A 57,671-nucleotide genomic window follows, 5' to 3' on the forward strand; every position below is an offset into this window, starting at 1 on the left:
GGGCAGGGGAAGCCACCGGTATGGCCAGGCGACGGAGGACCCCGGTCTCCGGCGGAAACCGAGTCCGCCTTCGCCGGCGACGGATGCCGGCACGTGGCGCCGACGGGGCGGTCGGCCGTTGGACGACGACGGCTACCGCCGCGTTCACCCTCCTGGCGCTCGTAGCCGGCGTGGTAGGGCAGTTCCTGGGCATCTGGAAGGACGTGCTGGAGCAGTTCGGTGGTGACTCGAAGCCATCCCGATCCCCTGCTTCCGCATCGCCGCCCGCAGTGCCGGGCCCGCCAACGGGTTCCTCGTCCCCCTGCGGCCGGTCGGGCGGGGATGTCACGCTGCGCCTGAAGGGAAAGCCGAGCCGTTCGGCGGCGACCGTGGTCGCCACGGTGTCCTGCGTCCTCGCACCCGACGACCATCTCGTCTGGGTGGTACGGAAAGTCACCGGCACCGCCGCCGCCCGCTACGTGCGTTACACGCTGCGCAACGACCTGAGCGGCGGACCGGGCACGTACACGTACGACGCCGTTCTCCGTACGACGCCACCAGGATCCGAGCGGACCGTGTCCGTCCTGCTGATGAACAGCGATACGTACCAGGCGGCGAAGAAGACGACAGACCCCGAGACGGGCTACGTACTCCTGCCGTCGCCCCCTCCCGTCGTGTCGAACTCCGTGCTCATCACGACGCCGGAGTGAACGCAGAGGCAGACGAGACGTCCACCCGCATGCTGAACGTGGGGGCGTGTACACGAGCCGGGCCCGACCTGCGCACACGCCACCGCCTGCACACCGCCGCGTCCGACCGTGGCCGGTCCGGGGGCGCACCAGGAGTGCGTGTCAGGGTGTCTTGACAGATGTCGGCGTGTCAGGGCAACCTGACACGCATGGGAGCTGAGGACACACCGGCCTCGCTGGCCGGACAAGTCACCGCGAAGGACCCCGCTGTCGGACTGCAGGCCGTCGTCGCACTGCGCCGTCTCCTGGAAGAGCTGGAGCGGATGCACGTCGACAACGCACGCGACCAGGGCTGGTCGTGGCAGAGCATCGCCTCGTCGCTGGACGTCAGCAGGCAGTCGGTGCACGAGAAGCATGCGAGCAGGCGCAAGGCCACAGGAAAGAAGGAGGAGTAGAGGTGTTCGAGTTCTTCACCGACCGCGCCAGGCAGGCCGTGGTGCGGTCCCAGGACGAGGCGATCGCCCTCGGACATGACTTCATCGGTACGGAGCACATCCTGCTCGGACTGATCGGCACCGGCGGAAGCACCGCCGGCGACGTCCTGCGGGAGCAGGGAGTCGAACTCACGCGGGCCAGGGAGGAGGCCGTACGGATCCTGGAAGCCGCCGGAGTCGTCGCGACCGGTGGACAGCACGCGAAGGACGCCCTGTCGTCCATCGGCATCGACGTCGAGGAGATCCAGCGCCGCGCCGACGACACCTTCGGTCCCGGCGCCTTCCAGTACCCGAGGCCCGCCTACACGCCTCACGCCAAGAAGGCCCTCGAGCACACCCTGCACGAGGCACGCGCGCTGGGCCACGAGAAGTTCGGTACCGAGCACATCCTGCTCGGCCTTCTCGCAGCGGGAGAGGGACGGGGCCTGGAGGTGCTGGCAGCCCTGGCGGTGGACCCCGCCGGCCTGCGCCGGGCGGTACTCACCAAGGTCGCCGGGGAGGCTCCGTAACCACGGCCCCGGGCGGCGTCACCCGGGGCGCTCCCCGCCCCTTCAGCAGCGCGTCGTGCCCCCGGCCGGTCCGGCGGCAGGGCTCGTGTCCCGGGTGACGGCGAGCAGTGCGGCATCGTCCTGGAGCTCACCCCCGGTGTGCCGGTAGACGGCGGCGAGTACCGCGTCGAGTGCGGCGCCCGGGCCGGACGGAAGGTCCTGGGACAGCGTCGGGACGGGGTCGAAGAAGACGCCGCGGGAGTTCCGGGCCTCGATGACACCATCGGTGAAGAGCACCAGGGTGGCGCCCGGGGGAAGGTCGAACCGGTCGACCCGGACCGCCTCGCCGCCGAACACGTCCAGACCCAGCGGCAGCGACGGCTCGTCCGGGTCGAGCTGGGTCGCCCTGCCACCCTCGACCAGAAGCGGCGCGGGGTGACCCCGGTTCGCGACGCGCAGTACGGAGTAGTCGGGAGCCACCTCGGCGATGACGGCCGTGGCGAAGGACTCCGCGTCCTCCCCGCTCAGGTGCCCGATGTCCTCCTGCATCCGTCCTTCCATCTGTCGGACCACACCCTGCAGGTCCGGCATGTGGTCACTGCCCTCGCGGAACGCTCCGAGAAGGAGGTTGACGGTCCGGACCGCCCGGAGACCTTTGCCGCGTACGTCGGCGATGAGCATCCGGATGCCGTACGGCGTCTCGTGCACCGCGAAGAGATCGCCTCCGATGGAGGCCTCCTCGTGGGCGACCTCGTACCGGGCGGCGACCGCGAGCTGCCCCACCCGCGGTGGCGGGTCCGGCAGCACCGCGCGCTGGACCGCGGCGGCCACCTCGCGGCTCGTCCGCAGCTGCCTCCGGTCCCGTGCCAGCCGCACGTTGAGCACCGACGCGATGCCGGTGAGAAGGGCCAAGGTCGTCAGCAGGACGGGATCGGTGCTGAGGTTCAGACTCCTCTCGACCACCACGAGGGCGAGCCCCGCGAGGATCGCCGCCATGCCGGTGGCGATCGTGCCCCGGAGGGAGAGAACGGGTGCGGCCACTCCCGGGGCGGCCGCGAGCAGCGGGAACGCGCTGGCGCTCCCCAGTGTGCTGACGTCGACCACACACCCGGCGGCGATCAGCGCGGCAGGCAGCCACCGGACCCACCGCTTGGCCGCCGGGTCACCTCGACCGTCTCCCATGCCTGCCCCTGCACATCCGAGGGCACGTGCCGTCAGCGCGCCAGGACCCAGTTTCGGGCATGTCCCCGGTGACGGCGACCGGAGAGACCACGCCGGGTGGACGCGGAGACGTCTGACACGCCCGCTCGGGTACCAGGACAGTGTGCCGCTCCTCGGGCGGCGGGCCGGGACCAGCCTCCGGGCAGTCCCCGCTCCCTTCGAGCGGTCGCGCCGCCGGCAAGACGGGCGCGAGGGGCAGTGGCCGGAAGTCGTCTGTTCCGCCGAGGGGCGACTTGTGTCCGCGTGACGGGGAGCGGGCGGGTGTACGACGTCGGGCATTCCGGCGGTGTGCGGGGGACGGCACAAGCCTCGCGTCCCCCGTCCGCACTGCGTCGCGAGGCTCCCTCTCGATACGGTCGGCCAGCCCCCGGGTGACCGCTACCGCGTCACTTCACGCTGCCGGCCGTGAGGCCCGCACGCCAGTAGCGCTGCAGCAGAAGGAACGCCACGACCAGCGGCAGCAGCGCCAGCAGGGAGCCGACCACCATCAACGGGTAGTAGTCCGGGTTGATCGGCGCGGTGGAGTTCCAGCTGTACAGGCCGAGGCTGAGGGGGTACAGCGACGCGTCGTTGAGCATCACGAGGGGCAGGAAGAAGTTGTTCCAGATCGCCGTCAGCTGGAACAGGAAGATGGTCACGTATCCGGGGGCGAGCATCCGTATGCCTACGAAGAAGAAGCTGCGCAGCTCGTTCGCGCCGTCGACCCGGGCAGCCTCCAGGACCTCGTCGGGTACGTAGGAGGCGGAGAACATCCGTGCCAGGTACACGCCGAAGGGGTTGAACAGGACCGGTACCAGGACCGACCACACCGTGTTCGCGAGCCCCAGGTCGGAGGAGAGCAGGTACAGCGGCAGGGCGAGCACCGTGGCCGGCACCATCACCGAGATCAGGATGAGAGCGAACAGAGGGCGTTTGCCGACGAAGTCGAACTTGTCGAAGACGTAGCCGGCGGCGGTGCTGACCAGGGCGCCGACCGCGGCGCCGCCCACCGCGTAGAGCAGGCTGTTGCCGTACCAGGTCAGGTAAGCGCCGTCGTCCTGGGTGAGGAGAGCGCGGATGTTGTCGACGAGTGCCAGGTGCGACAGGTCGAAGAAGTCGGACGCGAACAGCGCCTCCGCGTCCACTGCGGAGGCCGTCAACAGCCACAGCAGGGGCAGCAACGCATACAGCACGCTCGCACCGACCAGGATGTTCGCGACGATACGGCCGTACGGCCGGGTGGAGGAAGCGGTGGTGGTACTCACGATCGGGCCTTCCTGGGGTCGGGAACGCGCTGGGTACTGCGGGTCGTTCCGCGCGTCACCACGTAGGACAGGGCGCAGCACACGACCAGGAGGAGGACCGAGGCGGCGGACGCCAGGCCGTAGTTGTTGCGGGTGAAGGCCGCGTCGAAGATGTACATGTTGGGCGTGTAGCGCGGGCCGACCAGCGGGGTGGCCCGACTCAGCAACATCGGCTCGGTGAAGAGCTGGAGCGTGGCGATCGTGGTGAAGACGGCCACGGTGGACAGTGTGCTGCGGATCAGCGGCACTTTGATCATCAGGGCCGTGCGCACCGGGCCCGCGCCGTCGACCTCGGCGGCCTCGACGAGTTCGCGGGGAATGGCCCGTAGCGCGGCGAAGAAGATGACGGCGGTGTAGCCGAGCCCGCTCCACAGCGCGATATTCACCAGGGACGGGATCAGCATGCTCAGGCCCAGGAAGTTGACGGTGAGGTCGGCCTTGCTCAGCAGATCGAGGACGGGCGAGATTCCGGGCGTGTAGAGGTAGAGCCAGATGACGGTGGCGATGATGCCGGGCACGGCGTGCGGCACGAACAGCACGGTCTGGCTCAGCTGACGGGCTCGCACCAGTCCCGAGTCGAACAGCAGGGCCAGGGCGAGTGCGCCGGCCAGGACCAGCGGGATGAACACCAGTGCGTACAGGAGGGTGGTGCCGACGCCACGTACGAAGCTGGGATCGGCCAGCACGGCCGCGTAGTTGCGCAGCCCCACGAAGGTGGTGTGCGCGTTACCGAAGCCGAGGCCGGTGTGGGTCTCGGAGAAGAAGCTCAGTCTCACCGCGTACAGGACCGGGATCAGGAACACGGCGAACAGCAGCAGGGTGAAGGGCCCGAGGAGCACCCCGACTGCCTGGCGCCGCGGACTGTGTGAGCGCGCCGCGGTGGTGTGCGGAGCGCTCGGTGCGCCCGTGGTCCGGGGCTTGCCGGGAGCGGTGGTGGTACTCACTTCTGCCTCGCCTTCAGGCCCAGGCTGCGCATGTCGGGCAGGGTCTCGGCCTGCGCGGTGCGCAGCGCCTCGGTGATCTTCGTGCCGTACGAGAGCCTGGCCAGGCCGTTGTGCAGGGAGGTGGCGGTGGCCTGCATCCGTGGCCCCCAGGTCCAGCCTGTGCGCAGCAGGCGGGCCTGGCCGGTCACCAGGCCGTACAGGTCCTGGCCGTCGTAGAAGTCGGTCTTGAACTGATGTGAAGCCGCTTCGACCTGGGTGACCGCAGCGGGGAAGAGGCTCGACCGGCCGCTGGAGAGCCGGGCGGTGATCGCCTCGGGTGTCGTCGACATCCACTCCAGGAAGCGCATGGCGCGCTCCTTGCGCGGGCTGCCGGCGGTGATGGCGTGCAGGGAGACGCCGTCGGTGCCCAGGACCGGCTTTCCCGTGTCCCACTGAGGCAGCGGTGCCACGCGCCAGCGACCGGAGGTGCCGGGCACCGAGGAAGCCAAAGCCGCGAGACCCCACGGCCCCACGATGTGGGCCGCGACCCGGCCGCGGGCCAGCGCGGACATCCACTCCTGGCTGCTGCCGGGGGCCACGAGGAGCAGATCCTCGTCGATCAGCTTCTGCCAGTAGTCAGCGACCCGGCGGGTGGGCTCGTCGAGGAAGTCGACCACCCAGCTGTCGCCTTCGACGGCGAACCAGCGTCCGCCGCTCTGCATGGCGTGGCCGGCCAGCACGTTGTAGGCATTGGGATGGAAGGTGGTCAGATGGATGCCGGAGCGACGCCTGAGTCTGCGCGCCGCGTCGTGGAACTCCCCCCAGGTGGTCGGTACATCGATGCGGTGGGCGTCGAGTATGTCGGTGCGGTAGGCCAGCAGCATGGGGCCCAGGTCCAGCGGGATGCCGTACACCCGGCCGTCGAGCGTGCCGTTGGTCCATGCCTGCGGGCCGAGTTGTGTGCGCAGCCGCGGGGGGACCAGGTCGGTGACGTCGGCGCACACGCCGTCGATGGCGAAGGACGGCAGGTCGGCGTCGACGACGGTGACGATGTCCGGGGCGTTCCCGGCACGGGCAGCGTTGGAGATCTTGGCGTTGCCGCCCGCGAGGCCCGACGTCATGGGGGAGTAGTCGACCGGGTCGTCGGGGTGGGTGGCGTTCCACCGGGCGACCAGGGTGTCGGTGCCGCGCAGGGCCGACCAGAAGGTGACGGGACCGTCGGGGTCGCTCTGAGCACCCGACGTACTGCTGCAGGCCGTCGCGCCGACGCCGGCCAGCGCGGTCCAGAGCCCGGCGGCCAGAACGCCGCGCCTGCTCGGTGAGCGGCCGGGACGCGGGCCGAACGCAGCGCCGTCTGCGGGACTTCCGAGAGCCGCCCCGGTCATGGCAGCCGCCTTGGGATCGGGAAGACCGGAAAGGGAAACAGGGAGGACATGGGCGCACCTCTTCGGGGACGTTCAGGAATGGGCGGGACGGCCGGACGGGGTGGGGCCGGCGGGAGAGGGCGGGGTGTCCGCGAGTGGGTCGAGAGCGTCGAGCACGTGGTGGAACGCGGTCAGTGCATGGTCGAGACGGGCGGCCCGGGGGTACCAGGCACGCTCCCACTCCAGGCTGATCCAGCCCTGGTAGCCGAGCCTGTGCAACTGCTCGGTGACGGCGGCCAACGGGAGGACGCCGTGGCCCGGCAGGATCGGGCGAAGGTCGGTGGGGGTGGCGACATCCTTGAACTGGACGTGCCGGATCCAGGGACCGAGCACGGCGGCGGTGTGATCCGGGGTCTCCCCCGCGCGCCAGGGATTGACCGCGTCCCAGACCGCGCCCACAGCAGGGGAGGCGACGGCCTCGAGGACATCGGTGACCTGTGCGCCGGTGAGGAACTCGTCGTGGGTCTCCAGTAGGACGTCCACGCCCAGCCGCGCAGCCAGCGGGGCGGCCTGGGACAGACGGCGGACCGCTCGCTCGCGCCGTCCCTCCGGCCGGTCGGCTCCGCCGCCGAAGACCCGCACGCAGGGAGCGCCGAGCCTGGCGGCCAGACGCAGGTGCCCGGCCAGGTCCTCCACCACGTCCGCGCCGTCGGCGGCGACCTGGACGTACGACGCCAGGCAGACGATGTCCAGGCCCGCCGAGGCCAGGTGTGCGGCGACCCTGTCGGCTTCGGCGTCCGGCATGCCAGGGTAGGCCAGTTGGCCGTCTGCACAGCGCAGTTCGACACCGTCGCAGGGGCCGGTCCGGGCAAGTCGTACCACCTCGTCGAGGCCTGCTCCAGGGCAGCCGAGTGTGCTGAAGGCACGCCGGTTCACGCCGGAACTCCTTCGAGGGGCAGGGCGACCCGGGCGCCCTCCGCCGCCGAGCGGTACACGGCGAGCGCGGCAGCCACCACCGACCGGCCGTAGGCGGCGTCCACATACCGTGCGCCCGCCTCGCCGCGGGCAGCGGCGACGAAGCCGTCCAACTGGGCTCGCAGCGCCTGCTCCTGCCGGCCGGGGTCGGCGTCGAGCAACCGTACGGAGCTGCCGCCGCGCAGCAGGAACAACCCTTCGGTGGCGGAGACGCGCAGCGTCGCCCGGTCCATGACCACCTCGGTCTCGTCGAAGTACGGGGCGCCGCGGCTGGTCAGGGCGAGGCTTGCGCCGGTGCCGTCGGCCAGCTCCACCAGGGCGAGGGCGTCGGTCTCCACCTCGACGCCGTCCCTGCCCCGGACCACACCGCTGACCTGCCGCACCGGGGAGCCGGTGAGCCATTGGATGCGGTCCAGGCCGTGGGTGCCGACGTTGAGGACGATGCCGCCTCCGGCCAGCTCACGGTCGAAGAACCAGGAGGGCCGCGAGCCGGGCTCGTAGTGCGCCGAGCGCCGGTGCGTCACCAGCACGGGCCGGCCGTGATCCCCGGAGGCGACGAGACGCCGCGCCTCCTGGACCAGCGGGTCGAAGTGCACGACATGAGCGACGGCGAGCAGGGTGCCGGCCCGGTCACAGGCGTCGATCATCCGGGTGCAGTCCTCGACGGTCGTCGCCATCGGCTTCTCCACCAGGACGTGCAGCCCGGCAGCTGCGGCATCGGTGACCATCGGCGTGTGCAGGGAGTGCGGTGCCGCGACGATGACCGCGTCGAGCTCGGCTGCCGCGAACATGTCCCGGTGTGCGGAGAAGACGGGCACACCGGAAGGCGCCAGGTCGCGGGCTGCGGAGGGGAGCGTGTCGCAGATCGCGGCTATCCGGTAGCCCGTGGCGTCCGCCGCCGCCCGGACATGGGCGGCGCCGACGCTCCCTGCGCCGATCACCCCGATGCGGAACCGGCCGGTGATCGGGTTGCTGCTCATGCATGTCTCCTGTCGAAAAGGTGGAAAAAGACCGAACGAAGGGCCGGCCCGGATGGCGAGTGGACGGTGTCGGCAGGGGAAGTCACACCGACGCTGCGGGCCGCACGGCACCGCAGGAGGCGCGGACCACGAGCCGGGGCTGGATCTCCGCGCGGTGGCAGAGGGCGTCGTGGCCCGCCTCCAACCGGCGCAGCAGGAGCTGGGCCGCCAGCGCGCCCACCTCGGCCTTGGGGGGCGAGACCGCGGTGAGTGGTACGTCGCCGACCTCCGCCACCTCGTCGTCGTAGGCGACGACCGCGAGGTCGTCCGGCACCGTCAGCCCCTGGCGCCGGGCCTCGACCACCAGAGCCGCGGCGTCCCGGTCGCCGTGGCAGAAGACGGCCGTGACACCTGCGGCGGCGCAGGAACGCACGTACGCGGCGATCTCCGCCGCCGCCCACCCCTCCTGCCGGGCCACCGAGCCGTCGACGACGTCGAGCCCGAGCAGCGCCGCAGCCTCGTCGAAGCCCTGGGCGACGCGCGCCGACGTGCCGGTACGCCTCCTGCCCAGATGCCCCACCCGCTGGTGGCCCAGGCCGTGAAGGTGACGCAGGGCGAGACAGACGCCGCCGCTGTGGTCGGTGCCCACGTACGACGTGGGGTCGTCAGGCTCCGGCGCCGGGGGCCTGCGCTCCACCAGGACGTAGGGCAGCGGGAGTTCCCGCAGGCCGTCCACGTATCCCTGGGGGTCGCTCATCAGGTGCAGGTTCGGTACGAGCAGCAGACCTTGCACACCACTGTCCAGCATGGCCCGCAACTCGTCCCGCTCGACGCCGAGGTCGTACTTGGACGAGGCCAGGACGACACCTGCCCCCGCCTCCCGCAGCACCCGCTGAACCCCGTCCACCACCCGCGGGTAGTAGTACGTCGTGGACGGCACGAGCACACCGATGAGCCGGCGGCCCTCCGGTGCCCCCGCAGACTCGGGGGGAGCGGAGGCCTCGGGTGTGACGAAGGTGCCGGAGCCCTGACGCCGCTGGACGATGCCCTCGGCGACCAGTTCCCCCACCGCGCGGCGAACGGTATTGACGCTCACCGCCAGCGTCTCGGCCAGTTCCCGCTCGACCGGAAGCTGGGCACCGGGGGCCCACAGGCCGTTCTCGATGTCGACACGCAGACGGTTTGCGAGGTGCAGGTATTTGGGGCGTTGAAGGAATGAATCCTTCTCTCTTGCCGACTTCATTCCAGGAGATTGCGTCAAACACGCTCTTGCGTCAACAGGTTCACAGTGCTTTTGTGGCCACGCGGCAATAAATTGGAGAATTCATTCCTCTCGCAGGAATGAATTCTGGGCGGGAGAGATGATGTGCGAATTGCTGACGGGGATAGCGGACCTTCAGGAGGAACTCGGCCGGCCGGGACCCGGACTGGTGGCCGATGCCCGTTCCTGGCCCGGTGACGTACTGGTCCTGGGGGCGGGCGGGAAGACCGGCTCGGGGATCGCGGCCATGGCCCGCCGCGCGCTCGACGGCGCGGGCCACACGGACTCCCGGGTCCTCGCGGTGTCCCGGTGGACCGACCCGGCCCCGCGCGAACAACTCGCGGAGCACGGCGTCGAGACGGTCACCGCCGACCTGTCCGACCCGGGCGCCCTGGCGGCGCTGCCCGACGCCGGCGCGGTGATCCACCTGGCCGGCGCCAAGTTCGGCACCGCCGCCGCACCCGAGCAGGCGTGGATGACCAACACGGTGCTGCCGGACCACGTCGCCCGGCGCTGGCCCGGAGCCCGGATCGTCGCCCTGTCCACGGGCAACGTGTACGGGATGACCGCCCCGGTCACCGGCGGCTCCCTGGAGAGCGACGCGCCCCGGCCGGAGGGCGACTACGCCCTCACCTGCCTCGGCCGCGAGCGGGTCTTCACCCACGCCGCCCACACCCGGAACACCCCCGTCGCCCTGATCCGCCTCAACTACGCCGTCGAGCCTCGCTACGGCGTGCTGGCCGACCTCGCCCGCACCCTGCTCGCAGGGCAGCCCGTCGCTCTGGACACCGGCGCGGTCAACGTCGTCTGGCAGCGCTACGCCAACGAGGTCGTCCTGCGCAGCATCGGACACGCCCGCGGCGGCACGCCCTTCACCCTGAACCTCACCGGACCGGAGACCGCCGGCGTCCGCACGCTCGCCCTGCGGCTCGCCGAACGCCTCGACGTGAAGGCCGTGTTCACGGGGGAGGCACCCGCCACCAGCCTGCTCAGCGACGCCACCGCATGCCACGCCCTGTTCGGATACCCGGACCGCACCCTCGGGCAGCTCATCGACCTGCAAGCGGCCTGGCTCCGAGCAGGCAACGCACTATGGGACAAGCCGACCAAGTTCGAGCGCAGGGACGGACGCTTCTGATGCCGCCCACCCTCCCCCTGGCCACCGCCGAACTCCTGCACCGCGGCTCCGTCATCCCCGCCCATCCCCTGGCCCTGCACGCCGACCGGACTCTGGACGAGCGACGCCAGCGCGCCCTGACCCGCTACTACGTGGCAGCCGGCGCGGGGGGCGTGGCCGTCGGCGTCCACACCACCCAATTCGCCGTCCGCGACCACGGACTGCTGCGCGCCGTGCTCGAACTCGCCGCGCAGGAGGCCGGCCAAGCCGTCGGCGACCGGCCCTTCCTGCGCATCGCAGGCGTCTGCGGGCCCGTGCGACAGGCTGTCCAAGAGACCCACACCGCCCGCGAACTGGGCTACGACGCTGTCCTCGTCTCACCCGCCGGGCTGCCCGAGGCGGACCTGGACGCCCTCCTGGACCGTAGCGCCGCCATCGGTGAGGTACTGCCCGTGATCGGCTTCTACCTCCAGGAGGCCGTCGGCGGCCGGTATCTGCCCCGCACCTACTGGCGACGGCTGGCCGACCAGGAGTCGACCGTCGCGGTCAAGGCCGCTCCCTTCGACCGCTACCGCACCCTCGAACTCGTCCAGGGCATCGCCGCCTCCGACCGTGGCGACGACGTGGCCCTGTACACCGGCAACGACGACACCATCGTCGCCGACCTGCTCACCCCCTACCACGTCTCCGGCCCGGCGGGCCCGGTCGTACGCCACTTCACCGGCGGGCTCCTCGGCCACTGGGCGGTGTGGACCCGCTCCGCGGTGCGGCTGCTCGACGACATCCACGCCGCCCGCGCCGGCGACCAGGCTGCCCGACGGCGCGCCCTGGCCCGGCTGGCCGGGGACACCGACGCCAACGCGGCCGTCTACGACGTGCGTGGCGGCTTCGCCGGCTGCATCGCGGGAGTTCACGAGGTGCTCCGCCGCCAGGACCTGTTCACCGGCGTCTGGTGCCTGGACCCCGCGGAAGGTCTCTCGCCCGGCCAGGCCGAGGAGATCGCCCGCGTACACACCGCTTACCCCTGGCTCCGAGAGGAGGACGTGTTCGTCGCCGAGGGGCTGCCCCGCTGGCTGTCTTGAGGTCCGCCCCCGAGGTGTGTCCCCACCACCCCATCCGTCCCCGTCGCCGGGACGTACACCGTGAAGAGGAAGGACGAACGATGAAGACGAAGAACCTGCTCCTGGTCGGTGCCGCGACCAGCGTGCTCGCCACCCTCACCCTGACCCCTCAGGCCATGGCCGGGCGCATGGAAGAGACGCGCGCCGCCGCCCTGCAGCCGAACGGCTTCGAGCGGCCGACCGCGGGCAACCCGTACACCATCTCCGACTGGGCCGCGGACGGCTGGCCCCATGCCGACGGCGGCGCATCCGAAGGCTGGAACACCCGTACGCGCGTGGACAGCAGCACCCCCGCACACAGCGGGAGCAAGTCGCTGCGCGTCTTCTATCCCAAGGGCCAGATCGACCCCCAGAACTCAGGCGCCCTCGCACCCTTCAGCATCCCCAAGGCCCGTGAGTACTACCTGTCGTTCTGGGTGAAGTTCAGTAGCGACTTCAGCTGGGGCACCACCCTGTTCGCGGGCAAGGTCGGTATCGGACTCGCAGGCGGAAAAGCCTGCTCCGGAGGGCAACCGTGCACCGGAACCAACGGCTTCACCTCGCGCCCGATCTGGAGCAAGAGCGACGGCAAGGCAGCTGTGTACTACTACAGCATGGAACACGAGGGCGAGTACGGAGACGACATAGTCCTGCAGAAGGACGGCGCCGATATCCGTTGGCCCAAGGGCAAGTGGGTCAACGTCGTCCAGCGCCTGAAGGTCAACACCGTCACCGGCGGGCAAGCGAATGCCGACGGTGAGATCGAGATCTTCTACAACGGCGAGTCCGCCGCCAAGAAGACCGGTCTGAGCTTCGTCAGCAACGGCGACCAGATCGACAAGGCGTACTTCTCCAGTTTCGCCGGCGGCGGCACGGCCGAGTTCGCCCCGGCCAATGACGGTTACGTCTGGTACGACGACATCAAGGTGTCCACCAACCGCGCGGACATCTGCGAGCTGAGCACCTGTCGCTGAACGACCGTACCTGCCGTGCCGGGAGGCCCCCGCGGCCTCCCGGCACGGCAGCTCACCCGCCCCGGAGAACCTCCTTGCCCACCACGCCCTTCCCCGTACCCCGCTCGCTCACCACCTTCCCGGGCGGCGCTCCCGCCGGCACTCCGGTGACCACGACCCTCGACCCCGCACTACCTCCCCAGGGCTACCGCCTGCGCACCGGCCCGGAAGGCGTGAGCGTCCACCACCGGGACCCGGCCGGGCTGCGCTACGCCCTCCAGACCCTCGACCAACTGCGCGCGGCACCCGACTTCCCCGAAACCGGCTACGACATCTCGGACCACCCCGACTTCGAGCGCCGCGGCTTCCTGCTCGACATCAGCCGGGACCGAGTGCCCACCCGCCGCACCCTGGCACGCTGGGTCGACATCCTCTCCCTGGCCCGCTTCAACCAGTTCGAGCTGTACACCGAGCACACCTACGCCTTCCCCGACCACCGGCAGGTCTGGCAGGACGCGTCCCCGCTCACCGCCGGCGACCTGCGGTGGCTCGACGCACGCTGCGCCGCGGCCGGAATCGACCTGGTGGTGAACCAGAACACCTTCGGGCACATGGAGCGCTTCCTCGCCCACCCGGCCTACGCGCACCGCGCCGAGAACCCCGACGGCTTCGAGCGCGGTGGAGCCCATCACCCGCCGAGCACCCTCGCCCCCACCGCCGCCAACGCGGACTTCGCCGGAAGCCTGCTCACGGAGACCACCGCGCACGTCCGCGCCCGGCGGCTCAACATCGGCGCCGACGAGCCGTTCGAGCTGGGGACCGGCCGGTCCCGGGACCGGGCGCGCCGCGACGGTCTGGGCACGGTCTACTTCGACTACGTCACCTCCGTGCTACGGCCTTGGCTGGACGCCGGGTACACCGTGCAGTTCTGGGCCGACGTCTTCGCAGGCCACCCCGAGCTGCTGGACCGGGTGCCACCCGGCGCGATACCCGTGCTCTGGCAGTACGACGCTCCACGGCACATCGCGGAGGTCATGGACATCGGCAGCACGGAGGCCGGTGCCTGGCAGCTACGCGGCGCCGACCTCCATCGCCTACGCGACGGCTTCGCCTCCCACGGCAAGCTCCTCGGTGACGCCAGGATCCCTTACTGGGTGGCGCCCGGGGCCGGCAACTGGAACAGCGTCGTCGGCCGCCTCGACAACGCCGTGGAGAACATGGTGGACGCCGCCGAGGCGGGCCTGGCCCACGGGGCCTCGGGCTACCTGCTCACCGCCTGGGGCGACAACGGCATGTGGGACCCGCCGTCCGTCACCTTCGGCCCCGCCGTGTTCGGCGGCGCGGCGAGCTGGTGCCTGGACACCAACCGGGAACTCGACGTCGGTGCCGTACTCGACGACCATGTGCTGCTGGACGCGGCCGGGCTCGCCGGGAGTGTCCTGGTGCGCCTGGGCAGCGTGTACCGGCTGTTCGGGGTCCCACTCCTCAACGGGTCCCCCGTCGCGCGCACGCTGTTCCCCGACACCTCGCTACCACTGCCGGACCTGCCGACGCCGGCCGCCCTGGACGCCGCCGCCGACGCCCTCGCCGAGAGCCGCCGCGACCTGTCCGTCACCGATCTGGCCGCAGCCGACGGCGACGTCGTCGTGCGTGAACTCCTGCACTCGATCGACCTCGCGGAGTTCGCCGTGGACGTCCTGCGCGCACGCACAGCAGTCACAGCCGGAGCCGACGCGATCCCCGCCGACACGGCCCGTCGGCTGCTGCGGCGCCTGCAACCGCTGCTCGCCGAGCAGCAGGCCTGCTGGCTGCTGCGTTCGCGCCCCGGTGGCCTCGACGACAGCCTGACCCGAATCGACCCACTGCGTCACCAACTGCAGCGGGCGGCCGACCGATGACGCGTACCCCGACGACGCCGGACGTCGAGGAGTGGCTGGGCATCCTCGGCCTCCAGAACGCCACGGGCGACATCCCCGGCCCCGAGCCCATGGCGCCCGACGAGGCCCTCCGCCGTATGCGACTCCTCGCCGTCCCCGCCGAGGACAGGGGGCCCGTCCTGGCGACACTGCCGGACCCGGTGCGTGCCCCTGACCGGTGGCAGGCACTGCGCCGCTGCCACCGGACCCTGTTCTCCCGGTCCGCGCCACCGCCGCAGGAGACAGTCTGGCCCGACGCGCCCGCTGCTCTCATGGAGGCAGGACGCTACTTCTACCTGCACCTGTACCTGCTGGCACTTCCGGCAGCCCTCGAACGACAGAGACGCCTCGGCATCCCCGACGACATCGTCGCCGCCACCTTCGCCGACGTCGGCGCCAAGATGACCACATACCGCCTCGCCCACCGCACCGGCGGCTTCGACCGGCAGCGGTGGGCGATGCGGCACTTCCGCGGCACGCTGCACCGAATCGGACGCCTGCAGTTCGAGCGCACCACGTTGGACTCAGCAGCGCTCGGCGGCTCGCCCGGGACGGACGGGCCCGCGGACGGCGAGCGGGTCCTGGCCGTGCACATCCCCGAAGAGGGGCCGCTGACGCCGGCCGGGTGCGACGCATCGCACCGGGCAGCGCGGCACCTCTACGCACAGCATTTCCCCGACGAGGCCTTCCGGTTCGCCACCTGCAGTTCCTGGCTCCTGGACGACCAACTCGCCGCGTACCTGCCTTCGACTTCGAACATCCTCCGCTTCCAACAGCGCTTCACCCGCTTCGGGAGCCGACCCGTCGGCGACGCCGACATCCTGCAGTTCGTCTTCCACCTCCGCCCCGGCACGACCGACCTCGCCCGGCTGCCGCAGCGGACAGCGCTGCAACGCGCCGTGGTTGACCACCTACAGGCGGGGCGCCACTGGCATCTCGCCCACGGCTGGACCGCCCTGCCCGCACCGCCGGAGAACGCCGAACGTCCCCGTACGTCGGCGGTGAACAGCGCGCACCCGGTGAAGGATCACTTCTCTCGAAGGCCGCCCGGGTAGGACCCGGCGCAGCGGGACCCGTCGGCGGCCCCTGCGAGGGCGGCGGGTGGCGAGTGCGGTGACCCGCACCACCAACAGCGTGGTCTCCGGCTCCTGCGGAGACACACTCAGGCAGTGGACCGTGTCCACGCGGACCCTGTGCCCGTCGTCCCTCATCGGCGCGGACGCCAGCCGGAAGGGGCGCAGTTCACCGTGCAGGTATCGGTGATCCTTCCCCAAAGCTTCACCCAACCTCCCTATAGTTGAACTGCGTTGATCGTATGGCCGCAACGCCCGAAGCCGTCCTCCTGGAGCCCGTACGATGCAGACCCCCTCCTTATCCGCCGGGTCCGCCCCCGCCCCCGGCGGTGGCTGCCCGGCACGCCTCGCGACCGGCCCCGTGCCCCTCGGCGGGCCGGAGTTCCACACCGCGCCGCAGGCCCTGTACCGCACCATGCGTCACACCTACGGGCCCGTGGTGCCGGTCGAGCTCCCCGGGGGCTTCCCCGCCTGGCTCGTCGTCGGCTACCGGGAACTCCACCAGGTCACCAGCGACGGCGAGTTGTTCCCGAGGGACGTCGGGCTGTGGAACCAGTGGGCGAACATCCCGGAGGACTGGCCGCTGCTGCCCATGGTGGGACGGCCCATGCCGTCCATCTACTTCACCGCGGGCGCCGAGCACCGGCGGCACTCCCGCATGGTGGTGCCCGCCCTCGAAGGAGCGGATCCGTTCGAGATCCGGAGCCACTGCGAGCAGCTCGCCGACCGGCTGGTCGACGACATGTGCAACCGGGGTACGGCCGATCTCGTCGCGGACTTCGCGGAGCCGCTGCCCGTCCTCGTCCTCGCCCGCCTCGTGGGTTTCCCCGACGAGGAAGGCGCCGACATCGCCCGGGTCCTGAAGGACCTGGCAGACGGCGGGCCGGGGGCGCAGGAGGCGTACGGACGGTTCGGGGAGCACATGCGGCGGCTGGTGGCCGCCAAGCGGGCCGTACCGGGGGACGACGTCACCTCGCGCATGCTCGCCGATCCGGAACCCTTCACGGACGAGGAGTACGCACTCGACCTGATGGCCGTCACGGCCGCAGGGCACCTCACCACCGCCGACTGGATCAGCAACTCCCTGCGGCTCATGCTCACCGAGGACGAGTTCGCCGACTCCCTCTCCGGTGGCCGGCGCAGCGTCGGTGACGCCATGAACGAAGTGCTCTGGGAGGAGAGTCCCACGCAGATCCTCGCCGGCCGCTGGGCGGCCCGCGACACCCGGCTCGGCGGGCGCAGCGTCCGGGCCGGGGACATGCTTCTGCTGGGACTGGGGGCGGCCAACACCGACCCGCTGGTACGTCAGGACATGGGGGGCGGCCGCCGCGCGAGCAACGGCGCCCACCTCGCGTTCAGCCACGGCGAGTACCGCTGCCCCTTCCCGGCCCAGGAGATCGCCGAGACGATCGCCCGCACCGGTATCGAGGTTCTGCTCGACCGGCTGCCGGACCTCGAACTCGCGGTACCGGAAGCCGAGTTGGTACGCCGGCCATCCGCTTTTCTCCGCGGGATGAACGCGCTGCCCGTCCGGTTCGCCGCCGTACGAACGACAGGAGACCTGCTGTGACCTGCCCGCATACCGCCCCCGTGGTCATCGACCCCATGGTCCGGGACCTGGACGGTGAGACCGAACGGCTGCGCCGGGCCGAGCCGCTCACCCGCATCGATCTCCTCGGAGTTCCCGCCTGGGCCGTCACCCGGCACGCCGAGGCCAGGCACCTCCTCGTCGACAGCCGGCTGGTGAAGGATCTCGACGCCTGGGAACTCTGGCGGAGCGGTGAGGTGACCCACGACTGGCCGCTGATCGGCATGATCGACGCCGGACGCTCCATGTTCACCGTCGACGGGGACGAGCACCGGCGGCTGCGTACCAAGACCTCCCAGGCGCTCACCCCACGCCGGCTGGAGGCGATCCGCCCGGACATCGAGAAGTTCACCGAGGAACTGCTGGACGCGCTCGCCGAGCAGGGCGCGGACGGCGTCGTCGACCTCAAGGCCGTCTTCGCCCAGCCGCTGCCCATGCGCGTGGTGGGCCTGCTGATGGGCGTGGACCGGGCCCTGCACCCCATGCTGACCCGCAAGTACAAGGCGTTCTTCTCCATGCTCACCCCGCAGGAGGAACGGCTGGCACTGCTCGCGGAGCTGGACGTCTTCTACACCGAACTCGTACGGGAGAAGACGGCGCGCCCCACGGACGACCTCACGAGCGCCCTGATCCTTGCCGAGGAGGGCGGGGAGCCGCTGACCGAGGAGGAGGTCGTCGGCAACCTCAAGGCCATGGTGGCCGCCGGGCACGAGACCACGATCGGGCTCGTCCTCAACGCCGTCCGCGCGCTGCTGACCCACCCCGACCAGCTGAGGAAGGTGCTGGACGGGGAGGTGCCGTGGGAGTCGGTGATCGAGGAGACGTTGCGCTGGGACACCCCCACCACCCACCTGCTGATGCGTTTCGCGACCGAGGACGTGCGGGTCGGCGACCAGGTGATCTCCGAGGGGGAGGGGGTCGTGATCTCCTACCGGGCCATCGGCAGGGACACCACCCAGCACGGGGAGGACGCCGGCGTCTTCGACGTCACCCGGCCGGCGCCCATCCGGCACATGACCTTCGGCCACGGCCCCCACATCTGCCCGGGCGCCGCCCTGTCACGGGTGGAGGCGGGCATCGCGCTGCCCGCGCTGTTCGGCCGCTTCCCCGGACTGAAGCTCGCGATACCCGACGAGGAGATCCGCAAGCTGCCGGTGATGACGCAGAACGACATGGAGGCGTTCCCGGTGCTCCTGCACGGCTGAGGCGGTCGTGCGGGGCGCGTCGCACAGGTGTCGGTCCCTCGCTGACGCCTCCGGAGCCGCCGTCGCGCTGCCGCGGGGCCATGAGCTCCGGAGGGGGACGGAGGTGCAGGTCAACCGGCCCTGGGGGTTCGCGGTGGACGCCGTCGTCCCCCGTGGCCCGACAGCGCGTCCGGTCGCCCGCCACCCGGCGGCGGTTCTTCGCGTAGGCAACCGATGGGGTGTCCGGTCCTGCCGGGCGGGTGACGACAGCCGTGGCACCTCGCCGTCCGGACCGGCATGAGCGGCTTCCCGGGGAGGACGACCGCTTCGCCGGGTACCGCACCACCGGTCCCGGGCGGGCAACGGCCGGCGCCGGCTCCCGGCATCCGCGACGGCAGCTCAGGAGGCCGCCGACCGGCTCGGTGACTGGACACCCCCGACGTCCTGAGACACGGTGGGGGAGCGACCGGAGCGCCGTGCGGCAGTGGGGCCGCACAGGGTCGAAGCGCTTCGACTGGCGCCTCCCCGGCACTCTGGACAGTACCAGGGAGCGAGTCTAGTGTTCACGGTGTCTGTGCATGTCAGAGGTGAGCGGCAGCGGCACGAGGTGCTGTTGAAGCGCTTCACCAACTCTCCTCTTCGCCCCTCTCATCCGTAAGGAAGAGCTGAATGGTCACGCTTGCCGAGGTCGCCCAGCACGCCGGAGTCTCCGCGAGCACGGTGAGCTACGTCCTCAGCGGGAAGCGGTCGATCTCCGCCACCACCCGGGAGCGGGTGGAACACAGCATCCAGCAGCTCGGCTACCACCCCAACGCGGGTGCGCGGGCCCTCGCCAGCAGCCGGTCCAACATCATCGCTCTGATGGTGCCCCTGCGCACGGACATGTACGTACCGGTGATGATGGAGATCGCCATCGCCGTCGCCACGACCGCCCGCACGCACGGGTACGACGTGCTGCTCCTCACCGGTGAAGAGGGCCCCGCGGCCGTGCGACGGATCGCCGGGAGTTCCCTCGCCGACGCGATGATCCTCATGGACGTCGAACTGCACGACGAGCGGCTGCCGTTGCTGCGTGAGTCGGGGCACACGGCGGTCCTGATCGGACTGCCCGCCGACCGGACCGGACTGACCTGCGTGGACCTCGACTTCGAGGCGACCGGCGCGCTCTGCGTCGACCATCTCGCGGGGCTCGGGCACCGCGACATCGCGGTGATCGGCGAAGCCGCCGCCGTCTACGAACGGCACACCGGTTTCGCCGAACGGACCGTGGACGGCATCCGCGCCAAGGCGCAGGAGGCGAACGTCCGGGTCCTGCACCGGCCGTGCGAGGGCGGGTACGCGGCGATGGCCGGCACCCTGGCCCGGATCTTCGACGAACGGCCGGGCACCACCGGGTTCGTCGTGCAGAACGAGGCGGCGGTCGAGCCGCTGCTCAACCTGCTGCAGCAGCAGGGGCGAGCGGTTCCGGAGGACGTGTCCGTGGTGGCCGTCTGTCCCGAACAGGTGGCCACCCAGGCCTCGGTGCGGCTCACCTCGGTGGCCATTCCCGCCCAGGAGATGGGCCGCCGTGCGGTGGAGCAGGTGGTGGCGAAGCTCGCGGGCCGCGGTTCGGACGAAGTGGAGCTGCTGGAGCCGGTGTTGACCGTCCGGGCGAGCACGGGCCCGGCCCCGTCCTGAAGTCCGCAGGGAGTCTCCACCCGATGGGGTGAAAGCTCCGCAGGGTGCCTCACGGGGACCGGGGGCCCAGCGGCGGTATGGAGGCCCGTGGGCCTGGGAATGAACCTGGTTGCTGAAGATCCGACGTGATAGCTTCGCGATCGGTCGTGAGGGTGGAACCGACTCGTTGGGGGATGGTCGGTGGGAGCACACGTATCTCAGGGGCCCGGCGAGGGTGACGCGTACCTCATCGGGGTGCTGGTCAACGAGTTGTGCGCGCTGCCGTGCGTGCGCGATCCCGACCAGTGCATCCACCTGGTGGCGCTCGTGGGATGGCACCTCGGCGTCGAGATCACCTACCTGCGCAGGACCCCACGCGTCGACATGCTGGCGCTCGTCATGGACGTGATGAAACGCGAACGGGGCCTGGAGGCCCTGGTCCTCGCCGTCGGTGTCGTCGCCGGCCCGGAGGACTCCGCCCGGCTGGCCCGTCTGGTGGGCAGCGGTCTCCCCGGCGAAGAGGTGAGCGAGCCCGACCCCGAGTTCGACGACACCGCCGTCCAGGAGATCCGGCGACTGCTCGCCGAGGTGCGCGGCGGTCACGACTCCCGTCTCTACACGATCCTCAACCACGAGCTCGGGGTGGACGTCCCGCACGGGCAGTCGCCCGCCCAGCGCTTCGACTTCCTGTGCGGGGTCAGCGCCCAGGCCGACGGACTGCCCCCGGCCCTGGTGCTGGTCGAGGTCCTGGCCCTCGACCAGCAGCCGGCGCTGCGCGAGTCGCTCATGGAGTGGTCCGACCGGTGGGCCCTGGGTGCCGGCCCCGAGCTCGTACGGGCTCTCGAGGACCGCAGGCGCGCGCTCGCCGCCCTCCCGAGGAGCGACCCGGAGGTGCCACGCTGCCTGGTCGTGATGGTGGAGCCCGCCGACGACGGTTCGGCCGACATCTACGTACGCCATTGGGTCAACGCCGCACCCGGATACTGGGAACCGATGGCCGGAGACGTGGAGCGCACCACCCTGGACGCCCTGGCGGGGGCGGTGGAGCGGGCCATCGGCCGGGGTGCGTCACGCTGGGCGGATGTCTCCGAGACCGAGCACGACCCCACGGTCCAGGTCGAGTTCGTACTGCCCTTCTGCTACCTGAACCACGACATGGCCCGGCTCGAACTGGGTACGCGCACCCATGTCCCGATGCCCCTCGCACTTCGCTACCATGTCCACCTGCGGAGCCTCGAACGCATGAGGAGCCGCGACACCGAGGAGCTCGGGCGCTGGCGGGCCCGTTGGGCACAGCTCAGGAAGATCGGCGTGGCAGAGCCCCATCGCTGGCACGGGGAGCGTGGCGAACGGCTGGACCGATGGCGCGCCGACCTTGCCGCCAACCCCCGGCTGACCGCGGTCATACTCGATGTTCCCGCACTGCCCGACCGCGGTCTGGACGCGCTCATCATCGCCATCGAACAAGGAGTGGGCCTTGCGGCGTGGGACCGCAGAACCGACAGCCCCGATCTCTCGGGTGAGGTGCTGACCCTGCTGCTCGCACATCCGCCGTCCCAACTCCCTTCAAAGGTAAGTCAGTTACGCAAGGAAGCCGAAGGGCTCGGGCGTGACAGTCTCTCCGTCGGCAAGCACATGGCCTTCTTCTGGGACGATCCGTACCGCCTGGTCGACTGTGAGGAGTTGACGGCATGACCGAGCAGGAATCGGCATCGCGCCCCGTCGCGCCGCCCTCCTGGAGGGTGTTCCACGCGACGGGCCGGCCGCCCGCCGGGGAGCCGCCGGTACTCCCGTCGCCGCCCCCGTGGAGAACCTTCTCCGGCAGTCCCGAGCAGCAACCCCCGCCCGACGACGCCCAGTCGGCGCTGCGCCGGCTCGGCGCCGTGCAGGGGGGCGCCCAACTGCGTGACGAGGAGATCGACGCGGTCAACGCCGCGCTCCTGCTGCGCCGGCCCCTGCTGATCACCGGGCCCCCCGGTGTCGGGAAATCCACCCTGGCCTATCTGATCGCCCTGGAACTGGGCCTCGGCCGGGTCCTGCCCTGGAGCATCGTGAGCCGCACGACGCTGCGCGGCGGGCTCTACGAGTACGACGCCATCGGGCGGGCGCAGGCCATCGCCGCCTGGCGTGCGGGCGCGGGGAGCGGGACCGACGCGCGGGGCGACGCTCCGGAGCTCGGGGACTTCCTGACCCTCGGCCCGCTGGGAACGGCGCTGCTCGCCTACCGCAGGCCCCGCGTCCTGCTGGTCGACGAGCTGGACAAGAGCGACATCGACCTGCCCAACGACCTGCTCCACGTCCTGGAGAACGGCTGCTACGACATCCCCGAGCTGGTGCGCGCCGGTGAGGGCGACGTCTCGGTCTTCACCGACGACCCGCACGGCCGGGCCGTCATCGGCTCGGGCCGGGTCGAGTGCGCCGAGTTCCCCGTCGTCGTGATCACCAGCAACGGCGAGCGCGAGTTCCCGGCCGCCTTCCGCCGTCGCTGCCTGCCCCTGGAGATGCGGCCGCCCGGCCGGGAGCAGCTCGTGTCGATCGTCGTCAGCCATCTGCGGCAGCGTCCCGAGGGCATCGAGGAGATCGTCGACGACTTCGTCAGACGCCTGGACGGCGGCGGTACCCAGTCGGTGGACCAGCTGCTGAACGCCGTGCAACTCACCACGGCCCATGGATTCCGGGCCGACGGCGAGGGGCGTAATCTCATTGAGATGCTCCTTCGCGACCTCTCGAAAGGCCGCTGATGAACGGCTTGCCACGGGAACGCGCCCCGGACTCGACGGCAGCGTCGAGCGGTGCGGCGACCGGTCGCACGGCGGACGGCACGAGCTGGCGGGACCTGGGGGACGCCGTCTGGCTCGCGGCGGCGTGGCGCCGGGCCGGCCGTTCCTCGCACGGCGGGACCGACCCCGCCGGGGGAGCGTTACCCGACGAGGGGCCGGAGCCGCTGCCCACCGACCTCCCGCTCCCGGCCGCCGACTCGTGGTCCCCGGAGACCGTGCCCGCCGGGAGCACGCACACCCTGGACCCGCGCGACCTCGTGCTGCGCGCCGTCGAGGAGGCCAGGTCCGGTCGCCCGGAGGCCGTGCTCCCGCCGTCCCCGCGCCCCTCACGGCACACCGTGCCGCTGCGGCTCGCCAGGGCACTGCGCGGGCTGGGCCGAAGCGTTCCCTCCCGCCACCAACGCCGCCTCGACGAGGAACGCACCGCCGAGCACGGGCTGAGTGACGGCCTGTGGATCCCGTACCTCGAACCGGTCCAGGAGCGGGCCTTCGACTTGATGCTCCTCGTGGACAGCGCGCCCACCATGCCCGTATGGGCGGACACCGTCAGCCGGTTGACGGACGAGGCGGTGCGCAGCGGTGCGTTCCGGGACGTCCGTACCGTCGATGTCGCCCTGCCCAGCGGCGCCGCCCCCGTCCTGCGCTGGCCGGGAAACCGGCACGCCCACCCCGCCGAGCTCCTCGACGGCCGGGGGGCCCGGCTGTTCCTCGTCGTCACCGACGGGCTTGCGCCCGGCTGGGCGGACCGCGGGGCCGACGAACTGCTGGGGAGGCTCTCGGCCGCCGGCCCCACGGCCCTCGTCCATCTGCTGCCCCCGTACCTGCGCCACCGGTCCTCCGTGTACCCCTTCCGGGCACAGCTGGACGCCGGCGGCTTCGGCGCCCTCAACCGGCACTTCCTGTGCCACTCCCTGCACGGGGTACCCGAGGGCGGCCGCGCGCTCACCGGTTCGGGTGACGGTTCCGTGGCCGTCCCGGTGCTCAGCCTGCGCCCCGGCTCCTTCCGGGCCTGGGCCGATCTGGTCACGGGTGAGCGCGGGGTGCGCCGGGCGCTGCCGGTCGTCCTCGCCGGGGCGATGGCCAAGGGAGTGTCCACGCCGGGACTGCGCACCCCCCGGATCGACGGGCCCCGCGCGGCCGCGGACGCCGTGCGCAGGTTCGTCGCCCTGGCCAGCCCGCTCGCACGTCAGCTGGCCGTGCTGCTCGCCGTGGCGCCGATGCGGTTCGACGTCATCCAGGAGCTGCGCGACCGCGCCTTCCCCGAGTCGGGCCCCGACCATCTCGCCGAGATCATGATGGGCGGGCTCATCGACTGGGAGCGCGACGGCGACGGAGGCCCGGACTTCGCGGACGGGGTACGCGAAGCGCTGCTGGCCACCAGCAACCGCACCCAACTCGCCCGTGCGGTGGGCCTGCTGGCGGAGTCACGGACCGGCCGCACCCAGGGCATCCGGCTGCGCGCCGCGCTGCGCGACCCGGCGCGCGCCGCCCTGCCGGACCGGGCGGGCGGCCAGGCCTGGCTGCGCATAGAACTCGCCGTGCTGCGCGCCCTGGGCGGGCAGCCGTACCGGGCCAGGGCGGCACGTCTGAACACCGTCCTGCTGCACGGCGCGGGTTCGGCGGCAACGGGGACCAGAGATGATAAAGAGGCATTTGACGTGAATGAGAATGCCGCCGCTCTCCGGTCGCATCCGGCCGTTTCCACAGGAGGATCCGTGTCGTCCACGACACCCGCAGAAGTTGACCAGGATGCCCGGAGGGCCGACCAGAGCATGGAAGTCACCGCACCGGAGCTACGCTTCGTCCGCACCGGCCAGCCGAAGATCATGGGGAACGTCCCACCGAAGAACCCCAACTTCACGGGGCGGGAAAGCCTTCTGGCGGCGGTGGAACGGCAGTTGCGTGAGGACGAGACCACGGCCGTCCTGCCGCACGCGCTGCACGGCATGGGCGGGGTCGGTAAGTCGCAGATCGCGGTGGAGTACGTCTACCGCCACAGCGGCGAGTTCAACGTCATCTGGTGGATCCCCGCGGAGCAGGAGAACCTGATCCTCGGAGCCCTCGCCGACCTGGCCCGCAGCCTAGGCCTGGAGGTCGGCCCGCAGGCCAACGCCGCCGTCCCGGCCGTCCGCGAGGCACTGCGCACCGGAAAGCCCTTCGACAACTGGCTCCTGGTCTTCGACAACGCCGAGGACATCGAGGCCGTCCGCTCCTACTTCCCCAACGGCGGCCCCGGGAAGATCATCGTCACCTCGCGCAACCGCGAGTGGGAACGCGTCGCCACCCCCCTCAGTGTCGACGTCTTCGACCGCGACGAGAGCATCGCGCTCCTGCAGCGCCGCGCCCGCGGCCTCAGCACCGCGGACGCCGACCGCCTCGCCGCCGCGCTCGGCGACCTGCCGCTCGCCGTCGAGCAGGCGGGTGCCTGGCACGCCGCGACCGGGATGCCCGTGGACGAGTACCTGGGCCTGCTGGAGGAGCGGCGGCCCGAGATCCTCGAACTCGACCCGTCCCCCGACTACCCGCTCCCGGTCGCCGCGGTCTGGGACATCTCACTGAGCCGCCTCTCGCAGGACAACCCCGCCGCACGCCAGCTCCTGGAGATCTGCGCCTGCATGGCGCCGGAACCCATTCCGCTCAGCCTCTTCCGGGGCGGCCGCAACGTCGAGATCACCCCCGAACTCGACCCGGTCCTGCGCGACCCGCTGCTGCTCGCCCGCGCCACCCGCGACCTCAGCAAGCTGTCCCTGGTCAGGCTGGACCACAAGACCGGCACCCTGCAGATGCACCGGCTCATGCAGAACGTCATCGTCGCCAGGATGGACCCCGAGGAACGGGCCAGGATGACACGGGCGGCCCACCTGCTGCTCACGACGGCCAAGCCCGGCGCACCCGCCTCCCCGGACCAGTGGCCCGCCTACCAGGCGATCCTGCCTCATGTGATCGCCTCCAAGGCGGTCGAGAGCTCCGACGCCTGGGTCCGGGACCTCGTCTACGACATGGTCATGTTCCTGTACTACTGGGGGGCGCACGAGTCGGGCGCGGCCCAGGCCCGGCTGGCGTGGGCAGCCTGGCGTGCCCAGTCCGGGGACGAGGACCTGCACGTCATCAGGATCACCAAGCTTCTCGGCTTCTACCTGAGGCTGCTCGGCCGCCCCGCCGAGGCGGTCGAGCACAACGAGCGGGCTCTGGCGATCTCGCGGGGTGCGCAGATCCCCGACGAGGAACTCATCGACTCCATGTGGCAGATGGCCGGCGCCCTGCGGTACCAGGGCGAGTTCCGGCAGGCCAGCGATCTGGCGGAGGAGGCCTACGCGCGCGCGAGTGACCTGTTCGGTCCGGACGACCCCACCACGCTGAGCGCCGCGCACGACTACTGCGTGACGCTGAGGCTGAACGGCCGGTTCGCCACGGCGCGGGAGATCGACGAGGAGACGGCACGGCAGCGCGAACTCCTGTACGGCCCCGCGAGCGGACTCACCCTCAACACGCTCAGCGGACTGGCCATCGACATCCGTGAGGCGGGTGACTACGTCGGCGCGCGTGCGCTGCAGGAGTCGAACTACCTCACCTACGTCACCCATTTCGGCGAGACCAACGCCTCCACCATCCGGGCCGCGCTGAACCTCGCCGTCTGCCGTCGCCGGGCGGGTGTGACCGAGGGGGGCGCCGCTCTGGCCGAGCAGACACTCGAACGCTTCACCACTCGCTACGGCCTCAACAACACGGACGCCCTCGGCGCCGCGGTCCACACGATGGTCGAGCGCCGACTGAACGGCGACCTCGCGGGGTCCAGGGAACTCGGTGAGCAGACGCTGACCGCGTACCGGAAGGTGCTCGGCGACCGCCACCAGTACACACAGTTCGCCAAGGTGAACCTGGCGGCGACGATGCGGGCCCAGGGCGACATCGACGGGGCCGAGAGCCTGGACACCGGAGCCCTTGCGGACCTGGGTGGCACCCTGGGCGAAACCCATGTCGCCACCCTGACCGCAGCCATGTGCCGGGCCAACGACCACTACGCCCGGCTGGACTTCACCCGGGCCAGGAACGCCGATACCGCGGTCCTCGCGAAGCTGTCCGAGACCGCGGGTGCCGACCATCCCCTGACCCTCGCGTGCACCGCCAACCTCTCGCTGGACCAGCGCGGTCTCGGCGAGTCGGCGGAGGCCGACCGGCTCAACACCCTCGCGGTGGACGGCCTTGCGCGGGTGATCGGGGACAGCCACCCGTGGCACACCGCGGCCAGATTGCACCAGCGCATCGAGTGCGACATCACGCCGCTGCCGATGTGACACGGCGGGGAACGGACAACCGCCGGCCGGCCCACCGCACGCGCGCGGTGGGCCCGGCCGGCGGCAACGAGCCGACGGGGGCGCACACATGACCACGGTGGTCTTCACTCATGGCACGGGTGTGCGTGAACCACACCTCACCACGCTGCTCACGCAGGTCGCTTCGGGCCTGACGGCGACGGCGCCGCACGCGCGCCTGCTCGCCTACCGGTGGGGCGAGCGGTACGGTGCCGCGCTGGCCGCCGACGGCGTCAGCATCCCCGCACCACCCAGCTCAGGAACAGGCCGGGACGCCGCGGAGCCCGGGGAACGGGACGAGGCGCAGGAGTGGGCCCGGCTCTACGAGGACCCGTGGGCCGAACTGGCGGCGGCGGCCGCCGGAGCGGCCGGCCGCGTCACGCCGCCCGGAGCCGCCTTCCCGGACGAACGCCCGCGAGCCCTCCTCCTCGGCCTCGCCGCTCAGGACGAGCCCGGGGCCGGGCCGCTCGCCCCCGGGCTGCGCAAGGCCGCGGCCCGGCTCGCGCGCACCCCTCTCCTCGGTCCAGCCGCCGACGCGCTCGACCGCGAGACCCTGGCCTGGGTGCTGGCCCGGGCGGTGATCGCCGAGGCCACCGCCGACGCCCTCGACGCGGACAGCCCCGTGCAGGGCGGAGGCGACGCCCGGGACGCCGCCGTGGCGGTGGTCGCGGAACGCCTGGGCGCCGCCCCCGCCGGCACCGGCCGCGGGCCTCTGCTCCGCCTGGCCGGCCGGCCGCTCGTGCGTCTCGGCTCCCGCTACGCGGTGCGGCGGCGCCGCGCCCTCACCGACGCGGCACACCCGGCCGCCGGTGACATCCTCAAGTACCTGGCCCGCGGCGAGGACGTCCGCCGAGGCCTGCGCGCGTTCCTCGCCCCCCTGGAACCGCCCGTCGTCCTGCTCGGCCACAGCCTCGGCGGGATCATCTGCCTCGACACCCTCATATCCGGCCCCCTGCCCGGCGTCGAGCTGCTGGTCACCGTCGGCTCGCAGGGGCCCTTCCTGTACGAGACGGGCGCTCTGCCCTCCCTGGTCCACCCGGACCCGCTGCCCGGGCACGTCCCTCCGTGGCTGAATCTCTACGACCGCCGTGACCTTCTCGGATATGCGGCGGCGCCCCTCTTCCCCGGCCGAGCCCATGACGTCGCCACCGACAGCCGGCAGCCGTTCCCCGTCGCGCACAGCGCCTACTGGAGCGACCCGGCCGTCTTCCGGGCCATCGGGGAGCGACTGCCGTGAACCGCGCACCGGTCCGGCCGGACCGCGTCGCCGCCCTGGTCGTCGGCATCGAACGGTACGCCGCCGGACCCGACTGGGACCTCCCGGGACCGGCCCGGGACGCGCTGCGGTTCCGCGACTGGCTGCTGGCCCGCGGCGTTCCCGGCCCCAGTATCCAGTTGCACCTCGCCCCGCTCCCCGGGGCCGAGCCCGACGTCCCCTACCTGCCGGCCGACCACGCCTCCCTGCGGCGCGCCCTCGTCACCGACCTCCCGGCCCTGGGCGGGGACGCCCTGTGGGTGTGGTGGGGCGGCCACGGCGTGCTGGACCGGGAGGAACACCTGCGGCTCTACAGCGCCGACGCCACCGTGACCGACCGGCGCAACATCGACGTGGAGTCGGCCCGTGACGCCTACCGGAGCGACGCCGTCCCGGACTTCGGCCGGCAGATGTGGATGATCGACGCGTGCCGGACCTTCGACGAACGGCACCACTTCCCGCAGACCCTGCCCCACGAGCGGTTCGCCACCGGTGCGCGGGTCGAGGGGCACGAACAGGTCCTGATGTTCGCCGCAGGCCGCGGGCAACGGGCGGCCAACGATCCGGAGCGCCGGCTCGGCGTGTTCTCGGACATCGTCCTGAGCGAGCTTCCGCCCGACCCGATGCCCGACCCCGCCGCCCTCTTCGCGGCCGTGGAGGCGAGGATGAGCGCGCTGCCCGCCTCCGGGCACGCCCCGCAACTCCCCACCGTCTTCATGGAGAGACCGGGATGGGCCCGCAACATCACCCCACCACCGCCTCCCCCACCTGCCCCACGCCCTCCGGCGGCCGGCCGGGCCCTCGCCCGGCTCATCGACGCCCTTCTGGCGTACGCCCTGATGAACGACCGCGACGAACGGCAGGCGCTGGTGAACGAGTTGCCGGCCTCCGCCGTCGCACGGATGCCGCGGCACACGATGCCGCGGACCGACGTCGTCGGGATCGTCCGGACACTGCGGGCACGGCCCGGCGGCCTGTGGGAGCTGTACGACGCCGTGACCCTGCTCGACGACGACCCGGGCCGGGCCGCCGAACTCAAAGCCGCCGTAGAGGACTTCGTCACAGACCCCGGACCGGGGAGGTGATCGGCTGGCGTGATCACACGGGTTTCGGTAAGAGGTCTCAATCGTCATGATGGAGTAAACGGTGGCATCCCGTGCCACCGCTCGCGAAGGGGGAGCGCGCCTTGTACCAGCCGGTACCCGCCGACGGCATACCCGATCACCTCGAGTCCGACCTCATGGACCTGGCCGCCGTGCGCGTCGCCGATCTCCGGCGCCTCCCGGCCCCCGGGGCCGCCGACCGCCTCCTCGCAGAGCTCCGGCGTGCGCGCAGCAACGCGATGGGGGGCGGTGAACCCGGCTCAGGACGGGCCGAATGAGACCGGTCGGCCGGTCTCACGAACCGACAGGGAGCGATGTGTACGCCCCGATCCGCATGCCCGGTCCTTTGTTCGACGAGATCGCCGCAGGCGGTGGCTCGCCCGAGGCCGTGGCGTTCCTGGTCAGGGGCGAACGTACCCGCCGTCTCCTGCTGCTCCGCGAGCTCCTCGACCTGCTCGACGCGGATCCCGGCATCCTCGGCCCCCTGGACGCCCGGACGGTCTGGCCCACACTGGAGGCCGCCGCCGCCGAGGCCCCGGAGCCGGTCGAGGAACTGCTGCTGAGCCCGCAGGTCGGCAGCTGGCTGGCCCACGCCCTGCGCCGGCTGCACGGAACGGCTTCGGGCCCGCCGCTGTGGGCCGACGCCGGCCAGATCGCCGCCGTGGCCGCGACGGCGGCCCTCCACGCGGGCACCCACGCCGAAGTACTGCTGCCCGCCCGGGGCGGGGCGGTGAGTCTGCCCGCGCTGGGCACGGTGCGGCTGCCGGGCCGGAACGGGGACGGCTTCCACACCGTACGGGCCGTGGTGTCCGGCGGGACCCTCACCGTCCGGCAGGCCGGCGGATCCGACATCGTCGTACGCCCTCTCGACGGGGCGGAGTCCGCACACTGGCTGCCGGTGCGCAGGCTCGGCACGGGGCCGGGAACGCGGGCCGTGCAGCTCGACGACCTGGACCCGTACCGTGACCTGGACGAGCCCATCGCTCCGGGCCGCCTCGGTCCCGAGGAACTCCGCGCCTGGCAGGGTCTGTTCGACGAGGCGGTGGCCATCCTGCGGCGCGGGGACGGCTCGGGCCCCGGCGGGCTGCGCCCCGAGGAGATCAGCCGGATCGTCCCCTGGCGCGCCAAGGACGGTGACGTCGGCCTTCCGGTGCCGCCGGCGGGGCTCAGCGCCTCCACCGGCGACGCCTTCGCCTCCATGGTCGTGGCCCGGCCGCCGGACGGCCCCGCACTCGCGGAAACCCTCGTCCACGAGTTCCAGCACAGCAAACTGGGCGCCCTGCTGCACCTCTTCCCGCTCATCGAGGACGACCGGACCGAGGCCCACTACGCTCCCTGGCGCGCCGATCCGCGCCACCTGCCGGGGCTCCTGCACGGGGCGTACGCCTTCGTCGGCGTGACCGGGTTCTGGCGGGAGCGGACAAGGGACCACGGGGCGGACCCCGAGGGACGGGCGGCGTTCCTCTTCGCGCTGCGCCGGCTCCAGACCCGCATGGTCCTGCGCACCCTCGCCACCCGGGCCCGGCTCACCGTACCCGGGCGCCGACTCGTCACCCGGCTGTCCGAGACGGTCGACGGCTGGCTCGCGGAGCCGCTCGACCCGGCGGTGGTGGCGAGGGCCCGGGCGTCGGCGGTCAGTCACCGGGTGGAGTGGCGGCTGCGCAACCTGCGCTGCGGCGACGAGGACAGGAAGGCGCTTCTCGAAGCGCTGCGTTCGGGGTCCGGCCCGACGCCCGCCGGCCCACCGCGGATCACCCCCGACGCGGGCGGATACTGGCAGGACGACCGGGGCCGCCTCCATCTGCTGGGGAAGGACCGGCCGGGCCCGGCGGCCGGCGGCGACGAACTGCTCGTCGCGGGCGACGCCGAGGCCGCGCGCACCGCGTACGCCACCCGGCTGGCCGCCCCGGCCGCGCCCCCCACCTCCCTGGGGCCGGACCCGCACGCACTGGCCGGCTGGCTGCTGGCGCACACGGCGCTGCACCCCCAGGACCGGCGGTTGCTCGCCCGCCCCGAGCGCTTCGCGGCGCTGCTGTCCGCCGCCCCTCCCGACCGCTGGACGTGGACCGCCCGGTGGCTGGCGGGCGGCGCGCCCCGGGCGTGACGGGGCCGGGAGAATGCCGGGCCCGCCGCGGTCGCCGGTCCGTGGCCGAGGGAGGTCCCGCACTTCCCGGTGGAGCAGCGTGCGGCGTCGGATGCGGGGCATCGCACGGCGGAGGGACGTCCGCATACGGGATGTACGGCGACGTTCCGACAACGCCGCGAGGTGCCGTAACTGTCGTCGCACGCCCGCCGGGAATCGCGGGACAGCCCTCAGGCCGGTGGGTGCTACCGCGGCCCCAGGGTGAGCACGCGGTCCACGCCGGCCGTCAGCTCCAGGGGAGCGGCGGGATCTCCGGCCGGGGTCCCGGCGCGTACGTAGCCCTCGCCCGTACGCAGGTCGACGCGGGCGTCGCGGGTGGGGCGCAGGACGGCGGTGGCGCCGCCGTCCGACCAGCTCAGGTCCAGCCGTGCGCCGAACCGGGTGCGCACCCCCCGCAGTTCGCCGGCCGGATACGCCGACGGGAGGGCGGGCAGCAGCACGAGGCGGCCGGGTGCCGACTGCACGAGCGACTCGATCACGGCGGCCGGCAGCGCGTGGGCGGCGTCCGCGTTGTAGACGTCGCGCGACGGGTAGTGCGAGCTCATCAGCGAGTCGTGGAAGTAGTCCCCGCCCAGCACCGCGTCCAGGGCGGCCGACACCCGTGCCGGGTCACGCAGCCGGGCCGCCACCAGGGCGTGGTGCAGGTGCCCGTGGGCGGAGTCGTTCTCCGAGCCGCGCAGCTCCAGGGCGCGGTGGGCGGCCCGAGCCGCGGCCGGGGTGTCGTACGGGTTGATCTCGTCCAGCGGCCACACCGGGTACAGGTGGCTGAGGTGGCGGTGGTCGTATGTCTCCGCCAGACCCGGCCACGCCCACTCGGCGAGGGCCCCGTCCTCGTTCACCAGGTGGTCGGGGAGCCGGCCGGCCAGGGCCCGCCACACGCCGGCGGACGGGTGGCCGGGGGCGTGCGCGGCGGCCGTCGTCAGGGCGTGACGGGCCGCGGCGACGTCCATCGTGGCATTGACCGTGACCCAGCTCGCGTTGGCCGGGCGGTTCTCGGGGGAGTACGAGGGGACCACGGCTACCCGGCCGTCCGGGCCCTCCCGCGTGAGGAAGTCCTCGTAGAACAGTGCCGCTTCGACGAGCGCGGCGGTCAGCCGGGCATCCGGGGTGCCCGTCGTCACCTCGGCGTGCTCCAGGAGCGGCTGCAGCAGCCAGTCCGCCCCGGCCGTCCACAGGTGCAGCGGATAGGCGCGCTGGAAGTGGCGTGTGTGACCCGACTCGCCGTCCGTGTGGGACGGCGCCACGATGCCGCGGGCCCCGAAGAGCGCCCGGGCGTTGTCCCGCCAGTCGGCCAGCTGGCCGTGGACCAGGGCGGCGTGGGCCTCGGTCACCTCGGGCAGCGCGGCGCTCGCCGCCGACGCGATCTGCAGATTGAGGTTGGCGTTCGTGGTGAACGCCCCCGACCACGCCGTGTCCCAGTCGCCGGTCCACAGCCCGGTGAGCCGGGGAGGCAGCAGCCCCGAGGAGGAGAGCAGGTGGTAGCGGCCCGCCGCGAAGAGGCGTTCCAGCAGCGCAGGGCTCTGCGGGACACGCAGCAGTTCGCTGCCGGGCAGCTCACGCTCGCGGCCGGAGCCGCGCAGGGTCAGCGTGGTACGCCCGTACGCCGCTCGGTGCACCGGCCGATGGCGCCCGAGCAGCGTGTCGTAGTCCTCGTCCGGCAGGGCGGTCCACAGTGCCGTGAGGTCCCGGTGGCCCCCGGTCCGGCGGTGGACCCGGGTCGTCAGGGTGAGGCCGCGCGCCCCCTCGACGCGGACGCCCTCGCCCGCCACCGACACCGTCCCGCCGTCCACGCGGGCCACGGTGACCCCGGTGTACGCGGTCGCGCTGCCCGGGTATCCGATCCGCAGCGCCAGACGCGCACCCTGCGGGGTCAGTACGGTCGTGCGGCCGACCGCCAGCCGCGCCGGGGCGCCGGGCAGAGCGTGGTCCAGGACGACGTGGGCGCGCGGACCGAGGCCGGTGATCTGCTGCACGATCACGTCGTCGGCCCGCGACACGAAGACCCGGCTGCGCCAGGCCCCGTGCGCCGCCGTCACCTCGCCCGTCGTGAAGTCGACCTCGCGCCGGTAGCCGGCCTCCGGCTCGTGCGGCCCCCGGTCACGGCGGACGCGGGTCTGGAACGCGGGGTGGAAGGGCTGCACCCACACGAGCGGCCGCCCCGCACCGAACTCCTCCGCCGCTGTCACGTCCCCCGCCAGCAGGGCGTCCTGGAGGCGGCCCAGCCGGTCCGCGAGCTCCGGCGGCCGGACGTCCTCGCTGCCGTTGGGCCGGACCAGGGTGTGATGGTCGACGATCACCCGGTCGTCCGCCGGGTCGCCGTACACCATGGCCCCGTGACGCCCGTTGCCGCTCAGGAAGGCGTCCTCCCAGCGGGCGGCGGGCGCGGGCTCCCACGTACCGTCGATCATGCCGGGGCGTCCCTGAGCGCGGCCACGCCGTACCGGCCCAGCTCCACCGCGCCGTCGTGCTCCGCGCCCGTGAGGACGTCGAGGTGACGGGCGGGCAGCTCCACCGACACCGGGGACCGGCCGTGGTTCAGCAGGAACAGCAGGGAGCCGCGCCGCACCGCCTCCACCCCGGTGGGCAGCCCCGCCACCACCGGGCGCACGCCCGCCCCCGCCGCCACCCGGCCGAGCAGGTCGCGCAGCGCCTCCGGCTCGGGAAGCGTCGAGACGTACCAGGCGGTGTCCTTGCGGAGCACCGCGGGAAGCCCGTCCAGTTCGCCGCCCCGGTACGCGGAGACGGTCTCCGCGCTTCCGTCGGGCTCCAGTTCCTCCGACCACAGGGTGCCTCGGAAGCCGTCGCACTCCGTCGTCGCGTCCGCGTCCAGCGGCCACCACTCGTGCACCGTGCGGATGCCGAAGAGCTCACGCAGCCGGCTGTCCATGCCTCCGGGCCTGATCCGGTTGTCGGGGTCCGCGACACCGGTGAAGAATCCGCAGACGAGTGTGCCGCCGCCCCGGACGTACGCCACGAGGCCGTCGATCGCCGCGTCGTCGAGCAGGTACAGCTGGGGCACGACGACCAGGCGGTACGCGCCGAGGTCCCCGTCGGGCCGGGCGAACTCCGTCGCGATGCCGCTCTCCCACAGGCCCCGGTGCCAGGCCCGCATCAGGTCGGGGTACTCCACGAGGGCGGACGGGCTGCCCTCCTGGGCACTCGCCCACCACGCGTCCCAGTCGTGCAGCACGGCGGCGTCGGCGTGCGCGGAGGTGCCGGCCACCTCCGGTCCCAGCAGCGCCAGTTCGGCGCCGATCCGCATGATCTCCCGGAAGGTGCGTCCGTGCTCGCCGGCGTGCGACAGCATCCCCGAGTGGAACTTCTCGGCACCCTGGCGGGACTGGCGCCACTGGAAGTAGCAGACGGCGTCCGCTCCCCTGGCGACCGCCTGCAGCGACCAGAGCCGGTTCAGCCCGGCCGGCTTGGGATGGTTGACTCCCCGCCAGTTGACCGGCCCGGCGGCCTGCTCCATCAGCATCCAGGGGCCGGCCGCCTGCCCGCGCGTCATGTCGGCGAGCATCGCGTTGTACTGGCCGCCCCGCGGGTCCGCCGGGTCCGGATAGATGTCGACGGAGACGATGTCCTCCTGCTCCGCCCACGCCCAGCCGTCCTGGCCCGCCCACAGCGGCATGAAGTTGGTGGTCACCGGGATGTGCGGGGTGTGGCGGGCGACGATGTCCCGCTCGGCGGTGTAGCACTCCATCAGGGCGTCGGACGTGAAGCGCTTGAAGTCCAGCACCTGTGCCGGGTTCCTCATGTACTGTGCCCGGCGCGGCGGCAGGATCTGTGCCCAGGTGTCGTAGCGCTGGCTCCAGAAGGCCGTGCCCCACGCCTCGTTGAGCGCGTCCACCGTGGTGTAGCGGGCGGCCAGCCAGCGGCGGAAATGGGCGGCCGTCCCGTCGCACCAGCAGTGTGTGCAGTACTCGTTGTTGATGTGCCACACGGTGAGTGCCGGGTGTCCGGCGTACCGCGCCGCGAGGTCCTCGGTGAGCGCGGCGGCGTGCCGGCGGTAGACCGGCGAGCTGGGGCAGAAGTGCTGCCGCGAGCCGTACGAGACCACGGTGCCGTCCTCGGCGCGCGGCAGCGTCTCCGGGTACAGCTCACCCATCCACGGTGGCGGTGACGCCGTCGGGGTGGCCAGGACCACACCGACGCCGTGCGCGTGCATCAGGTCCATCAGCCGGTCGAGCCAGCCGAACTCCCGCGCTCCTGGACGCGGTTCGATCATGGCCCAGGAGAAGACCCCGACGGTGACGGAGGTGACCCCGGCCTCCTTCATCAGCCGGACGTCGTCGGCCCACACCTCCTCGGGCCACTGCTCGGGGTTGTAGTCGCCGCCGAAGAGAATGCGGCCGCGGGTGGCGTCGTGCAGGGACGGCATGGACTTCTCGTTCCTCGTTCGGGGTCCGCGTACTGGATGCCGCGGCCGTCGGTGCCCAGGCGGACACGGCCGCGGATGGGGGGCGCCGGTGATGACCTCACCGGTCCACCCCCACCGGTGGGAGTCGTCGTAGAAGGGGGTCCACGTCCTGTCCGCGTCGTCCGGGCGCAGGACCGCCACCTCGTGGTGCGTGCCGGCCGGGTCGGCGGCCGGGGTGCCGCCCGCGGGGAAGGTCGCGACCCAGGCCCACGGCGCGCCACCGTCGGACGAGTGGGAGGCGGGGTGCTCCGTACCGTCCCCGTGGACGGACGACCGCAGCAGGATCGTCCCGCCGGCGGACACGGCCACCGGGCCCGCGGCGGGCGCGGCCATCGCCGGCTGCGGGGCGAACGGCTGACGAGGAGCGCATGACGAAGACCTTCCGGGGGTCCGGGTGGGCTCGAGGGCCCCGGGCGCGCCCGGGGGAGAGGCCGTACGGGAAGCGGGCTCAGCCCTTGACCGCGCCCGTGAGCATGCCCTTCTGGAAGTGCTTCTGGACGAACGGCGACAGCACGGCCACCGGGATCAGCGCGAGGACCATCACGGCCATCTGCACGGCGAGGCTGTTGATCTGGCCGCTGCTGACCGCCGCGCCCATGGCGCCGGGCGGCACCTGGTGCTGGAGGACCAGCTGGCGCAGGATCATCTGGAGCGGGTACTTCTCGCTGTCCTGGATGTACAGCATGGCGTTGAACCACTGGCTCCAGTAGCCCACCGCGTAGAACAGCGAGATCACCGCGATCACCGCCCGGGACAGCGGCATGACGATCTGCAGCAGGATCCGCCACTCGCCCGCGCCGTCGATCCGGGCCGCGTCGATCAGCTCGGGGGCGGTGTCCATGAAGAAGCCGCGCAGCACGAGGATGTTGAAGACGCTGATGGCGCTCGGCAGGATCATCGACCAGTAGCTGTCGCTCAGTCCGATGCCCGTGACCAGAAGGTAGGTCGGGATGAGCCCGGCGCCGAAGAACATCGTCGCCATCATCGTCATCAGCAGCGGCCGGTGCGCGAAGGAGTCCTTGCGGCTCAGCCCGTACGCGCACAGCACGGAGACCACCATGCTGAACACCGTGCCGACGACCGTCAGCCCGATGCTCACGAGCGCGGCACGGGTGACGGCGCCGCCGCTGAGGAGCTGCTTGTACGCGACGAAGGTGATGCCGTCGGGCCAGACGACCAGGCCGCCGGCGTCGTTGATGGCCTTCGTGCCGGAGAGACTGGTGACCACCACCACCCAGATGGGGACGAGGATCACCGCGCAGATCGCGAAGAGGCCGACGCCCTTGAAGGCCAGGCCCGCCCTGGTGGGCTCCTCCTCCCACACCGGGCGCGGTTCCACGCGCAGGGCACGCCGGAACGGGGTCTCCTCCCGTGCGGCGGCAGCCCGGGCAGGCGCCTTCCCGTCCTTTTCCATGTCCAGGAGAGTCGTCATTTCTTGGAGTACACCCCCTGCTCGCCCATCATGTGGGCGACCTTGTTGGCTCCCAGCACCATGGCGACGCTGAACAGTCCCTTGAAGATCCCGGCGGCGGCCGCGTAGCCGAAGTCGCCGGTCTTGATGCCCGTCCACCAGATGTAGGTGTCGAGGATTTCGGAGGCGCCCGCGCCGACCTGGTCGCGCTGGAGCAGGATCTGCTCGAAGTCCAGGTTGAGCGCGCTGCCGACCCGCAGCACCAGCAGCAGGGCGATGACCGGGCGCAGCGCCGGCAGGGTGACGTGCCACATGCGGCGCCAGCGGCCCGCACCGTCGACGGCCGCCGCCTCGTACAGGTCGGTGTTGACGGCGGCGAGTGCGGCGAGGAAGACGATGACACCCCAGCCGGCGTCCTTCCAGATCGCCTGGGAGGTCACCAGGAACTTGAAGAACCCCGGATCGGTCATGAGGTCGAAACCCTCGTGGCCGTGCTCGCGCAGCCACTGCGCGACCAGGCCCGCACCGCCGAACATCTGCTGGAAGACGGTGACGACGAGGACCCAGGAGAAGAAGTGCGGCAGGTAGACGATCGCCTGTACCCAGGCGCGGACCCGGGCGCTCATGATCGTGTTGAGCAGCAGCGCGATGGCGATCGGGATGGGGAAGAAGAGGAGCAGCTGGGTCAGGAAGATCACCAGCGTGTTGACCAGGACTTCCCAGAAGCGGTAGTCCTCGAAGATGCGGGTGAAGTTGTCGAAGCCGACGAACGGGCTGCCGGTGATGCCCAGGTCGTACACGTCGTAGTCCTGGAAGGCCACGACGTTCCCGAGCAGCGGGATGTAGTTGAAGAGCAGCAGCAGGGCCATGGCCGGCAGCGTCATCAGGATCAGCGTGCGGTCCCGCCGCAGGCGCAGGCGCCGGGTGATGCCGCCGGCGGGCGGCGTGCCGCCCCTCCCGGCGTCCTTCCTCCCGGCCCGTTTCCCCGCGGCCTTCGTCACGTCCGTCGCCGGGGCCCGGCTCGCGGGCGGCCCGCCCGCCCGCGCTCCGCCGTGCGCGGCGCTGTCGTCGTCGCCGGGACCGGGGTCCGGCCTCCGTCCCGTCGTGTTGTCCGCGTCGGTCGCCACCGTGGCCCGAGGCTTCACCCTGTGCTCCCCATGTCGTGCTCTCCGCCCCGGCCGCCGGGCTCCTCGCGCCCGGCGGCCTGTGTCGTACGTGTGTCCTGGGTGGCCGTACGCGTCAGACGCCGGAGCCGTTCTTGTCGAGGAGCTCCTGGTACCAGTCGCGGAGCTTGTCACCGCCGCTGTTCTTCCACGTCGTCACGGCGGCGTCGACGTCGCTCACCTTCTTGCGACCGCGGCGGATGTCCTTCTGCAGATCGTCGAACGGCGTGTACAGGGAGGCGAATCGCTGGGGCTCCACGACCTGCATGCCGAAGAACAGCGGCTTCCTGACGTGCGGGGCCTGGCGGGCCATCCAGCCGGCGTAGTCCTTCACCAGCTGCGGTTCGTCGGGGAAGGCGATGGTGTGGGGCGGGGAGGCGATGTAGAGGAGCGTGGCGGGCTGGGCCTCCTCGATGCCCTTCGGGGTGAAGGTCGGCACCCCGCCCTCGACCTTGTAGTGGGTGCCCTGGACGCCGTAGTTCGTGAGCATGAACTCCTCGGTGCCGTACGGGGCGGCGGCGAAGTCGGCGATCCCGAGGAACTCCTCGATCTTCTCCTTGGGCAGGTCCTTGTTGATGAAGGTGAAGATTCCCGCCGGGTCGTCCTGCCACAGGACCGGCTCGCCGCCGTCCGCGGCGAAGAAGTCGAGCGCCTGCATGTCGAACTTCGGGTTGGCGGCGGCCTGTTCGGTGACCATGCCCTTCCAGCCGCCGGTGCCGTCGTTGTACATGAGGACGTGGCCGCTGGTGAAGCGGATCTTGGAGTCGGCGTCCTTGTTGGCCTCGGCGTCCGGGTGGATGTACCCGCCCTCGTGCAGTTTGCGGGCGAAGGCCAGGGCCTCGCGGTACTCCTGGGTCTCGATCTTGTGGACGAGCTTGCCGCCCTCCAGCTTCCAGTAGTGCGGGGCGTCGGGCAGCAGGCCGAACACCTTCTGGATGCAGGTCCACAGGTCGTCGAAGGCCCACACCTTGCTCTTCGGGGCGGTGTACTCCTTGCCGAAGGCGAGCAGGTCGTCGGTGCTCGCGGGCAGGGCGCCCGAGCCGATCAGGTCCTTGCGGTAGAAGAAGGCGTTGCCGATGACCGGGTTGGGCATGGGCAGCCCGCGCAGCTTGCCGCCGAAGACGCCGTACTGCCAGGCGCCGGTCGGGATGTTCGCCAGGTTGGGGTACTTCTTGACGGCATCGCCCGCCAGGTAGGGCCCCAGGTCGGCGAACTTGGCCGTGATCGCGTTGCGGATCTGCCCCTGCATGTTCCAGCCGGGGATGGTCATGGCGTCCGGGAGGTCGGAGCCGGCCAGCACGGCGCCGATCTTGTCCTGGTAGGTGTTGCCGTCCTGCGGGTCGAAGCCGAGCTTCGCGCCGACCGCCTCGTTCACGGCCGTGTAGTAGGGGTTGTCCTTCTTGGGGACGGTGCCCCACAGCGGCGTCATGACGCGGAACGATGACCCCTTGCCCGGTACCGACTTCACCGAGGTGACCAGCGGGTCGGGCAGCTTGGTGAACCCGGGGCTCGAGCCGTTGACGCCCGGCACGTCGGGCTGGACCAGATTCGAGGGCACGTAACTCGGCAGGACCTTCTTGAGCGCCTTGCCCGTGGTCGTGCCCTCCTTGCCCGCTGAACCGGAACCGCTGCCGCCGCACGCGGCGAGCAGCGGGGCTCCGCCGGCCACGGCCACGGCGGCGAACGCGCCGGAGGCGAGGAAGCTTCTCCGGCTCGGGGCGGCGGAGGAGGAATTCGGCGTCATTGCGTCAACCCTTCGAGGCACACCAGGACGTCATGCGGCGGGCGACCGCCGTTCGGCTCCTGTGTCTGAGGTGGGGCGTACCGGCCGGGCCGGCTGGGCTCGTCCGGCCGAGATGAAGCGGCTTCCGCTGTCGAAGCGCTTCGATGTTGCAGCGAGATTAAGTGAAGGGTCCCGGACGCACAAGAGTTGGTTTCCAGATTCCTCCGACCTGTTTCCGAACCGTTTCCCGCTCGGCAATCGGCCCGTGCGCACGCATCCGGGAGCCGGACCCTTGACACCAGGGTGCGGGGCGCAGAGCATCGAAGCGCTTCGAAAGATCTTCCCTCCGTGTGCGAGGTCTTCGAGAAGCACACAGCCCGGAAACCTCCCACCTCTCCTAGGGGACCCGCACGTGACGGACCATCCGCTTCCCTTCCGCGACCCGCAGCTGCCCTTCGACCGGCGTGCCGACGATCTGCTCGGGCGGCTCACGCTCGAGGAGCGGATCGCGATGCTGCACCAGTTCGCACCCCCGGTGGAGCGGCTGGGGCTCGGGGCGTTCCGTACCGGACAGGAGGCCCTGCACGGCGTCGCCTGGATGGGACCGGCCACCGTCTTCCCGCAGGCCGTCGGTCTCGGCGCCACCTGGAACGACGACCTCGTCCGCCGCGTCGGCGAGGCAGTCGGCAACGAGGTCCGGGCCAAGCGCGCCCAGGACGACCGGGTCGGGCTCAACGTCTGGGCGCCCACGGTCAACCTGCTGCGCCACCCGCTGTGGGGCCGGGGCGAGGAGGGGTACTCCGAGGACCCGGCACTCACCTCCGCCATCGCCGTCGCCTACACCCGGGGCCTGCGCGGGGACGACCCCCGTTACTGGCGCACCGCCCCGGTCCTCAAGCACTGGCTCGCGCACAACAACGAGACCGACCGCGACATCGCGTCCTCCTCGGTGCGCCCGCGCGTCCTGCACGAGTACGACCTGCTGGCCTTCCGCGACGCGGTACGCGCCGGAGCGGTGGCCGGTGTCATGCCCGCCTACAACCTGGTCAACGGCCGCCCCAACCACGTCTCCCCGCTCCTGGGACAGCACCTGCGGAGCTGGACCGACCAGCCGCTCGTCGTCTGCTCGGACGCGGGCGCGCCCTCCAACCTGGTCGACTCCGAGCACTACTTCGACACCCATGAGGAAGCCACGGCGGCCTCCCTCAAGGCCGGCGTCGACAGCTTCACCGACCACGGCACGGACTCCACGGTCATGACCGGCCGCATCCGGGACGCACTCGCCAAGGGGCTCATCGACGAGAGCGACATCGACACGGCGGTCCGCCGGCTGCTCACCATGCGCTTCGCAATCGGGGAGTTCGACCCGGAGCTCGACCCGTACGCACAGGTGGACGACCTGGACACCGAGGAGCACCGGGCGCTCGCCCTGGAGGCGGCGGAGCAGGCGGTCGTCCTGCTCAAGAACGACGGACTGGTGCCGCTGGAGCCCCGCGAGGGCCGGACCGTCGCGGTGGTCGGACTGCTGGCCGACGCCTGCAAGCTCGACTGGTACAGCGGCACGCTCATGCACCGCTCGACACCCCTGCACGGTCTGCGCGAGCGGTACGGGGCGGAGAACGTGCTCTTCGCCGAAGGCGCCGACCGGATCCGCCTGAAGTGTGCCGGCGGCTGGCTCCGGGTGCCCGAGGCCGACGGCCACCGGGACGGAGAGGCGCGGGGCGCCGAAGGCGCCCTCGACCCCGCGCTCCTCGCAGGCCGTACCGACCTGCCCCCGCTGACCTGTGGAGAGGAGGCCACCGAACTGGCACTCGTCGACTGGGGCGACGGAGTCCTCACCCTGCGCACCGACGCAGGGTTGTACCTCTCCGTCGCAGCCGACGGCTACGTCAGGGCGTCCGCGGACGAGCCGGGCGGCTGGGTCGTCCAGGAGACGTTCCGCAGGGAGGCGGTGGAGGGACACGACGGCGGGCACCGCCTTCTGCACATCGGGACCGGTGGGTACGTCACAGTCGCCGCCGACGGTGCGAAGGTTGCAGTGGAGGGGCGGAAGATCTCCGCCGCCGAGGCCACGGTCTTCGAGGCGGTGACCGTGGAACGCGGCGAGGACGCCGTGGCCCGCGTCGCCGCCGCGGCCGACACCGTCGTCGTGATCGCCGGGAACGACCCGCACATCAACGGCCGCGAGACGGAGGACCGCACCACCCTCGCCCTCCCCGCCCAGCAGGACCGGCTGTGGCGTGCGGCCCACGCCGCCAACCCCCGCACGGTCCTGGCCCTGACCTCCGCCTACCCGTACGCGGTCACCGATGCCGCGGCCGAGCTCCCCGCCCTGCTCTGGACCGCCCACGGCGGCCAGGCGGCGGGCACCGCGCTCGCCCGGGTCCTCGCCGGGGACGTCTCCCCGGCCGGCCGGCTGCCGCAGACCTGGTACGCCGCCGACGCCGACCTGCCCGGTCTGCTCGACTACGACATCATCGGTTCCCGGCAGACCTACCTCTACTTCGACGGCACCCCCCTCTACCCGTTCGGGCACGGCCTCGGATACAGCGCCTTCGGGTACTCCGCGCTGCGGGCCGAGCGGGAGGGCGAGCGGCTGCGGGTGTCCCTCACCGTCACCAACGAGGGAGCCGTCGCCGCGGACGAGGTGGCCCAGCTCTACGTCCGGGCGGCGGGCGCACCGGGGGAGGGAGCCCCGCTGCCGGACCTGCCGCTGCGCAAGCTGGTCGGCCACCGCCGGGTCCACCTGGTGCCTGGAGCGGCCGAGACCGTCGAGTTCCTGGTGCACGTCGAGGAACTGGGTCACTGGAGCGTGGCCCACGGCCGCTGGACCGTGGAGCCGGGGACGTACGAGTTCCTGGCGGGTGCCTCCAGCGCCGACATCCGGCTCACCACCACGACCGTCGTCGACGGGGAGGCGTCCGGCCCGCGCCCCGTCCTCGTGCACGGCCTGGAGGCCGCCGACTACGACGAGCAGCAGGGCACGCGGATCCTCGACCGCACGAAGACGGAGGGGGACGCCGTCGCACCCGGAGGCGACGGACCGGGACAACTCCTGTACCGGGAATGTGACTTCGGTGACGGAACGGCGGCGCTGGCCCTGCTGGCGGCCGGTGAGGGCTCCGTCGGGGTACGCGTGGCCGGACAGGTGAGGGAGGTCGTGTTCCCCGCCGCCGGCGACCCGTACGACTACCACACGTTCGAGGCCGCACTCGACATCAGCGGCGTGCACGAGGTGCGCGTCACGCTCCAGGGCTCCGTACGCCTCGCCCGCATCGACTTCAAGGAATCCGCATGAAGTTCACCGACGGCTTCTGGCTCATGCGTGAGGGCGTGAGCGCCTCCTACGCGACCGAGATCCGTGATCTGCGGGTGGAGGACGACCGGTTCACCGCCTACGCCGCCGTCAAGCGGGTCGCCAAACGCGGTGACACGCTCAACACCCCGCTGATCACGGTGGAATGCTTCTCCCCCGCCGAGGGTGTCATCGGCGTACGCACCACCCACCACGCCGGCAAGGCCCACCGCGGTCCCGACTTCACTCTCCTGCCGGGCGACGGCGGCACGCCGCACGCCCGCACCCGCAAGGACGGGGCGGTCACCGAACTCACCAGCGGGTCGCTGACTCTGCGCATGGACGGTGACGGGCCCTGGGGCCTGGCCTTCCTCGACGGGGACGGGCGACGGCTGACCGGCGTCGACCCCAAGGGCACCGCTTTCGCCACCACCCCGGACGGCGTGCACCACATGATCGCCCAACTCCGCCTGGACGTCGGCGAGAACGTCTACGGTCTCGGCGAGCGTTTCACCCCGTACGTGAAGAACGGCCAGACCGTCGACATCTGGCAGGCGGACGGCGGCACGAGCAGCGACCAGGCCTACAAGAACATCCCGTTCTACCTCTCCTCACGCGGCTACGGCGTCTTCGTCAACCACCCCGGCAAGGTCTCCTTCGAGATCGGCTCGGAGTCCGTCGGGCAGGTGCAGTTCAGCGTCGAGGACCAGTCGCTGGAGTACTACATCGTCGCCGGGCCCACCCCCAAGGAGGTCCTGGCGCGCTACACCGCCCTCACGGGCCGGCCGGCGCTGCCGCCCGCCTGGTCGTTCGGCCTCTGGCTCACCACCTCCTTCTGCACCTCGTACGACGAGGAGACGGTCACCTCCTTCGTCGACGGCATGGCCGAGCGGGACATTCCGCTCAGCGTCTTCCACTTCGACTGCTTCTGGATGCGCGAGTACCAGTGGTCGGACTTCCTCTGGGATCCCGAGGTGTTCCCCGACCCGGAGGGCATGCTGGCCCGTCTCAAGGCGCGCGGCCTGCGCATCAGCATGTGGATCAACCCGTACATCGCGCAGAAGTCGGCGCTGTTCGCCGAGGGGGCCGAACACGGCTACCTCGTACGGCGGGCGAACGGCGACATCTGGCAGTGGGACCTCTGGCAGCCGGGCATGGCCCTGGTCGACTTCACCAACCCCGCAGCCCGCGCGTGGTACGACAGCAAGCTGCGGGCGCTGCTCGACCAGGGTGTCGACTGCTTCAAGACCGACTTCGGCGAGCGCGTGCCGACCGACGTGGTCTGGCACGACGGCTCCGACCCCGAGCGGATGCACAACTACTACGCCCAGATCTACAACCGCACCGTCTTCGAACTCCTGGAGAAGGAGCGTGGTGCGGGCGAGGCGGTGCTCTTCGCCCGGTCCGCCACGGTGGGCGGGCAGCAGTTCCCCGTGCACTGGGGCGGCGACTGCTTCGCCTCCTTCACGGCGATGGCCGAGTCACTGCGCGGCGGCCTCTCGCTGTCGCTGTCCGGGTTCGGGTTCTGGAGCCACGACATCGGCGGCTTCGAGGGCACCCCCGATCCGGCGGTCTTCAAGCGCTGGCTCGCCTTCGGCCTGCTCTCCTCGCACAGCCGGCTGCACGGCAACGTGTCCTACCGGGTGCCGTGGGCCTTCGGCGAGGAAGCCGTCGACGTGACACGGAAGTTCACGCTGCTCAAGCACCGGCTCATGCCCTACCTGTACGGGGTGGCGGCCGAGGCGCACCGCACGGGCATCCCGATGATGCGGCCCATGCTGATGGAGTTCCCGGGCGACCCGGCCACCCGGACCCTGGACCGGCAGTACATGCTCGGCCCGGACCTGCTGGTCGCCCCGGTCTTCACCGAGGACGGCCAGGTCGAGTACTACGTCCCCGAGGGCACCTGGACCTCGCTGCTCACCGGCGAGCACATCACCGGCCCCGCCTGGCGGCACGAAACCCACGGCTTCGACAGCCTGCCCCTGCTGGTCAGGGACGGCGCCGTACTCCCGTGGGGCGCCGACGACCGGCGCCCGGACGGCGACTGGCTCGACGGCCTCACCCTGCGGATCTTCGGCTCCGGCCCGGACGAGCGCACGGTCACCGTGCCGGACCTGACCGGCAGCCCGGCGGCGTCCTTCGACGTCGTACGGGACGGCGAGGGCACGCACGTCACGGCCCGGGGGACGGACCGCCCGTACCGCGTGACGCTGGAGGAGTCCGGGGCGGCGGGGGAGGGAGCCGGGGCGGTCTCCCTCGGCTGACCGTCCGTCCGGGCGCGACGAGGAGACGCCGCGGAGACCCGGTGCGCACCGACGGGGCCCCGGGGCCTCGTGGAGGGGCTCGCCCGGGAGTTACTCCCCCTGGACGGCCGACCGGCCCCGGCCGTCCAGGGGGACTCCGCGGGTGGCCGGTCAGGTGCTGTCCCGGCCGTGGTGACGCGAACTCCTCGCCGCGCTCCGGGGCGCCCGGGCGTCCCCGGTTCCGCGCCTTCCCGGCGGCACGGAATCGAACCGACAGGCGACAACCGGCGTATCCGATGGCAAGATCAATCCAACTCACTGACACAGTGAGGTCGTTGACCGGCCGATACCTGGAGACGTCGTGTCCGCTCGTTCCACACTGCCTGTGATAGCCACGGCCGCCCTCACCGCCGTCGCCGTGCTCACGGGTTGTACCAGCACCAAGCCCTCCGCATCGGGCGGGACGGAGCTGGAGCTGGTGAAGCCCGGCAAGCTCACCACCTGCACCCATCTGCCGTACGAACCCTTCCAGGTCCGCAAGGGCAACGCCGTCGTCGGCTTCGACGTGGACCTGGTGGACCTGGTCGCCAAGAAGCTCGACGTCACCCAGGAGATCGTGGACACGCCCTTCGAGGGCATCCAGAGCGGCGAGGACCTCAACGCCCGCAAGTGCGATCTGGCCGCAGCGGGCATGACGATCACGCCGGTGCGCGCGAAGAACCTGGACTTCTCCGTCGGCTACTTCGACGCCACCCAGGCGCTGATCGCCAAGAAGGGTTCCTCCTTCACCACGCTGGCGAGCCTCAAGGGAAAGAAGCTCGGAGTCCAGCAGGGCACCACGGGGGAGACCTATGCGCAGAAGAACGCCCAGGGCGTGACGACCGTGCAGTTCGAGGACCTGGCTCTGCTGCTCACCGCCGTGAAGACCGGACAGGTCGACGCAGCGGTGAACGACAACGGCGTGCTCTTCGAATACGTACGGAAGAACCCCGACACCCAGGTCACCGCCGAGTTCGACACGGGGGAGGAGTACGGCATCGGGGTGCGCACCGGGAACGACGCCCTGCGCAAGGAGATCGACGCGGTGATCGCCGGGGCCAAGTCCGACGGCAGTTATGACCGGATCTACAAGAAGTGGTTCCCCGCCGCTCCCGAGAAGTGAGGAAACCGCTACCGATGTCCCTCTCCCGCAGGCAGCGGACCCGTGCCGTCCGGGGCGTCCAGTACGCCGTCCTCGCCGCCGTCCTGCTCGTGCTCGCCCTGGCCGCCGACTGGGGTGAGATCCGACGGGCCTTCTTCGACACCGAAGTCGCCAAGGCGCAGTTCCCCGACATCATCACCACCGCCCTGCTCAACACCGTGGTCTACACCCTCCTGGGATTCGGGTTCGGGCTGGCCGCGGGGCTCCTGCTCGCACTGATGAGGCTGTCGCGCGTCCTGCCGTACCGCTGGCTGGCCATCGCGTACATCGAGTTCTTCCGCGGCGTTCCGGCACTGCTGGTCTTCATCGCCCTCGGGTTCGGTGTACCGCTCGCCTTCCAGGTGGCGCTCAACCAGTACGTGACGGTGATGCTGGCGCTCGGCCTCGTCGGCGCGGCCTACATGGCGGAGACGATACGGGCGGGGATCCAGGCGGTCCCGAAGGGGCAGATGGAGGCGGCGCGTTCGCTGGGGATGTCACAGTCCCGGGCGATGGTGTCCATCATCATCCCGCAGGCTCTGCGTATCGTCCTGCCGCCGCTCACCAACGAACTGATCCTGCTGACCAAGGACTCGTCCCTGGTGTACCTGCTCGGCCTGTCGCTCTCCCAGTACGAGTTGGCCAAGTTCGGCCGGGACGCCCTGAACCAGAACCGCAGCCTGACACCGATCCTCATCGCCGGTCTCTGCTACCTGATCATCACTCTGCCGCTCGGCCACCTGGTCCGGCGGCTCGAAGCGCGCACGGCGAAGGCGAGGTGACCGCGGTGACGGCGGTTTCGACGGGGGACGGCTCGGCGGCGGAGGGCGGACCGGCGATCGACGTGCGGGGCCTGCGCAAGTCGTTCGGCGCGCTGGAGGTGCTCGCGGGCATCGACTTCTCGGTCGCCCGGGGCGAGGTGGTGTGCGTCATCGGCCCCTCCGGTTCGGGCAAGTCCACGCTGCTGCGGTGCGTGAACCTGCTGGAGGAGCCCACGTCGGGAACGGTCACGGTGGCCGGCGCCGAGGTCACCGACCCGGAGGTGGACATCGACAGGGTACGCAGGCGTATCGGCATGGTCTTCCAGTCGTTCAACCTGTTCCCGCACCTCACGGCGCTGGAGAACCTGACACTTCCCCAGCGGCGCGTGCTCGGGCGCGACAAGGCGGAGGCGGCGCGGGTGGCTCGCGAACGGCTGGCCCGGGTGGGCCTGACCGACAAGGAATCCGCCTACCCCGCGCAGCTGTCCGGCGGTCAGCAGCAGCGGGTGGCCATCGCGCGGGCCCTGGCCATGGACCCGGAACTGATGCTCTTCGACGAGCCCACCTCCGCGCTCGACCCGGAACTGGTCGGAGACGTCCTGGCCGTCATGCGCTCACTGGCCGACGAGGGGATGACGATGCTCGTCGTCACCCATGAGATGAGCTTCGCCAAGGAGGTCGCGGACCGCGTCGTCTTCATGGACGGCGGGGCCATCGTGGAGGAGGGGACCCCGGAGCGGGTGATCGGTGCTCCCCGCCATGCCCGCACCCGGTCCTTCCTCGCCCGCCTGCTGACCCCGGCCACCGCGGAGCTGACGGAGGCGGCCGCCGCCCCGCACGGGGCGGGGGAGCGGCCGGGTCCGGCGTAGCCGTACGGACGGGGGGACGGGCGGCGCGCAGCGGAAGGCTTGCCGCCTCGTACCCGATCCGTGCGCGATGCCGCCGTAGGCACTCCGCCGCCCGTGCAGCCGGCACGGCGTGGCCGGTCGTCCGCTCCCCTCGACGGCGGAGGGCGCGGGGGTGGTCCCGCCGGCCCTGGGTGGGCCGCCCGGCTGTCTACGGGGGTGGGTACGGCGCGTACAGCGCTTGCAGGATGACGTCCCGGCGCCGGCTCACCCGGTGGCGGGACGTCGTCGGTCGTGCGCGGCCGGCTCCGGGAGGCGCTCCCCTGGAGCCGCCCGGCCACCGTCAGCACCGGCCCCGACGCCGTACCCGCGCTCCTCCGCTGTCGCTGATCGCCCAGGCCCGCGTCTCCCGAGCCCTCCCACGGGCACCCTGTCCGCGCCCCCGGGACCGTCCGCGCCCCGGGACCGTCCGCGCCTGTGCGCCGACCGACGCCACCCGACGGGGCCGGTCGCGCCGTCGGCGCTCTCGGCTCGCGTGCAAGAGGGGCACGGAGCGCGGCGACCGGGTGTTCCCACAGGTCGCAAACCGGCCGAAACGGTAACCCTCCGTTACTTTGCCCTCTGCGGCAGCCGGGCCCTCCACGTGAGTCGCGTCACTCAGAGTGAATCACTCGGCATACTTCCGGCCGGAGCGGAAAGGCACCCAGACCGCTGGTGCCGCTTCCCGGGCCACCGGCACGCAGGTGCTCGGCCGGACCGGTGCGGAGCAATCAGGCACGGAAGGCAGCTCACCCCATGTCGGCTTCGCCCATGTCGGACCGTCCCGCGGCCGCCCTGGAGACCCTCCACATCGACGGCACCTGGCGGGGCGCCGCGTCAGGCGCCACCCGCGAGATCCTCGACCCCGCGGACGCCACCGTCCTCGCCCTCGTCTCCGAGGGCGGTGTCGAGGACACCGACGCGGCCGTGGCCGCCGCCCGCCGCGCCTTCGACGACGGCCCCTGGCCGCACCGGTCCGTCGCCGAACGCGCGGGCCTGCTGCGCCGGGTCGCGGACCTGCTCCAGCGGGACCGCGAGGAGATCGCGATCACCGAGAGCCGCGACACCGGCAAGACCCTGGAGGAGGGCCGCGTCGACGTCGACGACGTGACCAGCGCCTTCCGCTACTTCGCCGACCTCGTGATGAACGAGAGCGGCGGCCGGGTCGTCGATGCCGGCGACCCCGACGTGCACAGCATCGTCGTCCACGAGCCGGTGGGCGTCTGCGCCCTCATCGCCCCGTGGAACTACCCGCTGCTCCAGGCGAGCTGGAAGATAGCCCCGGCACTCGCCGCGGGCAACACCTTCGTGCTCAAGCCCAGCGAGGTCACCCCGCTCTCCACCCTGCACCTGCTCCGGCTGCTCACCGAGGCGGGCCTGCCCGACGGCACCGCCAACCTCGTCACCGGCGCGGGGGACCCCGTCGGCGCCCGGCTCTCCGAACACCCCGACGTCGACCTGGTGTCCTTCACGGGCGGCCTCGCCAGCGGCACGAAGGTGGCCAGGGCCGCCGCCCCCACCGTGAAGAAGGTCGCGCTGGAGCTCGGAGGGAAGAACCCCAACGTCGTCTTCGCCGACGCCTGCGCCACCGAGGAGGGCTTCGACACCGCGGTCGACCAGGCGCTGAACGCCGCGTTCTTCCACAGCGGCCAGGTGTGCTCCGCCGGGGCCAGGCTCATCGTCGAGGAGTGCGTCCGCGAACGCTTCGTCACCGAACTGGCCCGGCGCGCCGATGCCATACGCCTCGGCCGCGGCACCGTCGACGGGGTCGAGTGCGGCCCGCTGGTCTCCGCCCAGCAGTTGGCCAAGGTCGAGGCCTACGTCGCCTCCGCCCGCGAGGAGGGCGCGGTCGTCCGCTCGGGCGGAGCCCGCCCCGAGCCCTCGGACATCCGGCCCGCCGGCGGCTACTTCTACCGGCCCACCGTCCTGGACGGCTGCCACCGGGAGATGAGGGTGGTCCGGGAGGAGACCTTCGGCCCGATCCTCACCGTCGAGACCTTCCGCACCGAGGAAGAGGCCGTCACACTCGCCAACGACACCGATTACGGTCTCGCGGGCGCCGTCTGGACCGCGGACGCGGGCCGAGCCCGGCGCGTCGCGGGGCGGCTGCGGCACGGCACCGTCTGGATCAACGACTACCACCCCTACCTCCCGCAGGCGGAGTGGGGCGGCTTCGGCAAGTCCGGCACCGGCCGCGAACTCGGTCCCACCGGGCTCGCCGAGTACCGCGAGGCCAAGCACATCTACCAGAACCTCAACCCGCGCCCCCAGCGCTGGTTCGCCGGCTGACGGAAGCGGCCGGGTCCCGTCCCCTGTCCGCAGCGCCACGCAAGCACCTTGCAGAAGGAGTAGTGACCGATGCCCCCGCCCCTCAGCCCCGCACGCCCCGCTCCCGCCGACTACGTGATCGTGGGCGGAGGCACCGCCGGCTCGGTCATCGCCTCCCGCCTCGCCGAGGACCCCGACGTCACCGTCACCCTCGTCGAGGGCGGCCCCACCGACATCGACCGCGACGACGTGCTCACCCTGCGCCGCTGGCTCGGGCTCCTCGGCGGCGACCTGGACTACGACTACCCGACCACCGAACAGCCGCGCGGCAACAGCCACATCCGGCACAGCCGCGCCCGGGTCCTGGGCGGCTGCTCCTCGCACAACACGCTCATCAGCTTCAAACCGCTGCCCGGCGACTGGGACGAATGGGCCGAGGCGGGCGCCGAGGGCTGGGACGCGGCCACGATGGACCCGTACTTCGCCCGGCTCCGCAACCACATCGTGCCGGTCGACGAGAAGGACCGGAACGCCATCGCGCGCGACTTCGTCGACGCCGCGCAGGCGGCCGCCGGAGTACCGCGCGTGGAGAGCTTCAACCGGAAGCCCTTCCACGAGGGCACCGGCTTCTTCGACCTGGCCTACCACCCCGAGACCAACAAACGCTCCTCCGCCTCCGTCGCCTACTTCCACCCGCACATCGAGGCCGGGGACCGCCCCAACCTGACGATCCTGCTGGAGACATGGGCGTACAGGCTGGAGTTCGAGGGCAACCGGGCCACCGGCGTCCACGTGCGGACCCAGGACGGCGAGGAACTGCTGCTGCGCGCCGCCCGCGAGGTCATCGTCTGCGCCGGCGCCGTGGACACCCCGCGGCTGCTGCTGCACTCCGGTGTCGGTCCGGCCGGAGACCTGGCGGCACTCGGCATCCCCGTCGTCCACGACCTGCCCGGTGTCGGTGAGAACCTCCTCGACCACCCCGAGTCGGTCGTCGTCTGGGAGACCGACGGACCCATCCCCGAGAACTCGGCGATGGACTCCGACGCGGGCCTTTTCGTACGCCGTGACCCCGCGTCCCGGGGCCCCGACCTGATGTTCCACTTCTACCAGATCCCCTTCACCGACAACCCCGAGCGCCTCGGGTACGAGAAGCCCCGGCACGGGGTGTCGATGACCCCGAACATCCCCAAGCCCCGCAGCCGCGGCCGGCTCTACCTCACCAGCGCCGACCCCGAGGCCAAACCCGCCCTGGACTTCCGCTACTTCACGGACGAGGACGACTACGACGGCCGCACCCTGGTCGACGGCATCAAGCTCGCCCGCGAGATAGCCGGGACGGAGCCGCTGGCCCACTGGCTGCGCCGCGAGGTGTGCCCCGGGCCCGAGGTCACCTCGGACGAGGACATCAGCGAGTACGCCCGCAAGGTCGCGCACACCGTCTACCACCCGGCCGGCACCTGCCGGATCGGCGCCCCCGGGGACCCGGAGGCCGTCGTCGACCCGCAGCTGCGCGTCCGGGGCCTGGAGGGCCTGCGGATCGCGGACGCGTCCGTCTTCCCGTCCATGCCCGCCGTGAACCCCATGATCACCGTCCTGATGGTCGGCGAGAAGTGCGCGGAACTGCTCCGGACCACCCCGGCCACCGGGGGCGACGTGCCGCTCGCGGCCACCCCCACCGAGGAGGGCGACGGCCGATGAACGGATCCACCGCCCCCGTCTTCTCCGTACGCGATCTCTGGAAGGTCTTCGGCCCCAAGGCCGACCGCATCCCCGGCGGGGAACACGCCGGCCTGCCCCCGGCCGAGCTGCGCGAGCGCACCGGATGCACCGCCGCCGTGCGCGACGTCTCCTTCGACGTCCGCAAGGGCGAGGTCTTCGTCGTCATGGGCCTCTCCGGCTCCGGCAAGTCCACCCTCGTACGCTGTCTGACCCGGCTCGTCGAACCCACCAGCGGCACCCTGTCCATCGACGGCGAGGACGTCCTGGCCATGGACCGGGCGCGGCTGCGCGAACTGCGCCGCCACCGGGCGGCGATGGTCTTCCAGCACTTCGGACTGCTGCCGCACCGCACCGTCCTGGACAACGTCGCCTACGGCCTGGAGATCCAGGGCCTCGGCAGGACCGAACGGCGCGCCAGAGCGGCCGAACTGGTCGGCAAGGTAGGCCTCTCGGGACTGGAGGGCCGCCGTCCCTCCCAGCTGTCCGGCGGCCAGCAGCAGCGCGTCGGCCTGGCCCGGGCGCTCGCCGTGGACCCGTCCGTCCTCCTCTTCGACGAGCCGTTCAGCGCGCTCGACCCGCTGATCCGCCGCGAGATGCAGGACGAGGTCGTCCGGCTGCACCGTGAGGAGGGCAGGACCATGGTCTTCATCACCCACGACCTGGGCGAGGCCCTGCGCCTGGGCACCCGCATCGCCCTCATGCGCGACGGCGGGATCGTCCAGCTCGGCACACCCGAGGAGATCGTCGGTTCACCCGCTGACGACTACGTGCGCGAGTTCGTCCGGGACGTCCCCCGTGAACAGGTCCTGAGCGTCGCCACCGCCATGCGCCCCCCGGCCGCGGACGAGAGCGGGCAGGGCCCCGCACTGCGGCCCGAGGCCACCGTCTCCGAGGCCATCGAGGCCCTCGCACGATCCGGGGAACCCACCGCGCGGGTGACGAGGGACGGGAGGCTGCTCGGGATCGTCGACCACGCGTGCCTCCTCGACGTGGTCGCCGGCACCGGACCCCGCGGGGTGACCGTCTGATGGCCACCGCCCACACCCCCGCCCGGACCGCCGCCGGCCCCCCGGGTGGCGGGCGGCTCGCCACCCTGCGCGGCCGGCCCGTCCTCGGCAAGATGCTCCTGCTGCTGGTGATCGCCGCCGTCGCCGTGCCCGTCGTCCAGGCACGCTGGGGCGGCGGAGCATGGCCCGGCGCCCTCACCGCCGACCTCGCCGAACCCCTCGGCGAGGTCAACGACTGGATCATCGCCAACCGTGACAGCCACCCGCTGTTCCTGTACTTCTTCGGCCACATCAGCAACGCCGTCGTCCTGTCGGTACGCGGTGTCTACCTGGCGTTGCTGGCGCTCGGCTGGGCCGGGGTCACCGCCGTCGCCGCGCTCGTCGCCTGGCGGACGGCCGGAGCGCGCCTCGCCCTGACGGCCGGCGCCTCCTTCCTCGTGTGCGGACTGCTCGGCATGTGGGTGCCGACCATGCAGACCCTCGCCCTGATGACCGTGGCCGTCCTCGTCTCCGTGGTCCTCGGCATGCTCCTGGGGATCGCGGCCGGGCTGTCCGACCGTACCTTCCGCCTTCTGCGGCCCGTACTCGACACCATGCAGGTGCTGCCCGCCTTCGCCTACCTGCTGCCCGTCGTCCTCGTCTTCGGTATCGGCGTCCCCGGCGCGGTCCTCGCCACCGTCGTCTACGCGGCCCCGCCGATGGCCCGGCTGACCGCGCTCGGTCTGCGCGGCGCCGACCCCGGCGTCATGGAGGCCGTGGCCTCCCTCGGCGCGACCGGCAGGCAGCGCCTGCTGACCGCCCGGCTGCCGCTGGCGCGCAAGGAACTGCTGCTCGGCCTCAACCAGACCATCATGATGGCGCTGTCCATGGCAGTCATCGCCTCGGTCATCGGGGCCGGGGGTCTCGGTGACCGCGTCTACCAGGCGCTGTCCTCGGTCGACGTGGGCGCCGCCCTCGCGGCGGGTGTCCCGATCGTGCTGCTGGCCGTCGTCCTGGACCGTACGACCGAGGCGGCCGGCCGGAAGATCGGCACGGAAACCACCGGGCCGGCGGCCCTGCGTGGCGTACGCGGCTGGGGACTCGCCGCGCTGATCGCCGCTGCCGTCGCCGTCGTCGGACGGTTCGCCGGCGGCCGCGTCTGGCCGGAGGACGGGATCGTGGCCATCGCGGGCCCCGTCAACACCGCCAAGGACTGGATGGTCGACCACCTCTACACCGGTGTCCCCGTCGTCGGCGGAACCGCCGACTGGGCAGCACACTTCACCGACTGGATCCTCAATCCGCTGCGCAGCGGACTGCAGGGCCTGCCCTGGTGGTCCGTCCTGCTCGTCGTGGCCGCCCTCGCCTGGTCCATCGGCACCTGGCGCACCGCGCTCACCGCCGTCCTGGCCATGGCCGCCATCGGGGTCCTCGGCGTCTGGGACCGGTCGATGGACACGCTGAGCCAGGTCATCGCCGCCGTGGCCGTCACCCTGGTCCTCGGCTTCGCCCTCGCGATCGGCGCCGCCCGCAGCACACGCCTCGAACGGCTGCTGCGCCCGGTCCTGGACGTCTTCCAGACCCTGCCGCAGTTCGTCTACCTCATCCCCGTCGTCGCCCTCTTCGGCGTCGGCCGCGCCCCCGCCGCAGCCGCGGCGGTCGTCTACGCGCTGCCCGCCGTCGTCCGCATCACCACCCAGGGGCTGCGGGGCGTGGACCCCGCCGCGATGGAGTGCGCCCGCTCGCTGGGCGCCACCGGCGGGCAGCAACTGCGCCAGGTGCAACTCCCGCTGGCCAGGCCCGCGCTGCTCCTCGCCGTCAACCAGGGGGTCGTCCTGGTCCTCGCGGTCGTCATCATCGGCGGCCTCGTCGGCTCGGGTGCTCTGGGGTACGACGTCGTGTTCGGCCTCGCCCAGGGCGACCTCGCCACCGGCCTCGTTGCGGGAGCGGCCATCGTCTGCCTCGGCCTGATGCTGGACCGGGTCACCCAGCCCACCGCCCGCCGTACGCCGAAGGAGAGCTGACATGACGCGCACCCGTAGGCGCGCCCGCCCGCGCACGTCCGCGATCGCGGCCTCGGCCGCCGCCCTGCTGACCGTCACCGGCTGCGGCGCCGCCGACATGACCGAACAGGCGTCCCCGTTCGCGGCCCCCGCCGGCATCCGGACCGTCACGCTCTCCGTGCAGTCCTGGGTCGGCGCCCAGGCCAACGTGGCCGTCGCCCGGAAGATCCTCGAGGACGAACTCGGCTACCGCGTCGATCTCGTGCAGACCGACGAGGTCCCCGCCTGGGACGCCCTCAGCCAGGGCCGGGTGGACGCCATCCTGGAGGACTGGGGCCACCCCGACCAGGAGAAGCTGTACGTCCACGACAAGAGGACCATCGTCCCGGGCGGTGACCTCGGAGTCACCGGCCACATCGGCTGGTACGTCCCCGCCTACTGGGCGGACGAACACCCCGACGTCACGGACTGGAAGAACCTGAACAAGTACGCCGGTGAACTGCGCACCGCGGAGAGCGGCGACAAGGGCCAGCTGATGGACGGTTCGCCCTCCTACGTCACCAACGACAAGGCCCTCGTGAAGAACCTCGGCCTGGACTACAAGGTCGTCTTCGCCGGCTCGGAGGCCGCGCAGATCACCCAGATGCAGCAGTTCGCCAAGGAGAAGAAGCCTTTCCTCAGCTACTGGTACCAGCCGCAGTGGCTGTTCAACGAGGTGCCCATGGTCGAGGTGAAGCTCCCGGCCTACTCCGACGCGTGTGCGGCCAAGGCCCCCGAGGACATCGACTGCGCCTACCCGAAGACCCCGCTCCAGAAGTACCTCAACGCCGGCTTCGCGGAGCGGGGCGGCGAGGCGGCGGCCTTCCTCAAGAAGTTCCACTGGTCGGAGAAGGACCAGAACGAGGTATCGGAACTGATCGCCTCCGACCGGCTCAGCCCCGACGAGGCCGCCGCACGCTGGATCGGGAAACGTCCCGGCACCTGGAAGAAGTGGCTGGACTGACGAGGTGCTCGTCGTCCCATCGCACCTCGCCCGCCACGGCGGAACCCGGTCCGCCCCCCTTCTACCGGCGCCCTGCCAGCCGGGACCCCTCGGGCGTGCGGCGGTAGAGCACCGACCGGCCCGACCGGGCGCGGGTGACGAGACCGGCCCGGTGCAGTATGCCGAGGTGGTAGGAGACCGTGGACTCTTTCAGGAAGTGACGTGACGCCAGCTCTGTGGTGGAGGCGGGCTGCGCCAGAGCGGCCAGCAGTCCGGCACGGGTGGGGCCGAGCAGCCGGGCCATCTCGGCCGTGGCTGTCGCCGAGCCGATCGCGCCGGCCGTGACCTCGTTGCGCACGGGATAGATGAGTATCGGGGGCCGTCCCCCGTCGCGCGTCGGATCCACGGCAACGGCCGGTCCCCGTGCGACGAGTGACGGCATGACGATCACCAACGGCACGGGCAGGGCGATCCGGAACCGGCTCTCGACCCGCAGGGTGCCATCGGCCCAGCGGACGCCGGTGTCCAGCGAGTTGAAGAGCCTGGCAGCTCCGTGCCGGGCGAGTACCCCGGCGCATCGGTCGACCTCCGCGTCCAGGGTGGTCCTGGCGGCATGCCAGTGCGGGGCGAAGGCCAGATCCCAGTAGCGCCGCATCTCGTCCGCCGCCTGCCGGGCCACATGCGCACCGCCCCGCCCCATGGCACGCCGCACACCTGCCGGCAGCTCGCAGCCGGCGAGGCCGTTCGGCGGTCGACCTTCGCGCAGGGCCTCCAACTCGCCCAGGACGCGTCGGGGTGGCGTGCACCGGACCT

41 protein-coding genes and 1 pseudogene (1 of these 42 cut by a window edge) are annotated in these 57,671 nt (G+C 71.8%); 29 read left to right on the forward strand and 13 right to left on the reverse strand.

Features of this window, described 5'->3' with window-relative positions:
• Positions 1-368 precede the first annotated feature (368 nt).
• The 4 genes and pseudogenes from BA175_RS03525 (at position 369) to BA175_RS32280 (ending at position 1,671) form a co-directional block, all read left to right on the forward strand.
• Positions 369-689, forward strand: a complete 321-nt coding sequence (locus tag BA175_RS03525) for a hypothetical protein (RefSeq protein ID WP_069169710.1) — start codon at positions 369-371, stop codon at positions 687-689.
• 188 nt (positions 690-877) lie between these two features.
• Entirely contained in the window at positions 878-1,123 is a 246-nt protein-coding gene (locus tag BA175_RS03530; RefSeq protein ID WP_079159413.1) for a hypothetical protein, read from the forward strand.
• A 2-nt stretch (positions 1,124-1,125) separates the two neighbouring features.
• Positions 1,126-1,266 (forward strand): annotated as a pseudogene (locus tag BA175_RS31545) (Clp protease N-terminal domain-containing protein); the annotation flags it as partial.
• Positions 1,267-1,323: 57 nt separating this feature from the next.
• The gene (locus BA175_RS32280; protein ID WP_438947316.1) at positions 1,324-1,671 is read left to right on the forward strand and encodes a Clp protease N-terminal domain-containing protein; all 348 of its coding nucleotides are present in this window, start codon (positions 1,324-1,326) and stop codon (positions 1,669-1,671) included.
• A gap of 42 nt (positions 1,672-1,713) precedes the next feature.
• Here BA175_RS32280 and BA175_RS03540 read toward each other — a convergent pair whose 3' ends face one another.
• The 7 genes from BA175_RS03540 to BA175_RS03570 form a co-directional block, all read right to left on the reverse strand.
• A complete protein-coding gene (locus tag BA175_RS03540; protein WP_069169713.1) occupies positions 1,714-2,832 on the reverse strand; it encodes a PP2C family protein-serine/threonine phosphatase in 1,119 nt (372 codons plus the stop codon).
• 425 nt (positions 2,833-3,257) lie between these two features.
• Positions 3,258-4,115, reverse strand: coding sequence for a carbohydrate ABC transporter permease (locus BA175_RS03545; protein ID WP_069169714.1), 858 nt, complete (start codon positions 4,113-4,115; stop codon positions 3,258-3,260).
• Positions 4,112-5,098, reverse strand: coding sequence for a carbohydrate ABC transporter permease (locus BA175_RS03550; protein ID WP_069169715.1), 987 nt, complete (start codon positions 5,096-5,098; stop codon positions 4,112-4,114). The genes BA175_RS03545 and BA175_RS03550 overlap by 4 nt, the downstream gene beginning before the upstream one ends.
• Positions 5,095-6,462, reverse strand: a complete 1,368-nt coding sequence (locus BA175_RS03555; protein ID WP_069169716.1) for an ABC transporter substrate-binding protein — start codon at positions 6,460-6,462, stop codon at positions 5,095-5,097. Before BA175_RS03555 ends, BA175_RS03550 begins: the two co-directional genes overlap by 4 nt.
• Before the next feature lie 72 nt (positions 6,463-6,534).
• Positions 6,535-7,377 carry a sugar phosphate isomerase/epimerase family protein gene (locus tag BA175_RS03560; RefSeq protein ID WP_079159354.1) on the reverse strand — a complete coding sequence of 281 codons (843 nt, stop codon included), beginning with the start codon at positions 7,375-7,377 and terminating at the stop codon, positions 6,535-6,537.
• A complete protein-coding gene (locus tag BA175_RS03565; RefSeq protein ID WP_069169717.1) occupies positions 7,374-8,396 on the reverse strand; it encodes a Gfo/Idh/MocA family protein in 1,023 nt (340 codons plus the stop codon). The genes BA175_RS03560 and BA175_RS03565 overlap by 4 nt, the downstream gene beginning before the upstream one ends.
• An 82-nt stretch (positions 8,397-8,478) precedes the next feature.
• A complete protein-coding gene (locus BA175_RS03570; protein WP_069169718.1) occupies positions 8,479-9,618 on the reverse strand; it encodes a GntR family transcriptional regulator in 1,140 nt (379 codons plus the stop codon).
• A gap of 130 nt (positions 9,619-9,748) precedes the next feature.
• Here BA175_RS03570 and BA175_RS03575 point away from each other — a divergent pair, with 130 nt between their 5' ends.
• The 15 genes from BA175_RS03575 (at position 9,749) to BA175_RS03645 (ending at position 31,778) form a co-directional block, all read left to right on the forward strand.
• Positions 9,749-10,774 (forward strand): NAD-dependent epimerase/dehydratase family protein, encoded by a 1,026-nt coding sequence (locus tag BA175_RS03575; protein WP_438947308.1) that lies wholly within the window; start codon positions 9,749-9,751, stop codon positions 10,772-10,774.
• Positions 10,774-11,835: a dihydrodipicolinate synthase family protein gene (locus BA175_RS03580; protein WP_069169719.1), complete on the forward strand. Its 1,062-nt coding sequence runs from the start codon at positions 10,774-10,776 to the stop codon at positions 11,833-11,835. The genes BA175_RS03575 and BA175_RS03580 overlap by 1 nt, the downstream gene beginning before the upstream one ends.
• Positions 11,836-11,915: 80 nt before the next feature.
• Entirely contained in the window at positions 11,916-12,827 is a 912-nt protein-coding gene (locus BA175_RS03585) for a polysaccharide lyase (RefSeq protein ID WP_069169720.1), read from the forward strand.
• 74 nt (positions 12,828-12,901) lie between these two features.
• Positions 12,902-14,704, forward strand: coding sequence for a glycoside hydrolase family 20 zincin-like fold domain-containing protein (locus tag BA175_RS03590; RefSeq protein WP_069169721.1), 1,803 nt, complete (start codon positions 12,902-12,904; stop codon positions 14,702-14,704).
• Positions 14,701-15,777: an acyltransferase domain-containing protein gene (locus BA175_RS03595; protein ID WP_175420733.1), complete on the forward strand. Its 1,077-nt coding sequence runs from the start codon at positions 14,701-14,703 to the stop codon at positions 15,775-15,777. The genes BA175_RS03590 and BA175_RS03595 overlap by 4 nt, the downstream gene beginning before the upstream one ends.
• Before the next feature lie 301 nt (positions 15,778-16,078).
• The gene (locus BA175_RS03600) at positions 16,079-17,365 is read left to right on the forward strand and encodes a cytochrome P450 (protein ID WP_069169722.1); all 1,287 of its coding nucleotides are present in this window, start codon (positions 16,079-16,081) and stop codon (positions 17,363-17,365) included.
• On the forward strand, positions 17,362-18,588 hold the full coding sequence (locus BA175_RS03605) for a cytochrome P450 (RefSeq protein WP_069169723.1): 1,227 nt from the start codon (positions 17,362-17,364) through the stop codon (positions 18,586-18,588). The genes BA175_RS03600 and BA175_RS03605 overlap by 4 nt, the downstream gene beginning before the upstream one ends.
• Before the next feature lie 648 nt (positions 18,589-19,236).
• Positions 19,237-20,244, forward strand: coding sequence for a LacI family DNA-binding transcriptional regulator (locus BA175_RS03610; RefSeq protein WP_069169724.1), 1,008 nt, complete (start codon positions 19,237-19,239; stop codon positions 20,242-20,244).
• 180 nt (positions 20,245-20,424) lie between these two features.
• A complete protein-coding gene (locus tag BA175_RS03615; RefSeq protein ID WP_069169725.1) occupies positions 20,425-21,918 on the forward strand; it encodes a VMAP-C domain-containing protein in 1,494 nt (497 codons plus the stop codon).
• Positions 21,915-22,964: an AAA family ATPase gene (locus BA175_RS03620; protein WP_069169726.1), complete on the forward strand. Its 1,050-nt coding sequence runs from the start codon at positions 21,915-21,917 to the stop codon at positions 22,962-22,964. Before BA175_RS03615 ends, BA175_RS03620 begins: the two co-directional genes overlap by 4 nt.
• Complete coding sequence (gene fxsT, locus BA175_RS03625) at positions 22,964-27,298, forward strand: FxSxx-COOH system tetratricopeptide repeat protein (RefSeq protein WP_069169727.1); 4,335 nt, start codon at positions 22,964-22,966, stop codon at positions 27,296-27,298. Before BA175_RS03620 ends, fxsT begins: the two co-directional genes overlap by 1 nt.
• Positions 27,299-27,419: 121 nt before the next feature.
• A complete protein-coding gene (locus BA175_RS03630; protein ID WP_438947309.1) occupies positions 27,420-28,553 on the forward strand; it encodes a hypothetical protein in 1,134 nt (377 codons plus the stop codon).
• The gene (locus tag BA175_RS03635) at positions 28,550-29,656 is read left to right on the forward strand and encodes an effector-associated domain 2-containing protein (RefSeq protein ID WP_069169729.1); all 1,107 of its coding nucleotides are present in this window, start codon (positions 28,550-28,552) and stop codon (positions 29,654-29,656) included. Before BA175_RS03630 ends, BA175_RS03635 begins: the two co-directional genes overlap by 4 nt.
• 101 nt (positions 29,657-29,757) lie before the next feature.
• Positions 29,758-29,952, forward strand: a complete 195-nt coding sequence (locus BA175_RS03640; protein WP_069169730.1) for an aldo/keto reductase — start codon at positions 29,758-29,760, stop codon at positions 29,950-29,952.
• A gap of 56 nt (positions 29,953-30,008) precedes the next feature.
• Positions 30,009-31,778: an HEXXH motif domain-containing protein gene (locus tag BA175_RS03645; RefSeq protein ID WP_254667800.1), complete on the forward strand. Its 1,770-nt coding sequence runs from the start codon at positions 30,009-30,011 to the stop codon at positions 31,776-31,778.
• Positions 31,779-32,002: 224 nt separating this feature from the next.
• Here the strand turns inward: BA175_RS03645 and BA175_RS03650 are convergent, their stop codons facing one another.
• The 5 genes from BA175_RS03650 to BA175_RS03670 all read right to left on the reverse strand — a co-directional run bounded on the left by BA175_RS03650 (position 32,003) and on the right by BA175_RS03670 (position 40,555).
• Positions 32,003-34,225, reverse strand: coding sequence for a glycosyl hydrolase family 95 catalytic domain-containing protein (locus BA175_RS03650; protein ID WP_069169732.1), 2,223 nt, complete (start codon positions 34,223-34,225; stop codon positions 32,003-32,005).
• Positions 34,222-36,198, reverse strand: coding sequence for a beta-galactosidase (locus BA175_RS03655; RefSeq protein ID WP_069170312.1), 1,977 nt, complete (start codon positions 36,196-36,198; stop codon positions 34,222-34,224). Before BA175_RS03655 ends, BA175_RS03650 begins: the two co-directional genes overlap by 4 nt.
• 487 nt (positions 36,199-36,685) lie before the next feature.
• Positions 36,686-37,669, reverse strand: a complete 984-nt coding sequence (locus BA175_RS03660; protein WP_069169733.1) for a carbohydrate ABC transporter permease — start codon at positions 37,667-37,669, stop codon at positions 36,686-36,688.
• The gene (locus BA175_RS03665; protein WP_069169734.1) at positions 37,666-38,793 is read right to left on the reverse strand and encodes an ABC transporter permease; all 1,128 of its coding nucleotides are present in this window, start codon (positions 38,791-38,793) and stop codon (positions 37,666-37,668) included. The genes BA175_RS03660 and BA175_RS03665 overlap by 4 nt, the downstream gene beginning before the upstream one ends.
• 94 nt (positions 38,794-38,887) lie before the next feature.
• On the reverse strand, positions 38,888-40,555 hold the full coding sequence (locus BA175_RS03670) for an extracellular solute-binding protein (protein WP_069169735.1): 1,668 nt from the start codon (positions 40,553-40,555) through the stop codon (positions 38,888-38,890).
• 391 nt (positions 40,556-40,946) lie between these two features.
• Between BA175_RS03670 and BA175_RS03675 the strand changes: the two genes are divergently transcribed.
• The 10 genes from BA175_RS03675 (at position 40,947) to BA175_RS03720 (ending at position 56,879) form a co-directional block, all read left to right on the forward strand.
• Positions 40,947-43,832 (forward strand): glycoside hydrolase family 3 C-terminal domain-containing protein, encoded by a 2,886-nt coding sequence (locus tag BA175_RS03675; RefSeq protein WP_069169736.1) that lies wholly within the window; start codon positions 40,947-40,949, stop codon positions 43,830-43,832.
• Positions 43,829-46,096, forward strand: coding sequence for an alpha-xylosidase (gene yicI, locus BA175_RS03680; RefSeq protein WP_069169737.1), 2,268 nt, complete (start codon positions 43,829-43,831; stop codon positions 46,094-46,096). The genes BA175_RS03675 and yicI overlap by 4 nt, the downstream gene beginning before the upstream one ends.
• Before the next feature lie 340 nt (positions 46,097-46,436).
• Positions 46,437-47,237, forward strand: a complete 801-nt coding sequence (locus BA175_RS03685) for an ABC transporter substrate-binding protein (RefSeq protein ID WP_069169738.1) — start codon at positions 46,437-46,439, stop codon at positions 47,235-47,237.
• 14 nt (positions 47,238-47,251) lie between these two features.
• Positions 47,252-48,037 (forward strand): amino acid ABC transporter permease, encoded by a 786-nt coding sequence (locus BA175_RS03690; protein WP_069169739.1) that lies wholly within the window; start codon positions 47,252-47,254, stop codon positions 48,035-48,037.
• Between the two features lie 5 nt (positions 48,038-48,042).
• Positions 48,043-48,885, forward strand: a complete 843-nt coding sequence (locus BA175_RS03695) for an amino acid ABC transporter ATP-binding protein (protein WP_069170313.1) — start codon at positions 48,043-48,045, stop codon at positions 48,883-48,885.
• 786 nt (positions 48,886-49,671) lie between these two features.
• On the forward strand, positions 49,672-51,189 hold the full coding sequence (locus BA175_RS03700; RefSeq protein ID WP_069169740.1) for an aldehyde dehydrogenase family protein: 1,518 nt from the start codon (positions 49,672-49,674) through the stop codon (positions 51,187-51,189).
• 69 nt (positions 51,190-51,258) lie between these two features.
• Positions 51,259-52,866, forward strand: a complete 1,608-nt coding sequence (locus BA175_RS03705) for a GMC family oxidoreductase (protein WP_069169741.1) — start codon at positions 51,259-51,261, stop codon at positions 52,864-52,866.
• Positions 52,863-53,915, forward strand: a complete 1,053-nt coding sequence (locus BA175_RS03710) for a quaternary amine ABC transporter ATP-binding protein (protein WP_069169742.1) — start codon at positions 52,863-52,865, stop codon at positions 53,913-53,915. Before BA175_RS03705 ends, BA175_RS03710 begins: the two co-directional genes overlap by 4 nt.
• Entirely contained in the window at positions 53,915-55,897 is a 1,983-nt protein-coding gene (locus BA175_RS03715) for an ABC transporter permease (RefSeq protein WP_069169743.1), read from the forward strand. Before BA175_RS03710 ends, BA175_RS03715 begins: the two co-directional genes overlap by 1 nt.
• 1 nt (position 55,898) lies before the next feature.
• The gene (locus tag BA175_RS03720; protein ID WP_069169744.1) at positions 55,899-56,879 is read left to right on the forward strand and encodes an ABC transporter substrate-binding protein; all 981 of its coding nucleotides are present in this window, start codon (positions 55,899-55,901) and stop codon (positions 56,877-56,879) included.
• Between the two features lie 61 nt (positions 56,880-56,940).
• Here BA175_RS03720 and BA175_RS03725 read toward each other — a convergent pair whose 3' ends face one another.
• Positions 56,941-57,671 carry the 3' portion of an ArsR/SmtB family transcription factor gene (locus BA175_RS03725; protein ID WP_079159356.1) on the reverse strand. The gene runs 268 nt beyond the window's last position, so the window shows 731 of its 999 coding nt (coding positions 269-999); the start codon falls outside the window, past its right edge — the gene reads right to left on this strand; it ends in the stop codon at positions 56,941-56,943.

Source organism: Streptomyces griseus, from assembly GCF_001715295.1.
GTDB lineage: Bacteria > Actinomycetota > Actinomycetes > Streptomycetales > Streptomycetaceae > Streptomyces > Streptomyces griseus_G.

Coding starts and splice junctions, on each gene's coding strand:
- BA175_RS03565 (WP_069169717.1), bottom strand. CDS start 8,396: ATGAGCAGCAACCCGATCACCGGCCGGTTCCGCATCGGGGTGATCGGC.
- BA175_RS03610 (WP_069169724.1), top strand. CDS start 19,237: ATGGTCACGCTTGCCGAGGTCGCCCAGCACGCCGGAGTCTCCGCGAGC.
- BA175_RS03710 (WP_069169742.1), top strand. CDS start 52,863: ATGAACGGATCCACCGCCCCCGTCTTCTCCGTACGCGATCTCTGGAAG.
- fxsT (WP_069169727.1), top strand. CDS start 22,964: ATGAACGGCTTGCCACGGGAACGCGCCCCGGACTCGACGGCAGCGTCG.
- BA175_RS03620 (WP_069169726.1), top strand. CDS start 21,915: ATGACCGAGCAGGAATCGGCATCGCGCCCCGTCGCGCCGCCCTCCTGG.
- BA175_RS03540 (WP_069169713.1), bottom strand. CDS start 2,832: ATGGGAGACGGTCGAGGTGACCCGGCGGCCAAGCGGTGGGTCCGGTGG.
- BA175_RS03650 (WP_069169732.1), bottom strand. CDS start 34,225: ATGATCGACGGTACGTGGGAGCCCGCGCCCGCCGCCCGCTGGGAGGAC.
- BA175_RS03705 (WP_069169741.1), top strand. CDS start 51,259: ATGCCCCCGCCCCTCAGCCCCGCACGCCCCGCTCCCGCCGACTACGTG.
- BA175_RS03715 (WP_069169743.1), top strand. CDS start 53,915: ATGGCCACCGCCCACACCCCCGCCCGGACCGCCGCCGGCCCCCCGGGT.
- BA175_RS03580 (WP_069169719.1), top strand. CDS start 10,774: ATGCCGCCCACCCTCCCCCTGGCCACCGCCGAACTCCTGCACCGCGGC.
- BA175_RS03530 (WP_079159413.1), top strand. CDS start 878: ATGGGAGCTGAGGACACACCGGCCTCGCTGGCCGGACAAGTCACCGCG.
- BA175_RS03690 (WP_069169739.1), top strand. CDS start 47,252: ATGTCCCTCTCCCGCAGGCAGCGGACCCGTGCCGTCCGGGGCGTCCAG.
- BA175_RS03570 (WP_069169718.1), bottom strand. CDS start 9,618: ATGAAGTCGGCAAGAGAGAAGGATTCATTCCTTCAACGCCCCAAATAC.
- BA175_RS03600 (WP_069169722.1), top strand. CDS start 16,079: ATGCAGACCCCCTCCTTATCCGCCGGGTCCGCCCCCGCCCCCGGCGGT.
- BA175_RS03655 (WP_069170312.1), bottom strand. CDS start 36,198: ATGCCGTCCCTGCACGACGCCACCCGCGGCCGCATTCTCTTCGGCGGC.
- BA175_RS03555 (WP_069169716.1), bottom strand. CDS start 6,462: ATGACCGGGGCGGCTCTCGGAAGTCCCGCAGACGGCGCTGCGTTCGGC.
- BA175_RS03595 (WP_175420733.1), top strand. CDS start 14,701: ATGACGCGTACCCCGACGACGCCGGACGTCGAGGAGTGGCTGGGCATC.
- BA175_RS03645 (WP_254667800.1), top strand. CDS start 30,009: ATGCCCGGTCCTTTGTTCGACGAGATCGCCGCAGGCGGTGGCTCGCCC.
- yicI (WP_069169737.1), top strand. CDS start 43,829: ATGAAGTTCACCGACGGCTTCTGGCTCATGCGTGAGGGCGTGAGCGCC.
- BA175_RS03585 (WP_069169720.1), top strand. CDS start 11,916: ATGAAGACGAAGAACCTGCTCCTGGTCGGTGCCGCGACCAGCGTGCTC.
- BA175_RS03670 (WP_069169735.1), bottom strand. CDS start 40,555: ATGACGCCGAATTCCTCCTCCGCCGCCCCGAGCCGGAGAAGCTTCCTC.
- BA175_RS03660 (WP_069169733.1), bottom strand. CDS start 37,669: ATGACGACTCTCCTGGACATGGAAAAGGACGGGAAGGCGCCTGCCCGG.
- BA175_RS03700 (WP_069169740.1), top strand. CDS start 49,672: ATGTCGGACCGTCCCGCGGCCGCCCTGGAGACCCTCCACATCGACGGC.
- BA175_RS03720 (WP_069169744.1), top strand. CDS start 55,899: ATGACGCGCACCCGTAGGCGCGCCCGCCCGCGCACGTCCGCGATCGCG.